The 57671-nt window shown below is 61.8% G+C and carries 55 protein-coding genes (2 of these 55 running past the window's edge); 29 read left to right on the top strand and 26 right to left on the bottom strand.

Annotation, left to right across the window (positions count from 1 at the left end; genetic code table 11):
• Positions 1-312, bottom strand: partial view of a TonB-dependent receptor gene (locus PWM43_RS01010; protein ID WP_289840709.1) — the start only. 2019 nt of this gene lie to the left of the window's left edge; 312 of the gene's 2331 nt are visible here — the first part of the coding sequence; it begins with the start codon at positions 310-312; the stop codon falls past the left edge of the window.
• A 232-nt stretch (positions 313-544) separates the two neighbouring features.
• Between PWM43_RS01010 and PWM43_RS01005 the strand changes: the two genes are divergently transcribed.
• Positions 545-2623, top strand: coding sequence for a histidine kinase dimerization/phosphoacceptor domain -containing protein (locus PWM43_RS01005; protein WP_289840708.1), 2079 nt, complete (start codon positions 545-547; stop codon positions 2621-2623).
• A gap of 70 nt (positions 2624-2693) precedes the next feature.
• Here the strand turns inward: PWM43_RS01005 and PWM43_RS01000 are convergent, their stop codons facing one another.
• Positions 2694-3515: an NUDIX hydrolase gene (locus PWM43_RS01000; protein ID WP_289841140.1), complete on the bottom strand. Its 822-nt coding sequence runs from the start codon at positions 3513-3515 to the stop codon at positions 2694-2696.
• A 56-nt stretch (positions 3516-3571) separates the two neighbouring features.
• Positions 3572-4093, bottom strand: a complete 522-nt coding sequence (locus tag PWM43_RS00995) for an NADH-quinone oxidoreductase subunit B family protein (protein WP_289840707.1) — start codon at positions 4091-4093, stop codon at positions 3572-3574.
• Positions 4094-4230: 137 nt separating this feature from the next.
• Between PWM43_RS00995 and PWM43_RS00990 the strand changes: the two genes are divergently transcribed.
• Positions 4231-4917 carry an NUDIX domain-containing protein gene (locus tag PWM43_RS00990; RefSeq protein ID WP_289840706.1) on the top strand — a complete coding sequence of 229 codons (687 nt, stop codon included), beginning with the start codon at positions 4231-4233 and terminating at the stop codon, positions 4915-4917.
• 97 nt (positions 4918-5014) lie between these two features.
• Here the strand turns inward: PWM43_RS00990 and PWM43_RS00985 are convergent, their stop codons facing one another.
• The 9 genes from PWM43_RS00985 to PWM43_RS00945 all read right to left on the bottom strand — a co-directional run bounded on the left by PWM43_RS00985 (position 5015) and on the right by PWM43_RS00945 (position 14415).
• Positions 5015-6424, bottom strand: coding sequence for an NADH-quinone oxidoreductase subunit D-related protein (locus PWM43_RS00985; RefSeq protein ID WP_289840705.1), 1410 nt, complete (start codon positions 6422-6424; stop codon positions 5015-5017).
• The gene (locus PWM43_RS00980) at positions 6421-7578 is read right to left on the bottom strand and encodes a hypothetical protein (RefSeq protein ID WP_289840704.1); all 1158 of its coding nucleotides are present in this window, start codon (positions 7576-7578) and stop codon (positions 6421-6423) included. Before PWM43_RS00980 ends, PWM43_RS00985 begins: the two co-directional genes overlap by 4 nt.
• Positions 7571-8113, bottom strand: a complete 543-nt coding sequence (locus PWM43_RS00975) for a hypothetical protein (protein WP_289840703.1) — start codon at positions 8111-8113, stop codon at positions 7571-7573. Before PWM43_RS00975 ends, PWM43_RS00980 begins: the two co-directional genes overlap by 8 nt.
• Entirely contained in the window at positions 8110-9015 is a 906-nt protein-coding gene (locus PWM43_RS00970) for a hypothetical protein (protein ID WP_289840702.1), read from the bottom strand. Before PWM43_RS00970 ends, PWM43_RS00975 begins: the two co-directional genes overlap by 4 nt.
• Positions 9015-10439, bottom strand: coding sequence for a hypothetical protein (locus tag PWM43_RS00965; RefSeq protein ID WP_289840701.1), 1425 nt, complete (start codon positions 10437-10439; stop codon positions 9015-9017). The genes PWM43_RS00970 and PWM43_RS00965 overlap by 1 nt, the downstream gene beginning before the upstream one ends.
• A 113-nt stretch (positions 10440-10552) precedes the next feature.
• On the bottom strand, positions 10553-11398 hold the full coding sequence (locus tag PWM43_RS00960; RefSeq protein ID WP_289840700.1) for an aldo/keto reductase: 846 nt from the start codon (positions 11396-11398) through the stop codon (positions 10553-10555).
• Positions 11399-11531: 133 nt separating this feature from the next.
• Positions 11532-12374 (bottom strand): hypothetical protein, encoded by an 843-nt coding sequence (locus PWM43_RS00955; protein ID WP_289840699.1) that lies wholly within the window; start codon positions 12372-12374, stop codon positions 11532-11534.
• Positions 12375-12469: 95 nt separating this feature from the next.
• Entirely contained in the window at positions 12470-12922 is a 453-nt protein-coding gene (locus tag PWM43_RS00950; protein ID WP_289840698.1) for a DNA polymerase III subunit chi, read from the bottom strand.
• On the bottom strand, positions 12919-14415 hold the full coding sequence (locus tag PWM43_RS00945) for a leucyl aminopeptidase (protein ID WP_289840697.1): 1497 nt from the start codon (positions 14413-14415) through the stop codon (positions 12919-12921). Before PWM43_RS00945 ends, PWM43_RS00950 begins: the two co-directional genes overlap by 4 nt.
• A gap of 201 nt (positions 14416-14616) precedes the next feature.
• Between PWM43_RS00945 and PWM43_RS00940 the strand changes: the two genes are divergently transcribed.
• Positions 14617-15396, top strand: a complete 780-nt coding sequence (locus PWM43_RS00940; RefSeq protein ID WP_289840696.1) for a sulfite exporter TauE/SafE family protein — start codon at positions 14617-14619, stop codon at positions 15394-15396.
• Positions 15397-15444: 48 nt separating this feature from the next.
• Here PWM43_RS00940 and PWM43_RS00935 read toward each other — a convergent pair whose 3' ends face one another.
• Positions 15445-16374, bottom strand: coding sequence for a DMT family transporter (locus PWM43_RS00935; RefSeq protein ID WP_289840695.1), 930 nt, complete (start codon positions 16372-16374; stop codon positions 15445-15447).
• Between the two features lie 101 nt (positions 16375-16475).
• Here PWM43_RS00935 and PWM43_RS00930 point away from each other — a divergent pair, with 101 nt between their 5' ends.
• From PWM43_RS00930 to rsmA, 9 genes are all read left to right on the top strand, one after another.
• A complete protein-coding gene (locus PWM43_RS00930) occupies positions 16476-17315 on the top strand; it encodes a 3'(2'),5'-bisphosphate nucleotidase CysQ family protein (RefSeq protein WP_289840694.1) in 840 nt (279 codons plus the stop codon).
• On the top strand, positions 17312-18331 hold the full coding sequence (locus PWM43_RS00925) for an L-threonylcarbamoyladenylate synthase (protein WP_289840693.1): 1020 nt from the start codon (positions 17312-17314) through the stop codon (positions 18329-18331). Before PWM43_RS00930 ends, PWM43_RS00925 begins: the two co-directional genes overlap by 4 nt.
• Positions 18331-18885, top strand: coding sequence for a hypothetical protein (locus tag PWM43_RS00920; RefSeq protein WP_289840692.1), 555 nt, complete (start codon positions 18331-18333; stop codon positions 18883-18885). Before PWM43_RS00925 ends, PWM43_RS00920 begins: the two co-directional genes overlap by 1 nt.
• Positions 18886-18944: 59 nt before the next feature.
• Entirely contained in the window at positions 18945-20372 is a 1428-nt protein-coding gene (locus PWM43_RS00915) for an FAD-binding oxidoreductase (protein ID WP_289840691.1), read from the top strand.
• An 84-nt stretch (positions 20373-20456) separates the two neighbouring features.
• Positions 20457-21629 (top strand): LPS export ABC transporter permease LptF, encoded by a 1173-nt coding sequence (gene lptF / locus PWM43_RS00910; RefSeq protein ID WP_289840690.1) that lies wholly within the window; start codon positions 20457-20459, stop codon positions 21627-21629.
• 16 nt (positions 21630-21645) lie between these two features.
• A complete protein-coding gene (lptG, locus tag PWM43_RS00905) occupies positions 21646-22797 on the top strand; it encodes an LPS export ABC transporter permease LptG (RefSeq protein ID WP_289840689.1) in 1152 nt (383 codons plus the stop codon).
• Positions 22797-25157 carry an LPS-assembly protein LptD gene (locus PWM43_RS00900; protein ID WP_394356002.1) on the top strand — a complete coding sequence of 787 codons (2361 nt, stop codon included), beginning with the start codon at positions 22797-22799 and terminating at the stop codon, positions 25155-25157. Before lptG ends, PWM43_RS00900 begins: the two co-directional genes overlap by 1 nt.
• A gap of 106 nt (positions 25158-25263) precedes the next feature.
• Positions 25264-26736, top strand: a complete 1473-nt coding sequence (locus PWM43_RS00895) for a peptidylprolyl isomerase (protein WP_289841138.1) — start codon at positions 25264-25266, stop codon at positions 26734-26736.
• 10 nt (positions 26737-26746) lie between these two features.
• Positions 26747-27592, top strand: a complete 846-nt coding sequence (gene rsmA / locus PWM43_RS00890) for a 16S rRNA (adenine(1518)-N(6)/adenine(1519)-N(6))-dimethyltransferase RsmA (RefSeq protein WP_394356001.1) — start codon at positions 26747-26749, stop codon at positions 27590-27592.
• A gap of 24 nt (positions 27593-27616) precedes the next feature.
• On the opposite strand, the gene ahpF is transcribed toward rsmA, so the two are convergent.
• Complete coding sequence (ahpF, locus tag PWM43_RS00885) at positions 27617-29191, bottom strand: alkyl hydroperoxide reductase subunit F (protein ID WP_289840688.1); 1575 nt, start codon at positions 29189-29191, stop codon at positions 27617-27619.
• A gap of 195 nt (positions 29192-29386) precedes the next feature.
• On the bottom strand, positions 29387-29950 hold the full coding sequence (gene ahpC, locus PWM43_RS00880) for an alkyl hydroperoxide reductase subunit C (RefSeq protein WP_289840687.1): 564 nt from the start codon (positions 29948-29950) through the stop codon (positions 29387-29389).
• 149 nt (positions 29951-30099) lie between these two features.
• Between ahpC and PWM43_RS00875 the strand changes: the two genes are divergently transcribed.
• The 3 genes from PWM43_RS00875 (at position 30100) to PWM43_RS00865 (ending at position 32713) form a co-directional block, all read left to right on the top strand.
• On the top strand, positions 30100-31026 hold the full coding sequence (locus PWM43_RS00875) for a hydrogen peroxide-inducible genes activator (RefSeq protein WP_289840686.1): 927 nt from the start codon (positions 30100-30102) through the stop codon (positions 31024-31026).
• A gap of 58 nt (positions 31027-31084) precedes the next feature.
• Positions 31085-32107, top strand: a complete 1023-nt coding sequence (locus PWM43_RS00870; RefSeq protein WP_289840685.1) for a lysophospholipid acyltransferase family protein — start codon at positions 31085-31087, stop codon at positions 32105-32107.
• Between the two features lie 132 nt (positions 32108-32239).
• Entirely contained in the window at positions 32240-32713 is a 474-nt protein-coding gene (locus PWM43_RS00865) for a nuclear transport factor 2 family protein (protein ID WP_289840684.1), read from the top strand.
• A gap of 85 nt (positions 32714-32798) precedes the next feature.
• On the opposite strand, the gene PWM43_RS00860 is transcribed toward PWM43_RS00865, so the two are convergent.
• Both PWM43_RS00860 and PWM43_RS00855 read right to left on the bottom strand, forming a co-directional pair.
• Positions 32799-35168: a phosphoketolase family protein gene (locus PWM43_RS00860; protein WP_289840683.1), complete on the bottom strand. Its 2370-nt coding sequence runs from the start codon at positions 35166-35168 to the stop codon at positions 32799-32801.
• A gap of 40 nt (positions 35169-35208) precedes the next feature.
• Positions 35209-36408 (bottom strand): acetate/propionate family kinase, encoded by a 1200-nt coding sequence (locus PWM43_RS00855; protein WP_289840682.1) that lies wholly within the window; start codon positions 36406-36408, stop codon positions 35209-35211.
• Positions 36409-36630: 222 nt separating this feature from the next.
• On the opposite strand from PWM43_RS00855, the gene nagA reads away from it, so the two are divergent.
• Together nagA and PWM43_RS00845 are read left to right on the top strand one after the other, a co-directional pair.
• Complete coding sequence (gene nagA / locus PWM43_RS00850; protein WP_394356016.1) at positions 36631-37767, top strand: N-acetylglucosamine-6-phosphate deacetylase; 1137 nt, start codon at positions 36631-36633, stop codon at positions 37765-37767.
• An 18-nt stretch (positions 37768-37785) separates the two neighbouring features.
• Entirely contained in the window at positions 37786-39651 is a 1866-nt protein-coding gene (locus PWM43_RS00845; protein ID WP_289840680.1) for a glycosyltransferase family 2 protein, read from the top strand.
• Positions 39652-39662: 11 nt separating this feature from the next.
• Here PWM43_RS00845 and PWM43_RS00840 read toward each other — a convergent pair whose 3' ends face one another.
• Complete coding sequence (locus PWM43_RS00840) at positions 39663-40736, bottom strand: CorA family divalent cation transporter (protein WP_289840679.1); 1074 nt, start codon at positions 40734-40736, stop codon at positions 39663-39665.
• Positions 40737-41003: 267 nt separating this feature from the next.
• Here PWM43_RS00840 and PWM43_RS00835 point away from each other — a divergent pair, with 267 nt between their 5' ends.
• The 3 genes from PWM43_RS00835 (at position 41004) to PWM43_RS00825 (ending at position 43280) form a co-directional block, all read left to right on the top strand.
• Positions 41004-41342, top strand: coding sequence for a hypothetical protein (locus tag PWM43_RS00835; protein WP_289840678.1), 339 nt, complete (start codon positions 41004-41006; stop codon positions 41340-41342).
• Positions 41343-41485: 143 nt separating this feature from the next.
• Complete coding sequence (gene ahcY, locus PWM43_RS00830; protein WP_289840677.1) at positions 41486-42790, top strand: adenosylhomocysteinase; 1305 nt, start codon at positions 41486-41488, stop codon at positions 42788-42790.
• 112 nt (positions 42791-42902) lie between these two features.
• The gene (locus PWM43_RS00825; protein WP_289840676.1) at positions 42903-43280 is read left to right on the top strand and encodes a DUF3597 domain-containing protein; all 378 of its coding nucleotides are present in this window, start codon (positions 42903-42905) and stop codon (positions 43278-43280) included.
• Between the two features lie 58 nt (positions 43281-43338).
• Here the strand turns inward: PWM43_RS00825 and PWM43_RS00820 are convergent, their stop codons facing one another.
• Both PWM43_RS00820 and PWM43_RS00815 read right to left on the bottom strand, forming a co-directional pair.
• Positions 43339-44895 carry an alginate export family protein gene (locus tag PWM43_RS00820; RefSeq protein ID WP_289840675.1) on the bottom strand — a complete coding sequence of 519 codons (1557 nt, stop codon included), beginning with the start codon at positions 44893-44895 and terminating at the stop codon, positions 43339-43341.
• Positions 44896-44968: 73 nt separating this feature from the next.
• Positions 44969-45901, bottom strand: coding sequence for a L,D-transpeptidase (locus PWM43_RS00815; RefSeq protein WP_317134975.1), 933 nt, complete (start codon positions 45899-45901; stop codon positions 44969-44971).
• Between the two features lie 305 nt (positions 45902-46206).
• On the opposite strand from PWM43_RS00815, the gene PWM43_RS00810 reads away from it, so the two are divergent.
• The 6 genes from PWM43_RS00810 to PWM43_RS00785 all read left to right on the top strand — a co-directional run bounded on the left by PWM43_RS00810 (position 46207) and on the right by PWM43_RS00785 (position 52467).
• Positions 46207-47007 carry a tetratricopeptide repeat protein gene (locus PWM43_RS00810; RefSeq protein ID WP_289840673.1) on the top strand — a complete coding sequence of 267 codons (801 nt, stop codon included), beginning with the start codon at positions 46207-46209 and terminating at the stop codon, positions 47005-47007.
• A 32-nt stretch (positions 47008-47039) separates the two neighbouring features.
• Positions 47040-47414, top strand: coding sequence for a hypothetical protein (locus PWM43_RS00805; RefSeq protein WP_289840672.1), 375 nt, complete (start codon positions 47040-47042; stop codon positions 47412-47414).
• Positions 47415-47433: 19 nt separating this feature from the next.
• Positions 47434-47856, top strand: a complete 423-nt coding sequence (arfB, locus tag PWM43_RS00800) for an alternative ribosome rescue aminoacyl-tRNA hydrolase ArfB (RefSeq protein WP_289840671.1) — start codon at positions 47434-47436, stop codon at positions 47854-47856.
• Between the two features lie 85 nt (positions 47857-47941).
• The gene (locus PWM43_RS00795; RefSeq protein WP_289840670.1) at positions 47942-48895 is read left to right on the top strand and encodes a bile acid:sodium symporter family protein; all 954 of its coding nucleotides are present in this window, start codon (positions 47942-47944) and stop codon (positions 48893-48895) included.
• Between the two features lie 114 nt (positions 48896-49009).
• A complete protein-coding gene (locus PWM43_RS00790; RefSeq protein WP_289840669.1) occupies positions 49010-49777 on the top strand; it encodes a sulfotransferase family 2 domain-containing protein in 768 nt (255 codons plus the stop codon).
• A 203-nt stretch (positions 49778-49980) separates the two neighbouring features.
• Complete coding sequence (locus tag PWM43_RS00785; protein ID WP_289840668.1) at positions 49981-52467, top strand: TonB-dependent receptor; 2487 nt, start codon at positions 49981-49983, stop codon at positions 52465-52467.
• Positions 52468-52560: 93 nt separating this feature from the next.
• Here PWM43_RS00785 and PWM43_RS00780 read toward each other — a convergent pair whose 3' ends face one another.
• The 5 genes from PWM43_RS00780 to PWM43_RS00760 form a co-directional block, all read right to left on the bottom strand.
• Complete coding sequence (locus PWM43_RS00780) at positions 52561-52938, bottom strand: glyoxalase superfamily protein (RefSeq protein ID WP_289840667.1); 378 nt, start codon at positions 52936-52938, stop codon at positions 52561-52563.
• A 50-nt stretch (positions 52939-52988) separates the two neighbouring features.
• Positions 52989-53195: a helix-turn-helix domain-containing protein gene (locus PWM43_RS00775; RefSeq protein ID WP_289840666.1), complete on the bottom strand. Its 207-nt coding sequence runs from the start codon at positions 53193-53195 to the stop codon at positions 52989-52991.
• A 3-nt stretch (positions 53196-53198) separates the two neighbouring features.
• On the bottom strand, positions 53199-53720 hold the full coding sequence (locus tag PWM43_RS00770; RefSeq protein ID WP_289840665.1) for a DUF2975 domain-containing protein: 522 nt from the start codon (positions 53718-53720) through the stop codon (positions 53199-53201).
• Positions 53717-53875 (bottom strand): hypothetical protein, encoded by a 159-nt coding sequence (locus tag PWM43_RS00765; protein ID WP_289840664.1) that lies wholly within the window; start codon positions 53873-53875, stop codon positions 53717-53719. Before PWM43_RS00765 ends, PWM43_RS00770 begins: the two co-directional genes overlap by 4 nt.
• Positions 53876-53936: 61 nt before the next feature.
• Positions 53937-54488 carry a DUF2975 domain-containing protein gene (locus PWM43_RS00760; RefSeq protein WP_289840663.1) on the bottom strand — a complete coding sequence of 184 codons (552 nt, stop codon included), beginning with the start codon at positions 54486-54488 and terminating at the stop codon, positions 53937-53939.
• A gap of 290 nt (positions 54489-54778) precedes the next feature.
• Here PWM43_RS00760 and greA point away from each other — a divergent pair, with 290 nt between their 5' ends.
• Positions 54779-55252 (top strand): transcription elongation factor GreA, encoded by a 474-nt coding sequence (greA, locus tag PWM43_RS00755; RefSeq protein ID WP_289840662.1) that lies wholly within the window; start codon positions 54779-54781, stop codon positions 55250-55252.
• 8 nt (positions 55253-55260) lie between these two features.
• Positions 55261-56475 carry a threonine ammonia-lyase gene (locus tag PWM43_RS00750; protein ID WP_289840661.1) on the top strand — a complete coding sequence of 405 codons (1215 nt, stop codon included), beginning with the start codon at positions 55261-55263 and terminating at the stop codon, positions 56473-56475.
• A gap of 84 nt (positions 56476-56559) precedes the next feature.
• On the opposite strand, the gene PWM43_RS00745 is transcribed toward PWM43_RS00750, so the two are convergent.
• Complete coding sequence (locus tag PWM43_RS00745) at positions 56560-57333, bottom strand: SDR family oxidoreductase (protein WP_289840660.1); 774 nt, start codon at positions 57331-57333, stop codon at positions 56560-56562.
• 141 nt (positions 57334-57474) lie between these two features.
• Here PWM43_RS00745 and PWM43_RS00740 point away from each other — a divergent pair, with 141 nt between their 5' ends.
• A protein-coding gene (locus PWM43_RS00740) for a LysR family transcriptional regulator (RefSeq protein ID WP_289840659.1) crosses the window boundary here: on the top strand, positions 57475-57671 show its 5' end (the start). 700 nt of this gene lie beyond the right edge of the window; 197 of the gene's 897 nt are visible here — the first part of the coding sequence; its start codon is at positions 57475-57477; the stop codon falls past the right edge of the window.

The following is a 57671-nucleotide window of genomic DNA, read 5'->3' as shown; positions in this document are numbered from 1 at the left end:
GACCACGCCGCGCTCGATCAACCGCTCGCCCGTCAGTCGGGTATCGGCATCGGCGAGATGTTGGGCCGCGAGATGCGTGAACGCTCGCCGGACGCCACTGACTTCTATGGATTCAGAATGGGCGACGATTTTGGAGGGGTTGTCCGACGTTTTCGCCTGTTTCGCAGCGGACTGATGAGATCGCGTTTTCGTTGATGGCACGGCGCGATGTTGCGTGGGAACCGGAGCCGCGGTGCCGGTCACGGCGTCGAGACCCGAAGCTGCAAGGAGACCCGCCGCGCCGACAAGCCGGAAAGCTCGGACAGAAATCATTGCTTAAACGTTCTTTATCCCAGATATGTGCGATGGCGCGCTATGACCCATACCGCCGCCGATGGCAACGTGATTTGACATGTCTGTTCCATGCTACATACATAATGATGTGCCATTGGGGTGCGATTTATGTGCGCGCCTTGAAAGAGAAAAACGCATGTTGCCTTCTCGCTCTGGACAGTAAGGCGTGAGCACGCCTCATAAAAGATCGTCCGAAAACCGCGTCTCAGACATGCAGCCTCTCCTACAGGCCATCCAGGCGCACGGATTGCTGCTTGTGGCCGACGAGGATCTGATCGTGCGCGGCGGAGCGGGAGAGATCGAGGCCACGCTGTCAGTCCAATGGCTCGGCCAGCCGCTCGCGGCTCTTCTGTCGCTGCCGGACTTGGCGACATCGACCGATGCCCCGGCCGCCATCAACGACCACATCATAAAAACGTCCGGCGGAGAACGTCTCGCCGCGCGCGCCGTCCGGTCCGGCGCGTGGCTCCTCGTCGAACTGGAACCTTTTCCCCCGGAAGAACGGCCCGCACGTCAGGTTCTGCGCGAGATCGACGACCACGCCACGGCGCTGGAGAGCGCATCCGACATCCATACGCTCGCCATCATGGCCGCCGACCGGTTTCGCCGACTGACCGGCTACGACCGCGTGGAGGTCTGCCACTTCGAATCCGATGGCTCCAGCGAGATCATCGGGGAAGTCCGCAACGCAAAACTGCCGCCTCTCATCGGCCTTCATCTTCCCGCCAGTACCATCACGGCACAAGGCCGTTTGCTCTGCATCCGCAACCCTGTACGTACGATCGGCGACGTCGCGGCGGCCCCCGCGTTCCTTCGTCCCCCAGGGAAGGAGATGGCGACGGTCGATCTCGACCAGATCGGAATCCGGGCCACCACACCGGGTTGGGCAAAGCATCTCGGCGCGATGGGCGTTCGTGGTTGCGCGACCATTTCCATCGTGGTCGATGGGCGATTGTGGGGCCTTGTTTTATGCCATCATGCGACGCCACGACTGATGGATCTCGATACCCGCATGGCCTGTCAGGTGCTGACAGGCGTGATGTCGCGCCAGATCCGGATCAAGGAAGAAACCGCGACCTATCGCGAGCGTCTTCGCATCCGCCGCGCCATCGAGAAAATTGAAACCCGGTTCAATTCCGATCTTCCCGGCGCTGATGTCGGCGGGGCCATCGCCAGCGAACTGCGCACCCTGTTTCGCTCGAACGGTCTTGCCGTCATTGAAAACGATCGTGTCCATACGTTCGGACAATGTCCCGATCAGACGCAGCTGCGCAAACTTTCCGAACGCGTTCGGAAAGAGGCTTCCGCCGGCATGTTCGTGACGTCCATGCTGCCGTCACTCTATCCACCCGCGCAAAACTACGCTCAGGTGGCCAGCGGCGTTCTCGCGATTACCTTGCCCCACCCCGAAACCGTCATCATATGGATGCGCGGCGAGCGTCTGCGTCATCTGAAATGGGTGACGCTTCCCTCGGAGGACATTACTCCCGAAGCGGATGACGTCGATCGATCCAGAGACGGAATCGCCGTCCGCAGGCATACCGTGCGCGACCATGCCTCGCCCTGGACGAGCGATGAGATCCAGGGGGCCGTTCTTCTGCGCCAGTATTTTCGTGAACATGGACACGCCATCCAGCAGCGGGAATTAAACCAGCGTCTGGAAATCGCCCTTGAAGAAAGAGAACGGCTTCTGAAACAGAAGGATTTTCTCATTCACGAGGTCAATCATCGCGTCCAGAACAGTCTCCAGCTCGTGGCTTCGTTTCTTACCCTGCAAGCCAAAAGCGCGAACTCGGCCGACACGGCGGACTCCCTGGCCGAGGCGCAACGCCGCATTTCCGCGATCGGGCTCGTCCACCGTCGGCTCCATCAGGACGGCAACGATGGCCAGATCGAACTGTCGCACTATATCCGCGAACTGTGCGAAGAACTGTGCGGCGCCATCGGGCCGCAATGGCGCAACGAGTTGACGCTGATCCTCGAGCCCACCCTGATGTCCGCCGATCGCGCGATCCATATCGGACTTGTGACGACCGAGCTTGTCATCAACGTCACCAAATACGCCTATGACGGGAAGGCAGGCCCGATCGGGATCGCGCTCGCGACCGACGCGGATGTGTTGACCCTCAAGGTTTCGGACCGCGGCGTACTCTCCATGAAAACCCATGAGGGGTTTGGCACCCGCATGATGCGCGCGATCGTTCAAAGCCTCAAAGGTTCGCTCGAGTTCGTCCATGAAACGCCGGGCCTCTGCGCGATCCTGAAAGTGCCCGGCGAGACGCGGCGCTGAAGTCTCTCGATCATCATCCGGCCGGACGGGTTCATATGGTCGGATTAGGGTGGGTGATAAAACGGGGTTTCTAGACAGATCGCATCAGTGGCAGTTTCGAACCGGCGGCCTGGCGGTCGCCAATGATTTCACGGCGGAACCGGAACAGGCGCGCGGGACGGCCGGGTCCTTCGCGCGACAGTTCCGTGGTTTCTTCCACGAGTTGCTGCTGCTGTATCAGTCGCCGAAAATTCTGCTTGTGCATTTCCTGACCGGCCACGGCTTCCACGGTGCGCTGCAATTCGAGAAACGTAAACGCTTCGGGCATGAGTTCGAAAATCACCGGCCGATAGCGGATTTTCGCGCGCAGGCGCGTCATCGCCGTCGCCAGAATGCGCCGGTGGTCCCGCACCATCGCTTCACCCGCGACAACGCTTCCCGTGGCTGCGCGCGATTCCGCGACCAGCCCCGCCTCCCATAACAATTCGTAGCGTTGCAGGACCCGCTCATCATCCCATGCGCCGCCCTCCGTGCCGAATGTCTGGTCAATGCGCGCCTTGATCTTTTCAAGGTCGCGAGCGGATTTCGCCCAGGCGTCGAGACGGGCGCGCGCGCCCGCAAGAGCCATGCGTCCTTCGATCGTGCTGCGATCTTCCCACGGAAAATAGGCGTACCAGCTTTTCCAGCCCTCGGGCGCAATGCCGATGCGCGTCAGAGCCATGTAGGAGATGCGGATGGTCCGCGATTCATGGCGGTCCGGCGTGTCGGCAAATGTGTAAAGCTGTTCCACATGCCCCAGCCGGTGCCCGGTCTGACGCTCGACCCACAGGCGCATGCCGGTCTGAAGAGAGCGATGCGCGGTTTCCAGCGGTCCGGAGGGCAGCGCGCGTCCGCCCTCCAGCGTCAGCACCATCGGCACGCCGTCATCGACCGCGATCAGCACCGCCACGAGTTCCGAGCGGACCGCATTCACGCGCTGACGACCTTGCCCGCGGCCAGCATCAGGAGACCGCGCAGGATCTCATCGGGCGGCGGCGGACAACCGCGCAAGGTCATGTCGCATTGCGCAACGCCCGGGAGACGCGCCGCCATGACACCGGACAACGTCGCATAGTTTTCGCCCGCGATCCCACCACTTACGGCGCAATCCCCGATCGCCACCAGGCCCTTGGGCATCGGCATCTCATCCCACCAGCGCATGAGCCAGGGCACCGAAGCCCGCGTGATGCTGCCTGTCACGACAAGCAGTTCCGCATCGTGGGGCGTGGCCACGAAACGCAGGCCGAGAGGCGCGAGATCATAAGCCCCCCCCTCACGCAGGGCCGCGACCTCCGCCGCGCACCCATCGCATCCTCCGGCCTGCACGGCGTAGAGCGACAGCGGACGCGGCGCGCGCGGCCAGTTCTGGGGCCGCCGCCAGGCTCTCGCATCAAACCATGCCCGCAACCATGACACCCGAGATGCACCTCCATGCGCGACGTTATAAATCATGCCTCGCAAGCGTCGATGACGATTCCAAGACAGTATGCCAGAACGGAACCTCACGCAGCGCCCCGCGACACCGGCTTCGTTGTACGTTTCCGTCGAGAACCGGACAACCGGAAGAAAGCCACCAAAGAAAGCCAGGCATGATGAATATCATTTTCGCCTCGACCATTCCGAAGGATCAGCATGACGCCGTCCGCAACGCCAGCCATTTCAGACGCTGGCTGGAACGCACCCGGACAGCCTTCCAGCTCCGCTCGGTTCATGTGCGCGACGTCGGCATGTTCGGACGCCGTGTGGGCTTCATTTTCGTGGAGGCGGAGGCTTTGCATGACGGACAGGTTCTTCCGGAATATGCCTTCCTGCGCGGAGATTCGGCCTCGATCCTCGTCGTGCTGAAGTGTCCGGGCTTACCGGACCGGACGGTGCTGACATGCGAAGCCCGTCTGCCCATCGGCAAGGCCGACCTGCTCTCCCTGCCAGCGGGGATGGTGGACGATGGCAGTTTCGACAGCACCGCACTGCGGGAGCTCGGCGAGGAAATCGGGACCGACCTGCACGTGCGCGAAGAACAACTCATCCACCTCGCGACGACCTGGACGTCGCCAGGCGGCTGTGACGAGGCCATTTCTCTTTTCGCCGCTGAAATGGAAGCTTCGCCGGAACTCATCCGCTCCCTCGAAGGACGCCGGACCGGCAACAAGGCCGAGCATGAATTTATTGAAGTGCGGGTCATGGCGCTCGACGACATCCCCAAAATCGGAATGACGGACGCGAAAACGCTGCTGTCCTACGCCCTCTACCGGCATGAGCACCCGGCGCGTTCATAGCCTTCCGCGAGCAGGATATTATGCGACTGGCACATTACGATATCAGATCGGAATTCTGAAAGATGGAACCGTCGTCAGATCAGGGTCCCGACGGCCATCAACCCGCCGCCGAGGCCGCCGAAAAACCAAAGGACGCCAGGACGAGTTCCGCGTCCGCCCCGCCGACGAGCCGCCCCAGGGCCGGAGCCAGGCTGAACGCGCCGTCCCGCAGATGGAAACCGTCGATCCTGTCATCCACCAGACGCACCCAGCACCACACGTCTCCCCTGGCCCCTTCCACCGCGCCAATGCCCTCGCCGACATTCACCCGCTGACGGCCATCCTCCCACGAGACACCGAAATCCGACGTTACGCGTTCGAGACGCCGGACCGAATCCCGTATTTCGCGCAACCGCAAACGCCCGCGCGCCAGCGCATCGCCTTCCGTGAGCGACCCGGCGCGACCCGCGCCGTAACGTGGATCGTCCTCGCGCTGGCGCAGATCGAACGAACGACCGGTCGCGCGCGCCGGGAGCCCGCCGATGGCCAGGGACGTGACTCTCGTAGCCTCCAGGACGCCCACGTGACGCAAACGGAACGCGGCACCTTCATGCAGAAGGTGCCAGTCCGGCAGTCGCGTCCGGACGAGTTCCATCACGGCGTCGGCCAGTTCGCGAACCTCGATACCCGGCGCGATACCTTCCGGTGCGATGACGTCCGTCAGTCTGCGGGTAGCCCCGTGACGGACGCAGAGATCGGCGATCGTCTCCCGGGCGAGCGTCGCATGGGTCGCCAGCAATCCCGCATCGGCCAGTGTCGCGACCCTGGCGAGATCGTCCAGATGGACGGAAATGCGTTCGATCTCGGACAGGACGATCCGGCCATCACGCCCCTCCGGCGGCACGGAGCCGCCAATGGCGGCTTCCACGGCCCGGCAATAGGCCAGAGCGTGAGCCACGAACCCGCCGGAGGAAATCCGCCCGACATGCCGCAACCCCTCGCCGGGCGACAATCCCAGCATGCGCTGGACCAGCCCGCGATGCGACAGCCCGAACGTCATGTCGCGATCCGTCAGGACGACCGGTCCCGTCGCGTCGCCGAAGGGTTCGTCTTCCGGGCAACAGGCTCTCGGGGGGCTCCCGGGCGCGCGACGCGATGAAAGCGGCGCCGAGTGCACCCATCCCCCCATGTCCAGCAAGGATCGTACGTCCCGCGCGAACATGGGCCGCGCATCCCAGAGATCCTGCGCCATACGCTCGGACCACGCCGCGGCTGGTACTGTTTTCGACAGAGCCAGATATCGCCCCTCGACCATCGGCGTACTGGCCATGACCGGCTGGTCGCCATCGAGAAACAGGGCATAGGCCCGACCCGCGTCGCACCAGTGCGCCAGAAACCACAGCGGCGCCCGGGCGTGAACCATGCGCTCCCACTGCGCCTCGTCGAGAGCGAAATGGCGGGGCGCGATCCGCTCGCCGGCAAGGATGGCCTCCCTCATCACGAGCACCTCGGAACGGTCCGCGCTCATGAAGGATGCCAGGCCAGAGCGAGCGGCCACAGGAGAAGCAGGGGAGAGAGCAGCCCGACCAGAACCAGCCCCCAGAACATCAGATCCGCCCTGTCCATCCGCCGGGGCCAGTCGCCCGGACCGGCACGGGCGACCTGCAGGCCGAGGCCGCCAAGGATCAGGGCCGCCATCAGGGGATGTCCGGGCAGCAGTTCCGCCAGCAACAGCAGACTGCCCATGAACAGCGGGCTCGGTGGCTGGGCGGTTTCCATCCAGGCGCGTTGACGATCGTCGATGCGTTCCGTCGCAAGCGCGGTGGCGGCGATGCAGAAAAGCAGCCCCGCCACGAGCACGGGACTTTCCGCCGCCATGCCACGATCAGATCCCCCTCCTCCGGACGCGCCCGCGCAGAGCGCCATCATCGCGGCGAACAGGGCGCCCCCGGCGCGCTGCCGAAAGGCGCAAAGCCACAGCGTCACCAGCCCCAGGGCCAGAAAGACGGCATCCGTCACGTCATGCGCCGGCAGTCGCAGCATGAGCGCGCTGGCGCCCAGACGCGGCAGGATATCCAGGAGTGCTGGCCGTCCCGCAGGCGGCGGCGCCGGGACATGCCCGAGCCCGGCGATGAGACACAGCCCCACCGAGAGCAGGAGATCGCCCGTACGCAGGGTCCCGCTTCCCACCGCCGTCGCGGACAGCGTCGTGAACGTCGCGCCGAGCAGGGCCATCATCACACCGGCGACGCGGAGCTGGGCCGTCTCCCAGGCGCTGCGCGCCCGCACGGCTCCGGCGGCGTCATACAAGGCGAGAAACGCCGAAGCGAGGCCGAGAAGTGCCACCACCGCGAGAACCTGATGCACGGTCAGGGCCAGCATGACGCAGGATGTCGCGAAAAACGGCACGACGGCCGCCGCGCGACCGAGACCGTCGCGCCAGGCGAGAAAGGGGATGGAAGCGGCCAGCAGACGCACGACGTCCGACAGAACGTCCTGTTCGGGCATGAACGGCGTGAAAAGTGCCGCCACGACGAGGCCGGAAGCCGCCAGGAACCGACCCGCGACATTCGTCTGATCGCGAGGCAGGAGCAACAGGAGGAAGCCCGCCAGAAGCGGCCAGCAGGGGACGAGCAGCAAGGAGAAGCCAGATGTTCCGGCCCGGAGCACGGCACTAAACATCGTCAGGTGTCTCCGTTCGCAGCCATGCCAGACGCGGCAGAAGCCACACCCCGAGGACGGCCAGGGATCCCCAGACGATCACCGCCGCCGCCAGAAGCAATCCGCTCTGCACGCAGCCTGCGAGCAGAAAAAGACCATCCACACCGCAGAACATCGCGGCGAACTGGAGAAGCGGCACCGACAGGACGGCGCCACACAATCCGACCAGCACCACCGCCGCCGCGAACAGAACCGGCAGCCCCGGAACGGCGGAAAGCGCCAGCAGGAACACCAGAACCATTCCACCCGCCGCGGCCATGACGACGGGAGAGAGCACCCCGGTCCCGTCCATGCGTTCCGGCGCAAAACGACGCAGTCCCATCCACGCCGAGAGACTGCCGCCGAGCGCCGCCACGAGGGCCGCGACGGCGACAGGCCCCTGTCCGCAGAAGGCGATGCACAGGGCCGTGCAGAATCCATGCAGAGGGAGCACACGACCGTCACGTCCGATGGCCAGACAGGACACGAGAAGCAGAAACCCGAACAGCACCGTCATGAGGCGAACCGCCCCGACAGAACGAGAATGATGGCGGCCCCCGCCAACGCCACGGCGGGGCGACGCACGTCGCCCCTGAGGAACACCATGCCGACACCCAAAACTCCCGCGACCAGCACGAGCCGAACAGGCGCGGCCACCCACGCCATCAGCATGCCAGGGATCGACAGCGTCGCTCCATCCGGAAGGCCCGGCAGCATGAGATCGCCGATGAGAAGAAGCCAGCCGCAGGATGCCAGATCCTGGCTGTATCGGAACATCGCGCGCAGACGGCCTTCCGCCTCCGGAAGCAGGACTTCGAAACTGGCGGCATCCAGGAATTGCGGCCCGAGAAGAACGCCCAGCGCGAGGGCCGCGAAAACCAGAGCGCCGACGAGCGCGGGCGCGGCCTGAACATGCAGGTCGCGCGCCAGCCCCGCCAGACCGGCTGCTCCGGGCAGGCCGATGGCCATCAAGGCGCTGACGAGCCCCAGGACAGGCACGATCCATCCGCACATCCGCCACTGAATGGCGACCTGACGCTGCGCCTCACGATCGCGTCGCCAGACGCATCCGGCCCCGAACGCCCTCTGCCAGCAGACGGCACGCGCGCCAAGCAGGAGCAGGCCGATCGCCAGAGGGTCCGCCAGGGAAGCTCCGGCCATATCCACGCTGATCAGGGGTGTGATGGCCAGTGCGCCGCCCGACAGCGCGCAGGCCGCCCATGCCGGACCGGCTCCCTGCGGTTCGCAAGGCCCTCTCCACCCCGTCGCGATCTGGCGCCAGCGCTCCCCGGGGACGGACATCCGCGCGCCGGACAGAACGGCGGCCGCCATGGACATCACATCCACCAGAAAGGGCGCCAGCAGGGCGAGCAGCGCAAGCTGCACAACTTCGGTGAGCCATGCGACAACGAGCGCCATCAGCCTTCCCATCCGATGGCCGCAAGACCAAGCGCGACAAGCAGCAGCCAGAGCGCGAGACGATGGGCGGAGGACGTGGCACGACCGCCGACGGCGGTGAGGGGATATCGGGCGGCGCCGCCCAGCCATTGCCGCCCGTGCGCGGCCCAGCGGCGCGCCCTCGCCATGAAACGGCGCTGGCCGAAACTGAACGCGCCGCCCCGATGTCCGACAGAGAGAATGACGGAATCGACCACCATCGACGGACGGGCCGACGCAATGCCGCGACCGCTCGTCAGGAGGCCGCAGATGACGAAAAGAAACAGGGTCGCCACGCCGGGATACCAGCGCGCGCCGTCGCCACCCGGAATCATCCACAACGCGGTCATCATCCGGCCCGGAGCCTGAAACGCGCCTCCATGCGCCGACAGCCCCGCCGGGCTCGCGCCACTCAGCCTTTCGAGAGGAGCCCGCAACAGCATGAAGAACGCACCGGGGAAAGCCGCGATCCCCGCCAGAAGGGACAGCCGGATGCCGTCATGCCCCAATCCATGTGGCGCGAACATCTTCAGCCAGATGGACCGGCTGCGTTGAACCGCGGCGATGCCGAGCGCAAGTCCGACGACCAGTGCTCCCGCGATCCAGTTGGTCAGGGCCGCCGCGAGGCCGCATACGGCGTGCAATGCGAGCCAGAAAGGCAGGAACCCGGCGGCGCCTGGAAGAACCGAATCCATGAGCAGAACGGGCCGTCCCGACGCCTCCGCGCGCACCGCATGGTTCCCGAGGAAAAGGAAGAACGCCTCAAACGCCGCCAGAGATGTCTCGGCGAGATCGGCCCGACGCGCCGCCAGCGCCACTCCAAGCGCCATGAGAACCGGCGCTTCGCTGGCCGAAAGCAGGATCTGCCGGGGGGCCAGCGCCAGAACGCCGAAACCGCAGATAAGCGACGGCACCCAGAACGCTGGCGCGGATATCGTGAACAGGAGCAGGAAGGCACTGCCGAGAAGCGGCTCGCACGGTGCGAATGTCAGGAAAGCCACCAGCCCGACGATCGGCGCGAGCATCGTCCCGGGAGCCACCACCCCCAGCAGGATCAGCGCGACCAGCCGGACCGCGCCCCGCCATCCCGTGAAGGCTGCGGCAACCTCGCTCCGTCCCATCGCCAGGCCCAGCCCCGCCAGCAGGGCCTGAAGCGGCCCTGGCTGGACCAGAAGGGACAGCGCGCCGAGCATAGGAGCCGGGAGACCCGCCGGTCGCGCATTCAGGCTTCGCAGCGCCAGAAGGCATTCGAATGCCGCGACGAAGGGATCGAGAACGAGGATACCAGCGTGTATGTCCGCCCCGCACCCCACGCTCCACAGACACACAGCGAGATGCGCCCCTCCCAGAACCCTCGTCGCGATCTCGCCCTTTGCGGAGGGCCAGCGGACATACGCGACGGCCATCCGCCCCAATGGTAATGCGACAAGCGCGACGAGAAGTGGCGAGAGAGACAGGACAGGGTTCCGGACATCTGGGAGAATAAAGGCGGGAAAACGCCGCGATTATCCCATGCCGTTCAGATCATGGCGAGAGGGGTCTTGCGTCGGGGCGGCGGAAACGCACGGTCGAGCAATGCCAGATCTTCGTCCGACAGGGTGATCTGGGTGGCCAGGATATTCTCTTCCATATGCCGGACGGACCCGGCCTTGGGAATGGCGAGAACGTTCGGACGGCGCAGAACCCAGGCGAGAGCGACCTGCGCCGTGGTCGCGGGACCGGCGGTCGTTTCATGACGAGACGCCACATCGATCAGAGCCTCATCCGTCAGGAGATCTCCGCCCTGCCCGAGCGGCGAATACGCCATCGTCACCACGCCGCTGCGTTGATCGGCGTCGAGAAGATCGAATTCCGTGCCGCGATATTCGAGACTGTAGAGGATTTGATTCACAGAGCACGTATCCGTAACGCGGCCGAGCTCTTCCATGTCATCGACATCGAAATTCGACACGCCCCAGTCCACGATGAGGCCGTCCGCCTGCAACTGCTCCATGCCGCGCACCGTCTCTTCCAGCGCGTAACGGCCCCGCCAGTGCAGGAGATAGAGATCGATCCGATCCGTATCCAGTCGACGCAGCGCGGCGCGGCAACGGTCCTGCACGCCATCGAAGGACGCATTGGAGGGGAGCACCTTGTCGACCAGGAACACATCGTCGCGCCGGCCCGCGATGGCCTCGCCCACGAGGGATTCCGACCGCCCGTCCCCATACATTTCAGCGGTATCGATCACCCTCAGACCGGCATCGAGACCGCGCTGGAGACTGAGAATTTCTTCTTCGCGACGTGCAGCCGAATCCCCGAGATTCCATGTCCCCATGCCCAGGGCCGGGAGCGTCACGCCGGAGCGTAGCTCTACATCCTTCATTGCATTCTCTCCTGTCACAACCATCGGAATTTATTGGCTACAGGAGAAAGCGTCCGACGCCGCGAATCGTTCACAGCGGGGTTCGTCATAACGATCATCACCGGGCCGGATGCACCAGCGTCTCCCTTGGACATCAGGCGATCCGGCGGAACAACCGGACACGCAGAGCGGAAGAAAAAAGAACCATCCAGGCAGCCACGAAAGCTTCCCCCACCACGAGGGCGGGCAGCAGCGGGGCGAGCACCTTCTGCAAATGGGCCGTCGCCGCGACAGGATCGTTGGTCGATGCGCCGCCATTCAACGCCATCAGGACACCCATGACGACGATCGTTATCGGCAGGAAAACAGCGAGAATGCAGCCGATGAGCGGAAGGACGAAACCGCGCGAGGGCACCCACACACGATCGATGCCGGGCCAGTCCTGCCACTGCATCAGGGCCGGATAGAGGGGCATGAGACGAAGCTGGAAATAGGCTGCCCCCAGAACGAGCACCGACGTCACGAGAGCGGGGAGAGGCACAGGCAGGAGCGAAACCATGCCGACCTCGCCGAGAAGAACGCAGAATATCCCCCAGCCGAGCAGACGCATCCACACGACCCGCGGCAGGCTCTGCGGGTGGTCGATGCCCATGAGCGCGGCACAGAAGCGGAAGGTGAACACCAGCGAAATCAGCTGGGCGACCATCGCCGAGAGGAACGGAAGATCGGACCCCTTGCTGTTTCCCGTCAAAGCGTATTGCGCGAGACCGAGCACCAGTTCGACGACCAGCAGCGCCAGGACGGCGCGCGGATGGCTTCGCATCAGACCGACGGTGTCACGCAGGCTCTCACCAATGACGCGCCACATGGACTGCGGCTCTCCTCCGGGCATGCGACCGGGCGCGCGGCGGGGTCTCGCCGCGTCGCGCTGAAACGCATCGGGCGGCGGCTCGTCCGCCTGCATTGTCATGTCCTGTGCCCACCGCGTTTCATCCATGCCCGGTTCATTCCGTCCCATTTACGTCGCCCCGCCGATCGGGCATCGCTCGTCTCGTCATCCCTGAAGATCACGGTAGTGTCGAATGTATTGTGTCAGGCCTGGTGCGCCCTGCGCCAGCCCTGAGACTGCTGTTGCCAATATGTCAGCGCATGACCCTCCTTCTTTGCCCGACTCCACCGCGCGCGCGCGCGGCCGACCGCCGCCTCGTCGCCACCGTCGAAGAGGTCGAAGACGCGCGTGAAGCGATCGAGATCCTCCGCAGCCCCCCCATCGAGCAGAAACAGAAACGACGCGTCATTGGGCACATCGTCTCCGGCGGTCAGCCATATCGGCTGGCGCGGTCCGTGTCCAAGCGCCGCGCTTCCATGCGGCAGCCAGACCGGATCCCTGACCTGCCACAGCGCCGCATCCAGCGCCTTGACCGCCGCGACATCGACGCAGCGGATGACGGCCCGCTGGCCGGAGGAAAGCGTGCGCCCCAGCAGTTGCGGCATCGCCTCGATGACGGTGCTTCGGGTCAGGTGATAGAACCCGATTTCCGTCATGCGGCGCCGGTCGCGCCTTCCTTCTGACGCACATAGGCGTCGAGCAGGCGAACGCCGAAGCCGGAAGCGCCTTTCGGTCCGATCGGTCCGGCGTCGCCGCGCCACGCGACGCCCGCGATATCAAGATGCGCCCATGGCGTCGTGCCGACGAAGCGCGCAAGGAACTGTGCCGCCGTGATGGAGCCGCCGGGACGGCCACCGATATTCTTCATATCGGCGATGTCGGAGCGCAGGAGCCTGTCATAAGCCTTGCCCATCGGCATGCGCCACAAAGCTTCGCCGACCTCCTCGCCGCGTGCGAACAGATCGCCCGCCAGCGCGTCATCATTGCTGAACAGCCCGGCCCGCTCCGTGCCGAGACTGACCACGATCGCACCGGTCAACGTCGCGAGATCGACCATCGAGACGGGTTTGAAACGCTCTTTCGCATAAGCCAGCACATCGGCCAGCACGAGGCGGCCTTCGGCATCCGTATTCAGCACTTCGATCGTCTGGCCGGAATAGCTGGTCACGACATCGCCAGGGCGCTGGGCGATGCCGGAAAGCATGTTCTCCACGAGCCCGACAAGGCCCACGACATGGGCTTTCGCCTTGCGACGCGCGAGCGCTTCGAGGAGACCCACGACGGTTGCGGCACCCGCCATATCGGTCTTCATTTCTTCCATGCCCGCGGCGGGCTTGATGGATATTCCACCGGAATCGAACGTGACGCCCTTGCCGATGAACGCCATCGGCGCGGCATCGGGCTGCTCGCCTTTCCAGCGCATGACGACCATGCGCGCCTCGGCCTCGCTGCCCTGGGCCACGCCCAGAAGCGCACCAAATCCAAGCTCCCGCAAAGCGGCCGCGTCCAGAATTTCCACATCCACGCCCAGATCGCGCAGGGCTTCGATCCGCTGCGCGAAAACCGGAGGGGTCAGAACGTTTGGCGGCTCGCTCACGAAATCGCGGGCCCGGATCACGCCCTCGGCCACCGCGTTCAGATCCGCCCACGCCGTCTGTACGGAAGCCACGTCATGCACGTGAACAGCCAGCGCCTCGAGGCGGGCCGCCTTGTCGTCCTTCTGCGTCCGGTAGAGGTCGAAACGATATTGCGACAGGAACGCGCCATAGGCGGCATGCGCGGCCAGCGGCGCGCCCTCGCCCACCACCACGAGATGCGCGCGCTCCGCCTTCGCCAGGGCGCGCGCCGCCGTCGCCCCGGCGGCTTCGATCGCGGTTGCGGAAGGCGCGTCTCCGTATCCCACCAGCACCAGCCGCGCGATGGCGGCACCTGGCGCAAGCAGCGTGCAGCTCTGCTCGGCCTTGCCCGTAAACTCGCCCAGCGAGGCCGCGCGCCGCAACGCGCCGGACGTCAGCATGTCGAGCGAGTCGATCAGCGTTCCCGCCAGCCCGTCTTTCGAACCGACGAGTACGGCGAGCGACAGCGGCGCGAGGTCGGTCGTGTCGTCCGACGGCAGGGAAAGAGGAGACTGAATCGAAATATCGAGCATGAAACGAGATCGCCTTTTGAAGAGAGCGGGCCTGGACGGGCATTCAGATTATCCGCCCCGCTCACGGGACTGACAAGGCTTACAAAAAATAACAATTATACAGAGTTGTTTGTTTCATACTGTTCGTCAATTTTGTAAATTGACAGAAAGAGAGAAACAACACCATTTTCTGTCGTTCTGAATCCGAAAGCGCCCGTCTCGATGCCAGATTTTTTCCAGCCTCTTTATGTCCTGTCCGGTCTCTGCGTCGGTTTTCTGGTCGGCATGACGGGCGTTGGCGGTGGCTCGCTGATGACGCCCCTGCTGATTCTCGTCTTCAAGGTTCATCCGCTGAGCGCTGTCGGCACAGATCTGCTCTACGCCGCCGTGACAAAAAGCGTGGGCACCATCGTACATGGGCGTCGGGGCTCCGTGAACTGGCGCGTCGTGCTGCGGCTGGCATCGGGCAGCATTCCCGGCACGCTCCTGACGCTGGCGCTGCTGCATCATTTCGGATCGCCCTCACGCGACGCCTCCCGCCTCATCACCCTGTCTCTCGGCGTGGCCCTTCTTGTCACCGCGCCCAGCATCCTGTTTCGCAGACAACTCCAGGACTGGTCGCGCCACAAGGCCGGAAGGATGAGCGAAAACACGACGCATATCGTCACCGTCCTCTTCGGCCTCGCATTGGGCATCATGGTCTCGATCTCTTCCGTCGGCGCGGGAGCGATCGGCATGGTCGTGCTTCTCCTGCTATACCCCAAGCTGCCCACGGCCACGATCGTCGGATCGGACATCGCCCATGCGGTGCCGCTGACGCTGATCGCCGGAATGGGTCACTGGGCCATGGGAGACGTCAACACGTTGCTGCTGACCTCCCTCCTGACCGGCTCCATCCCCGGCATCGTTCTGGGCAGCCTGTGCGTGGGACGGGTCAGCGAGCGTATCCAGCGCGGCGTTCTCGCGACCGTGCTGACCGTCGTCGGCGCCCGCCTGCTCTGATCACGCCTGGAGCCCCGGATTCTTCTCCTGCTCGCGTCTTTCGACCCGTCAGGTTTTTCTCGGTCTCTCCGAATTTTCGACCTCTCGGCGCTTTCCGCGCGGTAGCTTTCCGACGAGATGGAAAACGACGGCGCCCACAACCAGCCCACCGCCCGTCAGGACCTGCCTGTCCGGTCGTTCATCGTAAACCAGCCAGACCCAGAGCGGCCCCAGCGCCACATCGAGAAGCGACAGCAGCGCCGCCTCGGCCGAGGGAATGAGGCGGCCGCCCACCAGAAACAGCGTATAGGCGACCCCGCTCGAAAACACGCCGAACAGGGCGCAGGCCATCAACGCATGCGGAGACGGCAGGCCGTGCCGGGCAAACGGAAAAGCCACGAGAACGCAGAAAAGATTGGTGAAAACATTGGCCACCGTCATGTCCACGCCCGGATAACGACGGGCATGAACCAGAAGCAGCGCGAAGGTCAGCGTCATCAGAAGGCTCATGGCCAGCCCCTGGATGTCGCGCACGGACGACGCCCCGCCCACCATGATGGAAATTCCGGCCATGGCGATGAGTCCAGCACCAATGAACCGCTTCGAAACGCGTTCTCCGAGCCAGAAATACGCGACGATCGTCACGAGAAACGGCATCGCGGCATAGACCGTCATCACATTGGCGACGGTGGTCAGTCTCAGGGCGAAAATATAGGCAATCGTCGACGTCGTGGTCAGAGCGGCCGATACACATCCCTGCGCGCCGATCCGCGCCAGCTTCAGCGGTGTCGCACGGCCATGCTGCATGAAGGCGACGACCAGCAGGGAGAGCAGCGCGAACAGGGAGCGCCAGAAGGTCGTCGTCCAGGCGTCCAGCCCCGCCATCCGCACGAAGAGACCGCCGCAGCTCCACAGGAATGCCGCGCCCGCGACGAAAAGCGCGCCGGAGCGCGCGCTTCCGGAGGCAATCGCGAACCGCCCCTCACGCATGGCGGACATGACGCGGGCGGGATAGGCACAGACAAGGCGAACAGGTTCTCATCATCCTGCATGCGATATTACGCCATGACGCGCTGGGGAAGTTGCGGTAAGCCGAAAACATGACTCTCTCGCCTTCCTCCCGACCTGACCACGACGACCGTGCACTGCTCGCCCTTGCCGCGCGTCTGGCCAATGAAGCCGCCGAAATCATTCGTGAAATCCGCGCGCGCGGTTTCGATACGCACATCAAATCCGACACGTCGCCCGTCACCGAAGCCGACCATGCGGCCGAGCGGCATATTCTGGCCGGACTGCGCGCGGAAACGCCCGGAATTCCGGCCATCGGCGAGGAAGAAGTCGCGGCCGGAATCAGAACGGCTCCTTCGGCCGTCTACTGGCTCGTGGACCCTCTCGACGGGACGCGCGAATTCGCGGCGGGACGCGACGATTTCACCGTCAATATCGGGCTGGTCCGCGGAGGTCGCGCGGTTCTCGGGGCCATGGCCATTCCCGCCTACCACCAGCTTTATACGGGCATCGTCGGTGGTGGCGCGCAGCGCACGGACCCGTCGGGGACGTCGGCCATTCACGCCGTTGTCCCCGGACCGGACGGGTTGCGCATCCTGGCGTCCCGTCATTATGCCGACGACCCGCGCCTCAAGGCATGGCTCGCGGGACGGAAAGTCGCATCGCTCGGGAATATCGGCTCCGCTGCGAAATTCGCGCGCGTGGCCGAGGGCGCCGCGGATTTCTATCCGCGCCTCGGGCCGACCATGGAATGGGATACGGCCGCGCCGCAGGCCATCGTCGAAGCCGCCGGTGGGGTGGTGCTGGACGAAACGGGCGCGCCTCTGCAATACGGCAAGCCTGACTGGCGCAACCCGCCCTTCTTCTGCCACGGCCGGACGTGTGCGGATCGGAGAAAGGGCGGATCCGCGGAGAACGATCGTACATCATGACCGAGATCCTGAAATCCGACGATGCGGGCATCGCCCATGCGGCCGCGCTGCTGCGGGCGGGGCGGCTGGTCGCCTTCGGCACCGAAACCGTCTACGGGCTCGGCGCGGACGCCACGTCCGATGCGGCGGTCGCGCGGATTTTCGCCGCCAAGAACCGTCCTCGCTTCAATCCCCTCATCAATCATTTTCCGGATGCCGAACATGCCTTCGCGCAGGTCGAGGCCCATGATCTGGCGCGCAGACTTGCCGATCTCTTCTGGCCTGGCCCGCTGACGCTGGTGCTCCCGCGCGGCCCGCATGCGACCATCTGCGACCTCGCCGCCGCCGGACTGAACACGCTGGCCCTGCGCGTGCCGAGCAGCGAGGTCGCCCGCAGGCTTCTGGCCGAGACGGCCCTTCCGATCGCGGCCCCGTCCGCGAACCCGTCCGGAGGCGTGAGCCCTTCGGATGCTTTTCACGTTCTGCGTGGACTGGAAGGCCGGATCGACGCGATCCTGGATTCCGGCCCCTGCACGGTCGGCGTGGAAAGCACCGTCCTGGATCTGAGTCGGGCCACGCCCACCCTGCTGCGGCCGGGCGGGATCACGCTCGAACAGCTCGAAGCCATCTGCGGCAAAATCCGTCATGCCGATGACTACGCCAGCAAGCGACCGGTTTCACCGGGGTTGATGTCGTCGCATTACGCGCCGTCGCTGCCCGTGCGCCTGAATGCCGAACACGTCGAGGCTGACGAGGCGCTGCTCGCCTTTGGCCCCGCGCTTTCCGGCGCGGGACTGACGTGGAATCTCAGCGAAAAAGGCGATCTCGAAGAAGCCGCCGCGCGTCTCTTCGCGGGTCTGCGCTTCCTCGACAGCGAAGGCGTTCGTCGTGGGCTGCGCGATATCGCCGCCATGTCCGTGCCGCGCCACGGGCTGGGTCTGGCGATTCTCGATCGCCTGCGCCGCGCGTCGGCACCACGTCCGACGATGCCGGACGCCGAAGGGGACGACGACGACCTCGCCGATTCCATCGGCTGATGTCCTCCCAGATCGACCCCAAGGAACTCAAGGTCCTGTCCGACATCCTGGCGCTCGTCCTCGACGAGCAGGAAGGACAGGCGGCCACGGCCCTGCAGGCGCTGCGTCACCGCGCCAGACGCAATACGATCACGGCCGGAGCGCTGAAAAATCTCTTCGTGGCGATCGCTCCGGAGCCGCCCAAACCACGCGCCAAAGCCACAGGCACGCGCTCGGGCACCAGCCGACAGGGCACGTCGTCGCGGGACACCGTCGAAAACCGCCAGAGGCTGATGGCTCTGACGGAAGATCTGCGGCAAATGGACCTTGAACTGCGTTCGAGCCGCGCCCGCATCGAGGGGCTGCGCGCGGAACTCAACCAGACCCGTGCCTCGCGCGCCGAAGTTCAGGCGGCTCTTCATGCGCAACAGGGCGCAAAAGCGTCCGGGCCACGCATGGCGGTGATCTGGATGGCCTGCGGGGTGGGCATTCTGCTCGGCGTGGCGGCGACGCAGGTTGTCCACTCCCTCAATGCGCCGCGCTCACAGATCGATCGCTCTCTCTATCTGCGCTAGACATTGACGCCAGACCACGCCCGCCGCTTTTTCTTTCCCGCCCGCCAAGAGGACACGTCGTGTCGGACAGCCAAGCCCATCTCCTGACCCAGTTGGCCGCATGTCTCGGCCCTCACGGTCTGCTGACCAACCCCGATCAGATCGGTCCGTACTGTCAGGACTGGCGCAGGCTGTTCTCTGGCCGCGCCATCGCGGTGCTGCGCCCTGCTGACACGCAGGCGCTGAGTGATGCGCTGAAGCTCTGCGCCGCCCATGTGCCCCCCGTGAACGTCGTGCCGCAGGGCGGCAATACTGGTCTGTGCGGCGGTGCCACACCGGACGATCGGGGACTGAATGTCGTCGTCTCCCTGTCACGCATGAAAGCGCTCGGCCCGGTGGATCGCACGGATGGCACGCTGCTGGCGGAGGCGGGCGCGACGCTGGCCAGCGCGCAGGACGCGGCCGCCCATGCGGGCATGGTTCTGCCGCTGTCCATCGCCTCGGAAGGCTCGGCGCAGCTGGGCGGCATCGTCGCCACCAATGCGGGCGGCAGCAAGGCGCTCCGCTACGGCTCGGCGCGCGACCTGGTGGCCGGTCTCGAAGCCGTGCTCGTGGATGGCACGCGGCTCGACCTGCTGCGCTCGTTGCGCAAGGACAATACCGGGTATGCGCTACGCCAGCTGCTCGTGGGATCGGAAGGGACGCTTGCGATCATCACACGGGTGCGCCTGAAGCTGCGTCCCGCGCTGGCGGTCAGGGAGGTCGCCCTATGCGCGTTGCCGGACGATGCGAGCGTTCTGCGCCTGTTCGATATTTTCCGGAAGCGCGCGGGCGATGTGCTGGAAGCTTTTGAATATATATCCGGCACGGCCATGGAGATCGCCCTGCAATATGTGGAAGGACTGACCTTCCCGCTTTCGGAACGCGCGCCGTGCTATGTTCTGGTGGAACTCGCGGGACAGGATTCCAGCCTGCGCGCAACGCTCGAAAGCGCGCTTGAGGAAGCCCTTGAGGGCGAGGTCGCCGTCGATGCGGTGGTCGCGGAATCCTCGTCCCAGGTGGCGATGCTCTGGCGTCTGCGCGAGGAACAGTCGGAATCCCAGCGCCTCGCCGGGGCGTCGATCAAACACGATATTTCTGTCTCCGTCCCAGCCGTGCCGACCTTGCTGGACAAAGCGACGGCCGCGTGCCGCGCCCTCATGCCCGACGTGCGGATCGCGCCGTTCGGTCATGTCGGGGATGGCAATATTCATTTCAATCTCGTGCAGCCGGAAGGCATGGGGGCCGATGTCTTTCTTCGCGAGGGCAAGACACTCACCCATGCCATCCATGAGATCGTCCATGACCTGGACGGCTCCTTTTCCGCCGAACATGGCGTCGGCCAGCTGAAGACGGATATGATGGAAACGTGGCGCGGCGGCGCGGAGCTCGCCCTCATGCGCCGCATCAAGGCCGCGTTCGATCCGGAGGGGCGCCTTAATCCTGGCAAAGTCCTGCCGGTTAACTGATCGACCGCCTGTCAAACCCCGCGTTGCGGAGAAGACCCTCATTTGCGCCTTTTGTGGCGCGCGCCGCGACGCTAGAGAACATGCATGCCTTCTTCGGCCCCTTCCGTATCCCGCTCGCTCACCGGTCTCCTGCGGCGTCCTCTTCTCGATCACTATGTGATCCGCCAGATGCTCATCGCTCTGGCGGCGATGACCGGTGGCGCGGTGGCGCTGATCTGGCTGATGCAGTCGCTCAAATTCGTGTCCCTGGTCGTACAGCGGGGGCTATCGCTTCGCACGTTCCTGGGCCTGACATCGCTCCTGGCTCCCGGATTCGTGGCGATCATCCTGCCGATCACGACGTTTCTGGTCATATTGTTCACCTGTCAGAGACTGGTCACTGATCGCGAAATGACCGTCATGCGCGCCGCTGGCCTGTCGCCCCTGCAGATTTCCCGCCCGGCTCTCATCGTGGCCCTGTTTTCGACCCTGCTGTGCTACATTCTCAACATTTGGATCGTGCCGACCACGTACCATGCGTTTCACCGCTATGAATTCCAGATCCGCAACAGAATGGCCGCGTTCATGCTGCAGGATGGCGTTTTCACGACCATTCCGCCCAATATGACGGTTTATATCCGCAAGCGGGACAGTGACGGTGAACTGCATGGCGTGCTGGTGGAAGATGACCGGGATCCCGACGCTCACACCACGATCCTTGCCGAACACGGCTCGATCGTCGTCGTGAACGGCCAGCCCCGGGTCGTGCTCAACAACGGGTCCCGCCAGGTGATCGATCACAAGACCGGTCGCCTGAACGTCCTGAGCTTCAAGCGCAATACGGTCGACCTCGTATCGGGGAAGAACGGTGATCGTCAGGAACGCGATCCGGCCGAAATGTCGATCCGTGAGCTTCTGCATCCCGACCTCGACGAAGTGCCCGTGCGGGATCGAGGCAAATTCGCCGTGGAGGCATGGCGTCGCCTGACGTCGCCACTGACGGCGTTCTCGTTCTCGATGATCGGTCTTTTCGCGGCCGTGGGGGGCGTGTTTTCCCGACATGGGAATTTCACGCGGCCCTTCGGAGCCGTGATGTCCGTCGTCGGACTGCTGGCTTTTTCCCTGATGCTTCAGAACCTCGCCGGACGGAACCTTCGTCTCGTCCCCCTGATGTGGCTGATATCCATCGTCCCCGCCTTGATCTGCGCTTTCCTGCTGTTCCGCGACGAGATCCGGGAGCGCTGGTCGGACCGCGGTCGATCGATGGAACGAAGCTGAAGTCATGACGCATTCCATGACCACACGCCTTCGCCGCGCCGCCGCCGCGCATCGACGCGGCGTACCCGTCACGCTATCGCTCTATATCGCACGCCAGTTCATGCTTTCGGTCATCGCGATGATCATGGCGCTCTCGGGCCTCGTGTCCCTGTTCGACTTCATCGACCTGCTGCGTCGCGTCGCCACGAGACCGAACGTCCCCACGAGTCTCGTGTCGAAAATCGCGCTGTTTCACATTCCGTATTTCATCATCATGATCCTGCCCTTCGGCGTCCTGCTCGGAGGGATCATCTGCTTCTGGCGACTGACGCGTTCATCCGAACTGATCGTCGCGCGGGCGAGCGGCATTTCCGCCTGGCAGTTTCTCGCGGCCCCCCTGGCCTGCGCGCTGATGATCGGCGCCTTCGCAACCGCGGGCCTGTCGCCGCTTTCGTCAGCGATGTATCGCAGGGCGGAACTGCTGGATGAAACCTATCTGCGCACGGGGGGCGGTCCCCTCATGCTGAACGGGGGCGCCTTGTGGGTCCGGCAGATGGACAGCGTCTCCGGCGAGCACGGCGTCGCCATTCTCCATGCGCGCGATGTCCATCAGATTGACGGCGTGCTTCATATCGACAATGTGAGCGTCTTTCGGATCGACGATCATGATCATCTCGTTCTTCGAATCGAGTCTCCCCACGGTCTGCTTGCGAACCATGCCTGGCAACTTGCAGAAGCCAGTTCCATCATGCCGAACCATCTCCCAGTCCGGATCGGAGACTATACCCTGCCGACGAACCTGACGCTTCGCCGTGTCGAACAGAGCTTTGCTTCCCCCGAGACCATGTCCGTCTGGACATTGCCCGGTTTCATCCGCCTTCTGGAGCGGTCGGGATTCTCGTCGATCCGCCAGCGCCTGCACTTCCAGACCCTGCTGGCGCTACCGATCCTGGCGGGGACCATGGCGCTCGTCTCGGCGGGCTTCTCCATGCGGCCGACCCGTCGCGGCGGCGTCGCGCGCATGATCGGATCGGGCGTTGCGGCGGGGTTTGCGCTATTCACCGTCTCGAAGGTCGCCGCCCAGTTTGGCGAGTCGGGGGCGCTGCCGCCCGTTCTGGCGGCGTGGGCGCCGACGGGAGCGGGACTGTGTCTCGCCGTCGCGCTTCTGTTGCATCTGGAGGACGGTTGATGTCGAACCCGCGCCGCGTGAAAAGCACAGCCGCACCTCCGCGTCGATCCTTATGGCTGGCGGCGTCGGTCCTCGCTGGCGCGACCGGGCTGGGAACGACCGGAATGGGGCTGGCCGGGCTGGGGACAAGCGGGCTGGGGCTGAGCGGCTCGGCCCATGCGGCACAGACACGCACCACGGGTCCGAAGATGAATATCGGAGCCCCAGGCAAGCCGTCCGACCCGGTCACCTATCTGGCCGACCACGAACAGTACGAAAAGACGGGACTGGTCACATGGTCCGGCAACGTACAGGTCTGGCAGGGCGACCACGCCCTGCGGGCGGACAAGATCACCTATGACCGCAATACCGGAGTCATGGCGGCATCGGGGCACGTGGCCGTCGTCGATCCGGACGGCACCGCGACCTATGCCGACTATCTCGAACTTTCGAACGGCATGCATGACGGGATCGGCACCGCGATCTACATGCGGATGGAAGACAATGCGAAGATCGCCGCCAATGGCATGCGCCGCACGGAAGGCAAGGTCAACGACCTGAGTCACGTGATCTATACGGCCTGCCAGATCTGCGAAACGAACCGCCTTCTGCCGCCGTTCTGGCAGATCCGGGCCTATAACGGCACGCATGACGTCGAGCATCACCGTATCGAGTTCGAGCATGGCTGGCTGGACATGCTCGGCATTCCCGTCATCTATTTCCCGGTTTTCTCGATGACGGACCCCACGGTCAAACGTCAGAGCGGTTTCCTGATTCCCGGCATCAGCCCGCATGACCGCTATCTCGGCACCTATATCACGATCCCGTATTTCTGGGCCATCGACCAGCAGCAGGATCTGACCGCGCAGCTTCTGGTCGCCAGTCGAACCGGACCGCAGCTCAGCGGCCAGTATCGGAACGCGCTGAATTTCGGCAATATCAATTTCACGGGCGCCATCGCCTACGATACCCATGGCGAGAGCCGCTACACGAATACGTTCGGCAACGACGTCGGCTCCGCTGGCAACCACGGTATTCAGGGCTATGTGCGGGGTTCCGCGCAATTCGCCATTGATGATCACTGGCGCGCCGGTCTGAACCTTAATCTCGCCTCGTCAGCCAATTACATGCGCGATTACCGCATCACCGGTTACGGCAACGAGTTTCTGAATTCGACCGCGTATCTCGAAGGTTTCGGTGTAGGTTCATATACCAAGCTCGATACGAGCTTCTTCCAGGGCCTCAACCAGGGCACAATCCGCGATTCGGATCTGCCTTTCGTCCTGCCGCGACTGACCTATGACTTCCAGGGACGCCCCGATGCGCTAGGAGGCACGTTCTCGGCCCATACGACGGATTTCAACGTCTACCGCCCGACCGGCGCCCGCGACCAGCGTGGCGAACTACAGATGAACTGGGACAGGCCGTTCCACAACAAGCTGGGCCAGCAATGGCTCCTGACGCTGCGCCTCGACTCAACGCTTTATCACGGCAGTCACCTCTACCAGCAGCCGCTTTTCTATGAGAGCAGCCGTTCCCATACGACCGGGCAGGTTCTGCCGACCATTGCCCTGAAGCTCAACTGGCCGTTCCTGCGCACGTTCGCCAAGGGTCATGGCTCGCAGATCCTCGAACCCATCGTGCAGGCGATCTACGCGCCCAACACGGGCTATAGCGAACGCGACAACATGCCCAACGAAGACAGTCTGGGCTACGAATTCACCGACTCAACGCTGTTTTCGCTCAATCGCTATCTCGGAACGGATCGTCTCGACGGCGGTCTACGCGGCAATGTCGGCATTCACAGCAACTGGATCTGGAACGGACATGTGGTCGATCTGCTCGTCGGCGAGAGCCTTCAGGAGCACATCACGCGCAACATGCCCGCCTATTCCGGCCTCGACCATCACGTGTCGGACCCGGTGGGACGCATACGGATCTCACCATCACGTTTCGTCGACCTCACGGCACGCGGTCGCTATAATCCGTGGAAAAACCGGATGGATTACGGCGAGGGCCTGATCAGCACCGGCACGGAGCTTTTCCACGTCAATGGCGGCTATGTCTACGAGCCTGTCACGCCTTATTATTATTACGCCCGAAGCACGCCGCCGGACGTCTATTACAAGCCCATCAGCGAGCTTTCGGCTGGAATTTCCTCGCGCTGGCATGAATATCATGTGTCGGTCTTCGGCCGACGAGCCCTGAAGCGCAAGGAGTTCGTCAGCCTGGGCGGCGATCTCGGCTATAACAACGACTGCTTCGGTTTGGACATCTTCGTGATCAAGCAATATACGTCGATCGGTGGCCAGCAGCGGAATACGACCGTGCTGTTCAATTTCACGTTCAAGACGATTGGCACATTCGGAATCAACGGCTGACGGACCCTTCATGACCCCTATCGACCACGCCGCCGTTCGCGGTCGGCCGCCAGCTCCAGGGCGCCAGGCCGCCCTTAGCCGCCTGCTGACAGCTTCGACCGGCCTCATGGCCGGATTGTTTCTGGCCCAGTCCGCCATCGCGGCGCCGTCCCATTCCCATGGAGCACGGCACGCGGCCACACATGCCGCGGGAAAGAGCAAGGCCACGGCCCCTGAGGCTCCGCCGGAAGATCAGATCATCGCCGTCGTCAACGGTCAGGTTCTGACCGAACGCGAGGTCGATAATCGCGGCAAGCTGTTCGCCCTGTCGACCGGCCTTTCCATCAGCCCCGAGCTGATGAAGCGCATGCGCCCGCAGATCGTTCACCAGCTGATCGATGAACGGATCAAGACGCAGGAAATTCTCAAGCGGCATATCAACATCCCGCCCGAGCAGATCGCCAACGCGATCGCCGGGATCGAACAGCGCAACGGCATGCCCAAGAACGCCCTGCGCGACCGCCTGAGCATGGACGGTGTGGCGCTGACGACCCTGATCGACCAGATCCGCGTGCAGATCGGCTGGATGCAGGTCCTGCGCGAACAGATCTCGGAATCGGGTCGCATCACGGCCCAGCAGATCACCCAGCGTGAAGCCGCCCTGCGCGCCGAGGAAGGCCGTGCGCAATACAACGTCAGCGAGATCTTCATTCCCGTGGCCGATCCGCGCCATGACGAGAACGAACTCGAATTCACCAAGACCATCATCGGCCAGCTGCGCGAGGGCGCGCCCTTCCCGATCGTCGCCGCCCAGTTCTCGCAGTCCCAGACGGCTCTGAACGGCGGCACCATGGGCTGGGTGCAGGAAGACAGCCTCGATCCGCCGGTGGCGCAGATCGTCAAGGCAATGCCGATCGGCGCGATTTCCAATCCCATCCGCGTGCCGGGTGGTTTCGTGATCGCGACCGTCGCCGCCAAACGTACCGTGGGTCATCAGAACGCCACCGTCGTCAGCGTGCGTCAGGCTTTCTTTCCGTTTGACGCTCCCCTCAATCCGCAGGCTCCGACCGACCAGCAGAAGCAGCAGCTCGAACGCGCCACGAGCGCCGCCAAGACGCTGCATAGCTGCGACCAGGTGGCGGCTCTCAACACGTCGCTCGGCATGGATACGAAACATCCGAGCGATCCCGGGCCGCTCATTCTCGACCGCGTGCCCGCACAGATGCGCGACATCATAGAGCATCTCCAGCCCAATCAGCTCAGTCGGCCCATCGTATCGGGCGAAGGCATCGCCATCCTGATGGTATGCTCGCGCGATCAGAAGAACCTCGCGCAGGAGACGCCGAGTGAAATCGCGGATGGTCTGCTGAACGAGCGTGTCGAGCAGGCTTCGCGACAGCTCACACGTGATCTCGAACGACGCTCCATCATCCAGATGCGTCCGGCGGCGACGGCGTTCATGCCGGACAACAAAGCCAAAAGCGAGACCAACGCGGCGAGCGATACGGACGACGCCAAGGCAAAGGGCACCGACGAAAAACCGGCGAATGGCGACAAATCCGCCATTCTGAACGGGAACGCCGGCAAAAAGCCGTCTTGAACGTCGTATCGTGAGCTTTAACGGAGAACAGGTACCCGTCGGTCTGCCGAGTCTGGGCGAGACCATTCGGGCACACGGCCTCGATGCCAGAAAGGCGTTGGGCCAGCACTTTCTGCTGGATCCGGGGATCACGGCCCGGATTGCCGGACTGGCCGGAGATCTGCGCGGTCGTCATGTCGTGGAAATCGGCCCCGGGCCCGGCGGTCTGACCCGCGCGCTTCTCAACACGCCCGCCGAGCAGGTCCACGCGGTCGAGATCGACGCCCGGGCGTGGCCCCTGCTGGACGAACTCGCCGCCTGGTATCCCGGACGCCTGACGATCGTGCAGGCCGACGCGATGGCCCTCGACGCGGCGACGCTGTGTCCCGCTCCGCGCCAGATCGTCGCCAATCTTCCTTACAATGTCGGCACGCCCCTGCTGATCGGCTGGCTTCGACAGGCCGCCCGGTGGGAGCGCCTGACGCTCATGTTCCAGATGGAAGTGGGCGAGCGGATATGCGCGGCCCCCGGCACAGGCGCTTATGGGCGGCTGGCCGTGCTCGCTCAGTGGTGTACGTCATGTCATTTGGTCATGCGCATTCCGCCCGAAGCTTTTTCGCCGCCGCCCAAGGTCCACTCGGCGGTGGTCAGCCTCATTCCGCATGCCACGCAACCGGAGCCCCGTCTGTTCAGGGCGATGGAGCGCCTTACGGCCCTTGCTTTCGGTCAGCGGCGGAAAATGCTGCGATCCTCCATCAAGAGCGCGGGCGGCGAGGCGCTCCTCGAACGCGCCGGAATCGATCCGACGCGTCGGGGCGAAACACTCGATGTCGCGGAATTCGCACGGCTGGCGGAACTGACCCTGGAAGGCGGCTGACAGCCGCCTCCTCTTTCCCCTGGATCAGGCCGCTTCCTGTACGACCGGTAGACGAATCAGATAATCGAACGCCGAGAGTGCTGCCTTGGCCCCTTCTCCCGTCGCGATGATGATCTGCTTATATGGTGTCGTGGTGGCGTCCCCCGCGGCGAACACGCCCGACACGGAGGTCGCCCCATGGGCGTTGACGATGATCTCGCCACGATCTGTCAGTTCGACGACGCCACGCAGCCATTCGGTGTTCGGCACCAGACCGATCTGCACGAAGATGCCCGCCAGCGTGACGGTGTGCGTCTCGCCCGACGCACGATCACGATAAACCAGCCCCGTCACCTTCTGCCCGTCTCCGGTGACTTCCGTCGTCTGTGCATGCGTAATGACCGTGACGTTGGGCAGATTACGCAGCTTGGCCTGCAGGATTTCGTCAGCGCGGAGATTTTCCATGAACTCGATGAGCGTCACATGTTCGACGAGACCGGCGAGATCGATCGCCGCCTCGACGCCGCTATTGCCACCACCGACCACGGCCACGCGCTTGCCTTTGAAGAGCGGGCCGTCACAATGCGGGCAATAAGCCACGCCCCGGTTACGATATTCGTCCTCGCCCGGAACGTTCATGTGCCGCCAGCGCGCGCCCGGCGCGAGAATAAGCGTCTTCGCGTGAAGCGACGCACCGCTCTCGAGCCTGAGTTCATGAAGCCCCCCGACCTGCGAGGCCGGCACGAGCGCCTTGCCCAACTGTCCGGTGATCACATCCACGTCGTAGGAACGGACATGACGCTCCAGCGCTGCGGCCAGCTGCGGCCCTTCGGTTTCGGGAACCGAGATGAAATTCTCGATCGCCGCCGTATCGAGGATCTGGCCGCCGAACCGTTCGCCAAGAATACCCGTACGCAATCCCTTGCGCGCATCGTAGATCGCAGCGGCGGCACCGGCCGGACCGGCGCCGACGATCAGCACGTCGAAGGGCTTTTTCTCGGCAAGCTTCTCAGCCGCTTTCGCCGCGGCACCGCTATCGAGCTTGCCGATGATCTGCTCGGCATCCATCCGGCCCGATCCGAACAGGGTTCCGTTCAGGAACACCTGCGGAACCGACATGATCTGGCGAGCGGCCACCTCGTCCTGGAAGAGCGCGCCATCGATGGTGGTGACGTGAATGTTCGGGTTGAGCACGCTCATGGCATTGAGCGCCTGCACCACATCGGGGCAGTTCTGACAGGACAGCGAGACGAAAAGCTCGAACTCATACGTGCCCGTCAGATTTCTGACCTGGGCTGCCGCTTCGTCCGACAGCTTGGGCGGATAGCCGCCCACCTGAAGGAGCGCCAGAACCAGGGATGTGAATTCGTGACCCAGCGGAATGGCGGCAAACGTGACGCCGACGGCGCCGTCCGCGCGCTCGATGCGAAAGGAGGGGCGACGCGAAGCCTGCCCGTCCTCCCGCACACTGACCTTGTCCGACAGGGTGGCGATTTCGTTGAGAAGAGCCACCATCTCCTGCGCCTTGGCCGAACCATCCGAAGAGGCGACGAGACTGACGGGCTGCACGAGCCTTGTTAGGTAACCGCGCAGTTGTTCCTTGATATCCGTATCGAGCATGGCATTGATTTCCTGCGATCGGGGTTTTCCGCGATCGGTTTATGTCTCCGGGTCGTGATCCGGTTTCCGATGCGTGTTCGACAGTACGGCCTCGACAGTACGGGGCGAGGTCGCGCTATCGAACAGGCACCCCTAACCCTTTGAACGGGCGGGAAACGCGGAACCCGAAGGTTCCGCGCGTGGTCGGAAGATCGATCAGATCTTGCCAACCAGGTCGAGCGAAGGCTTGAGAGTTTCGCTGCCTTCTTTCCACTTCGCGGGGCAGACTTCGCCGGGATGCGAGGCGACGTACTGAGCCGACTGGATCTTCTCGAGAAGTTCGGTGGCGCTGCGTCCGACGCCGCCTGCGGTGATCTCGATGTACTGGATCTTGCCTTCCGGATCGATCAGGAACGTCCCGCGATTGGCGAGACCGGCTTCCTCAATCAGAACGCCGAAGTTGCGCGCGATTTCGGCTGTCGGATCACCGACCATGACGTACTGGATCTTGCCGATCGCAGGCGACGTGTCATGCCACGCCTTGTGCGTGAAATGCTTGTCGGTGGAGACGGAATAGATCTCGACGCCCAGCTTCTGGAACGTCGCGTAGTTCTCCGCGAGATCTTCGAGTTCGGTGGGGCAGACGAACGTGAAATCGGCGGGGTAAAAGAAGACGACCGACCACTTGCCCTTCAGGTCCGCATCCGAAACCTTCACGAACTTGCCGTTATGATAGGCGTCGGCGGAAAAAGGCTTGATCGACGAGTTGATGGTAACCATCGGTAACTCTCCTTGAGGGTTCTTGCCGCTGTTGCGACCGGGGAGATCTTTCCCACGAGAATGGACGTATCGCAAAACAGTTCCTGTCAATATGGGTTATAGGCATAACCTTTCTTTCATTTTTCGTGCGCTGATATTATCTATCAGACATGCCCTATATCCCATTGGCAGGACTGTCCCTGCGCGACATCGAATATGTGGTGGCCGTTGATGACCTGCGCAACTTCTCCCGCGCGGCCGAACGTTGCGGCGTAAGTCAGGCCGGTCTGTCGGAACAGGTCCGCAAGCTCGAGGCTCTGCTCGATGTCACCCTGTTCGAGCGTTCGCGTCGGCATGTCGCGCCGACGCCTGACGGCGTTCGGCTGATCGCCCTGTGTCGTGAAGTTCTCGCCGCCGCGCGCGCCCTGATCGAACACGCGCGCGCGCAGACGGGCGCGCTCGACGGGCGGCTCCGCATCGGAATCATCGCCACACTCGCACCCTATTATATTCCCGGTCTGCTGCCGCTTCTGCGTCGGGATTATCCTCAACTCACCCTGCAACTCACCGAGGGCCTGACGGAGGGGCTGCTCCGTCGCCTGCGCGATAACGAACTGGATCTGGTAATTGCAGCATTGCCCGTTCGAGACGATGTCTTTCAGGCGGCGCCGCTTTTCGACGAGCCTTTCGTGGCGGTTTTTCCGCGCACCCATCCCCGTGCCGAAATGCGCGATATCCGACTCGAGGATCTCGACGGTCCGGATCTGTTGTTGCTCGAAGAGGGACACTGCCTGCGCGATCAGGCCCTCGCGCTGTGCGGCATGACGACCAGTCGGCAGCAACGCCTCGCGACGAGTCTGGAAATGCTGTGGCATATGATCGGCGCGGGCGAAGGCTATTCGCTCATCCCCGAACTGGCCCTCCGTCACCGGGAAACCCTGCAGGATCTCGTGACCATCCGTCCTCTCGCGGAGGCCGAACGTTCGATCGGCCTCGTATGGCGCGCAACGGATCCGCGCGGCACCGCCTTCGCGGAATTTGCTTCGTTCCTGCGCGACCACACGCCCACGGGATGCGTGGCGTCGCATCCGACGTAATATCACTTTGAAGAACTGTAGCATTGTGAAGGCCGCGTCGGGGGGGTATGGATCACTTATGATTGCAGATTCTATCCGTCTCCGAGACGCGGCACGCCCTGCAAGGCGAGACAGAGCCCCCGGTGCCAGAGAGAAGTCCCTAAAGAAATCCCTGCCAGTCGAACAAGCGGCTCCCGCCGGTCTCGAAACGGCCCCGAGGGGCCTGTCGAGACTGAGCGCGAGCCTTCAGGCCGCGGGCCGTCTCGCGGGCGTGGTCATCTGGGTGCCGCTCTCCGTCGGTTTCGAAGCCTGCCTTCTCCCGGTTCCCGGTGTGTCCAAGATCCGCTGGACGCGCCATATCTGGCGCGGCATGTGTCTACTGCTCGACTTGCGCGTACAGATGATCGGCAAACCCGCCGGAACGGTGGGAGGCGCCAGTCGGCGCGCCCAGGGGGAACGCCCGGTCATTTATGTGTCGAACCACTCCTCCTGGCTCGATATTCCAGTCCTGGGCGCGAAACTTTATTCCGTCTTCGTCGCCAAGGGCGACATCGAAAAATGGCCCATCATGGGGCTGATTTCGAAAATCGGCCGGACGATTTTCGTTTCGCGCAACCGTTCCACGACGGGCCGTGAGCGCGATGAAATGATTACGCGACTGGCCACCGGCGACAACCTTGTCCTGTTCCCGGAAGGCACGTCTTCGGACGGGTCACGCGTCCTGCCGTTCATGTCCACCTTCTTCGCGATCGCAAAACTGCCCCGCCTTCCCAAGGGCTCGGAAGAACTGATGCCCTCCTATCCGCCAGGTCTGACACCTCTGATCCAGCCCGTTTCACTCGTCTATGACCGGCTCGAAGGGCTGCCCGTCCATCGTGCGCAGCGCCCCGTCTTTGCGTGGTACGGCGACATGGATCTCGGTCCCCATGTCTGGCAGTTCCTCAAGCGCGGCTCCAAGCGCGCCACCATCCTGCTCCATCCGCCGCTGGACCCGCATGACTTTCCCAGTCGCAAGGCGCTCTCCAACGCCGCGTGGAAAGCGGTCGCGGAAGGAGCCGCACTGCTGCGCCAGAACGCGGAAAACCAGTCCCGGACGCCATAAAGAGAGCGGTCCGTCACCTTCTGGAGGTGACAGAGGTCACTGGTCACTCCGGGTTCCCGCCCTATAGTTCGTCCGAGAGATGATCGGGTGAGTGCGTATGCCGCGATCGTTGGAACCGGGGTCTCTCATCCTATGAAACATCTTCTCGCGACGGTGACCGTCATCGGCATCGCGGTTCTTCCATCGCCGGTTCAGGCCGCGCCACGTTTTGAAGATACGGTCGAGCGCTTCCTTTCTGCGGAGACGCGCTTCGATCCCGCCGCCATGGCGGCGTTCATGGCCCCCGACTATACGGAGATCTCTCCCGTCGGAGATCTGGATACGCGACAGGCGGTCCTGTCTTTCTACGCGCCGGAGCACTGGGTTCCGGTCACGCTTTCCCCACTGGAACGCCTCGCCAGCCACGACGACGTCACGTCTTCCGTGGTCTGCTTTCGCCTTACCTTCCGGTTTCGTCCTCCCGGACAGAAAGAGGACACGCCGCTCGTCGAGCGCGTGATGATCGGCAGCTTCGCCGGCCGACTTCGCAGGAACGGGACGGGCGAGACATGGGAAATCGTCCACGCCCAGTACACGCCCGTTCGCCCCGCCGCGCACGCGCGGTGAGGAACGTGGGGGCATGACCGCCCTGAAATCCGGCACCGTTTCGCGTTATCCGGGCCGATGACATGGCCCGGACGCCGGTAATCCGTTATTTCTCAAGCCATTTCCAATCCCGGATCTCGGGCATGTCCTCGCCATGCGCATCCACATACAGTCGATGCTCGACGAGTTTGTCGCGGACGGCCTGCGCCGCGTAGGCCGCCCGGTCGGCCAGTTTCGGCACCCGGCGTACGGCGTTGAGGACGAGATGGTAACGATCCAGATGGTTCAGCACCGTCATGTCGAACGGCGTGGTGGTCGTGCCTTCCTCGCGGAAGCCATGCACATGGAAGTTGCGCGCGTTGATCCGTTTGTAGATCAGCTTGTGAATAAGCTGAGGATAGCCATGGAACGCGAAGATGACGGGCTTGTCGAGCGTGAACAGGCTATCGAACTCGGCATCCTCGAGGCCATGCGGATGCTGGTCATGCGACATCATCGTCAGGAGATCGACGACGTTCACGACGCGGATTTTCAGATCGGGCACGTGATGACGCAGGATCGAGACGGCGGCCAGCGTCTCCAGGGTCGGAACGTCCCCCGCGCAGGCCATGACGAGATCCGGCTCGCTGCCCTCATCGTTGCTCGCCCACTCCCACATGCCTATGCCCTGCTTGCAGTGCTTGATCGCGGCGTCCATGCTCAGCCATTGGGGCTCCGGCTGCTTGCCCGCCACGATGACGTTCACGCGGTCCCAGCTTTTCAGGCAATGCTGCGTCACCCAGAGCAGCGTATTGGCATCCGGCGGCAGATAGACGCGCGCGATGTCGGCCTTCTTGTTGATCACATGGTCGATGAAGCCGGGGTCCTGATGGCTGAACCCGTTATGGTCCTGCCGCCAGACATGGGACGTCAGCAGATAGTTCAGCGACGCGATGGGACGCCGCCACGGCACTTCCTTGGCGGTCTTGAGCCATTTCGCATGCTGGTTGACCATGGAATCCACGATATGGATGAAGGCTTCGTAGCACGAGAAAAAGCCGTGTCTTCCGGTCAGCAGATAGCCTTCGAGCCAACCCTGGCAGGTGTGCTCGCTGAGGATTTCCATGACGTGGCCATCGGGCGCGAGATGGTCGTCATAATCGAAAGTTTCGGCGTCCCAGGCGCGCGGCGTGGCGTCCAGCACCGCGCCCAGACGGTTGGAGTTGTTCTCGTCGGGCGACCAGACGCGGAAGTTCCGGCTGGCGAGATTGTCGCGCATCACATCGCGCAGCCAGGTGCCGAGAACGCGCGTACTCTCGCCGTTCACACCGCCGGGCGACGTCACACTGACAGCATAATCCTTGATATCGGGCAGGCGCAGCGGCCTCTTGAGGGCACCGCCATTGGCGTGCGGATTGGCGCTCATCCGCAACTCGCCATGCGGCGCCAGCGCCCGGATTTCCGGCAGGAGCGTGCCTTTCTCGTCAAAGAGCGTTTCGGGTTTGTAGCTCCGCAGCCACTCGCCGAGCAGCTCCAGATGACCGGGCTTCGTGAGATCCGAGAAGGGCACCTGATGCGAACGCCAGTATCCTTCGGTGCGCAGGCCATCCACGGTTTTTGGGCCGGTCCAGCCCTTCGGGCTGCGCATGATGATCATGGGCCAGAGCGGACGCGTCAGATCGCCGGTTTCGCGCGCCTTTTTCTGGATGGCCGTGATCGACGCGAAGGCCTGATCCATGGCCACGGCCATTTTCTGGTGCATGAGATCCGGCTCGTGTCCCTCGACGAGAATCGGCGTGTAACCATAGCCCCTGAACAGCGCCAAGAGTTCGTCGGACGAGATTCGCGCCAGCACGGTGGGATTGGCGATCTTGTATCCGTTGAGGTGCAGGATCGGCAGAACGGCGCCATCTGTGGCCGGATTGAGAAATTTGTTGCTGTGCCAGGACGTGGCCAAAGGCCCCGTTTCCGCCTCGCCATCCCCCACTACACATGCGGCGATCAGGTCCGGATTGTCGAAGACCGCCCCGAAGGCGTGCGACAGCGAATAACCGAGTTCTCCACCCTCATGAATGGAACCTGGCGTCGTGGGCGCGGCATGGCTCGGAATACCGCCGGGGAAGGAAAACTGCTTGACGAGCCGCTCAAGCCCTTCAAAATCCTGCGTCACCTCGGGAAAATATTCCGTATAGGTGCCTTCAAGATAGGTACTGGCGACGACGCCGGGCGCGCCATGGCCAGGCCCCGCGACGAACAGGATGCTTTTCTTCTGTTCGCGTATGATGCGGTTGAGATGGAGATAGAGAAAGTTCAGGCCGGGCGTCGTGCCCCAATGCCCCAGCAGTCGGGGCTTCGTCTGCTCCAGCGTCAGATTTTCGCGTAGCAGCGGGTTGGCGAGGAGATAGATCTGCGCCACCGAAAGGTAGTTCGCAGCCCCCCACCATTTGTTGAAGAGCGCAAGTTCCTGAGCGGAAAGCGGGGTCTGTTGCGTGGTCATCGCTGTCGATCCTCAGTTGCGAGCCTGTCCGGGCGCGGCATCATGTCTCGATACACGCAAGAACATGGCGATGAATGGAGGCTTCTTCGTCCGCCGGAATCACGAGCACCTTCACGGCGCTTTCCGGCGCGGAAATCAGTGAACGATGCGCGGCGTTCGCCGCCACGTCGAGCGTAACGCCGAGCCAGGCGAGATGGGCGCAGACATCCCGGCGGAACTGTGCGTCATGCTCGCCGATGCCGCCGGTGAAAACGATACCATCGAGCCCCTGTAACGCCGAGATCATCATTCCGGCCTGCTGGACAAAACGATAGACGGCCAGATCGAGAGCCATACGCACGGCCGGATCATGGGGATGCTCCCGCAGGGTACGCATGTCTCCCGACAGACCGGATACGCCCAGAAGCCCTCCCTGATGATAGAGAACGTCCTCAACCGCCGCTGGCGTCATGTTCTCCTGGCGGAGCATGTAGAGAAGAACGCCAGGATCGATCGCGCCCGTCCGGGTGCCCATGACGAGACCGTCCAGCACCGAGAAACCCATGGTGGTCTCGATGCTGACGCCGTGTCGCAGGGCACAAAGGCTCGCCCCGTTGCCCACATGCGCGGCAAGAACGCGCGCACCGGCGAGCTCGCGGTGGTTTCGGCTGAGGCATCGGGCGATATGTTCGTAAGACAGGCCGTGAAAACCATATCGCCGCACGCCTTTGCGCGCATAGGCCGCAGCCAAAGGGAGAGCCTGGGCCACGGCGGGCATGGTGCGATGAAACGCCGTATCGAAACAGGCAACCTGCACGAGAGCGGGATAGGCGCGCCGCAGCGCACGCACAGGCCCCAGGCAGGCCGGTTGATGCAGCGGCGAAAGAGACGTCAGTTTTTCCAACTGACTAAACACTTCATCATCAATTAGGACCGGACTGACGAAATCGGGACCGCCATGCACGACCCGGTGCCCCACCGCGAGCACGGCCTCCAGCCCGATCCTGGTTTCAAGCCACTCCATGAGCGCCTTCATCGCAACGTCATGCGCATCGTCGTCAGCGCCCGGAGCCAGATCCCTGTCGACCAGAACTTGCCCCTGCGCGTCATGGGCCTTCAGTCTGGCGCGCTCGCCAATCCCTTCCAGTTCGCCGGAGACAAGACGGGAAGCCTGCGCCCCTCCGTCAGCGAAAAGGGCGAACTTCACGCTCGAAGAACCGGCGTTCAGCACCAGAATCGCGCCTGAAACCTGCTGGGGCATGAGATCAATCCCTTATGTCGCGCCGTCGCATCATGGGCAAAGACCCGAGACCTGACCTTGACCCAAGTCAAGTCGCAGGACGTTCCCGTCTTCGAGAGGTCTATTTGAGAAAGACGATCCCTCGACGCGCCCGGTTGCGATTGTCACATACGCCAGAGCCGCTTAACGTGTTCGCACGTCCTGCAATAAAGGCGGGTCAGCCGCATTCCAAAGGAAGATATGATGACTCCGACCGGACAACTCGACGGGCAGATCGTTCTGCCGGACCGTGTGCTTCCCGGCCGTATCACCTTTGGCTCCCATATCGAAACCATCACGCCCCTGCCGGACGCCCCGCGGCGTTACATTCTCCCCGGCTTTATCGACACACATGTTCATGGCGGGGACGGCGCGGACACCATGGACGGGATCGAGGCGATCGAAACCCTCGCCCGTTTTCATCTCCGGCATGGAACCACGACCATCCTGCCCACCACCATCACCCGGCCGTGGGACGACGTAATGGTCGCACTCCGCAACATCGCGACCGTTATGGAGCGTGGCGTTCCGGGAGGTCCGCGCATACACGGCGCTCACCTCGAAGGACCGTTCGTCAGCCCCCACAAGCTCGGCGCGCAGCCTCCGTTCCCGGTCGCGCCCCGGCCCGACCTGGTGGCCGCAGCGATCGAGGCCGGATGTGTGCGCGTCGTCACGCTCGCACCTGAGCTTGAGCATGCCGACACAGCGATCACGGCGTTTTCAAAAGCCGGCGTCCGGGTCAGCCTCGGCCATACCACAACCGATTATGAAGGCGCGACGAAGGCGATCTGCGCGATCTGCACGGCTGGCGGCATCCCCGGCGGGACGCATCTTTTCAACGCCATGTCGCCGATCGAGGGACGCAATCCCGGCCCTGTGACGGCGCTCATGTGCAGCGACGAAGCCTATGCGGAGATGATCTTCGACACGCATCACGTTCATCCCGCGACGTTCCGCCTCGCCTCACGCATGATGGGCAACCGTCTGCTTTTCGTGACCGATGCCATGCGCGGCACCGGCCTTCCGGACGGTCCCAGCCAGCTCGGCGGTCAGGACGTGATGATCCGCGATGGTGTCGTGCGCCTCCCCGGCGGGTCACTGGCGGGAAGCGTTCTCACGCTGGACGTGGCGTTGCGCAATGCCGTCCGGAACGGCGCTTCGCTCCCACAAGCCGCCCGCCTCGTAAGCACGAATGCCGCGCGTTATCTTGGCCTGCATGATCGGGGGGCGATTGCGGTTGGGAAATTGGCGGATTTTGTCGTTATGGATGAAGAGTTGATACCAGAATCGATTCACCTCCGTGGACAAGTCGAGATTTTCAAAAGCATTCATACAATATAAATAAATTCAGAGAGTAAAATGTCTTTTTTAAACTTTTTCCGAAAAAATTATGATAATTTTCATGAAAAAATTAGTGCGAATTACATAATAGATTTTAGAGGTAGATTTATATCTTATGATATAAATACCAAAAAAGTTATATCGACTTTTGAATCAAACGAAAATCTTCACCGTTGTATTTTAATACAATGCAAGAAACGTCCAGACGTGGCATTTATTTTAACAAAAAAAAAATCATTCGAAATTTCCTTTGCTGGCGACAATGCACTCCCGAGGCCAGTTATGTCTTATCATCTCCTGCGAGCTGGCACAGAAGATGAAATTGCCTTGCGGCATCCATTGTGGGATCATTATGTGTGTTCCCCCCACGACAATTCCGATGCCCCTATTTCATGTAATCGTCCGCACATTTCTCGGTGGGAGAAATTCAGATTTCATCCCATAGAAAATATGGATGAGATACAGTCTTCTTACGTGAAATCTATTTCTGAATTTGTTAGCAATGACATAAGTGCGAAATCCCTATCCAGGTGGCTTGAAAGCGCGACTAATTATGAGAAGCATGCACTGCTTCCTGCCTTCTTACGCCTTCTATCTCGCGATGAAATGCAAAACTTTGGCGAAATTTTATTAAAAAATAGCGTAACGTTAGCTGCTCTTAAAACATCAATACAGGACGATTATTGGATAAGAGAATCGATACCCCAACTCGTTGAATGGAATAAAAAAAGATACCATATTAATTCGCTAAAATTAGACGGCTCGACAGATTTTTTTGGCGAACTCGATTACGGTCATAGCCGTCCACCTCCGTTGGGATACGCTCTGTGGTCACAAATGCGTCGCCTCATCAAATCACGAAAGCAATCCTGCATTCTGGCGACCGCCCGAGATGAAGGTATATATTTACTTGAGTGGATCGCGTGGCATAGAGCAATCGGTTTTGATCATATATTTATCTGTTCAAACAGCAACATGGATCGATCCGATGAACTTCTCCAAGCCCTATCAGCGAACGGAATAATAACGTGGGTTGATACAAATCCAGAATCTCCCATACAAATCCAGCGCAAAGCCTATGGCGCAGCAATGGCAAATCTACCACAAATGCTTGACTATCAATGGACCCTAGTCATAGATTTGGATGAGTTTTTAGCCCTCGATTTTAATTTCTACACAGAAATAAGAACTTTTTTTGACCTGCAAGATGCTCGCGGCGCAGACGGGATCGCATTTTCATGGGTGATGATGACCCCAGATGGTAAAACCTCGCACGACGCGCAACCCATGATCAGTCGGTTTCAGCGCAGAGAACCTCCGCAAAACCTTCTCGTCAAAACAGCATTTCAGACTCGACTTGCATCTTTCTGTCACGCCCATAATCCGCACTGGGCTTTCCAGCGATCTCATCGTACTTTCGATACAGATGGAAAAATACTACACACCGAACTGTCCAAAGCGCCTCATCTAAGCGAATTAGGTGAGAAAAATGCATGGATAGCGCACTATTTCCATAAGTCCCTTGAGGAATATGTATGGAAGCATAGTCGTCCCCGCGGTGACACCAAAAATTTCAGCATGAAAAAATCATATGAAATAAGATTTATTCAACCCTTCATAGATTTTTTTGATAAAAACAATACTCTTCCAGACAAGAGATTGGAGCCTTTTATCCCCGCTCTCAAGAAGGAAATCTCATTTTTACGCAGCATCCCCGATATTAAGAAAGCCGAAGATCGTGTAAAAGATTACTTCGCTCAAAATATCGAAGCATTAGTTAAAGAAACTGCGTCTATCGTTCAGAACTCGAAAGAACCGCTACGGATAAAGCAGGCTTGGGCCGCTCTTTTGGAGACATACCAAAAAGAAAGGCAACCGCAATAATAGTGACCTCTTTAAAGCAGGCGGGAAATCTTGAAAAACACCCAGGTCGCGAGCATGGCGAGACCGCAGATCACACCTGCGGCCACGGTGCCCAGTCCGCCCTGCGCCAGAAACATGCCGCCTGTGTTCATGCCGAAGAAGCCTGTGACGAATGTGGCGGGTAGCATGAGGGTCGTCGCAACAGAGACGATATAGAGCCGTCTATTCGTTTCTTCCGCCTGTGACGAGGCAAGTTCGTCCTGGAGCGAGCGGCCGCGGTCCTGGAGCGCGAGAAGATCGTCGAGAGCCGCATGGACCTGTCGTTCAGTTCGATCGCGCAACTCGTCCTCGGCCCAGGACGGCAGATCCAGTTCATCATCACGCAGTGCATGGTCCACGGGGACGACCACGCGACGCAGTTCGGTCACGCGACGCCGCACTTTTCCGACGATCCCGCTCAGATGTCCGAGGTCGGTCCTGCGCTCGACGATCAGGAGCGCATCTTCTGCACGGTCCAGCTCATCGTCGAGCTGACCGATCTGACGTCGCACCGTGCTGGTGAATTCCCGCATGGCCCGATCGATGATACCGGCCGGGCTGCGAGGCACGGCGTCGCCGCGCAGGCTGCGATAGGCCGCACCCAGAACGGGAACCGGATTTCGTCGCGTGGTGATGAGGAGATCCGGACGCATGGCGAAACGCCATGCGCAGATTTCACGATCGTCTTCCGACAGCACATCGTCGAACGCCGGCATCACACCCCAGACCAGCCCCGGCACGGCGTCGATCATGACGCCGTATTCGGTCTCGGCGAGCATGGTGCGCACTTCTTCCGGGAGGCAGGGCATGGCCGCGACCTGCGCGCGGGCGGCACTATGGACCGTATCGAAATGAAGCCAGACCCAGCTTTCGGCGACACGCGGCCAGTTGGACAGCGGCGTCGCATCATCGAGAATCGTTTCGATTTCCGTCTGGGACAGTGCTGTCGGATCTTCACCGGGACGCGCGCGTATAGCCCATACAAGCCCGTTACGCAGACCGGAACGCGCCTCGTCTCCCGGTTCGGGAAGCAGGCTGAGCGGCACGGACACATGCGAACCCTGCATGGCGACCTCCATCCTTTCCATCAACCGGAAAACGAAACCAAGGGCTGAAAACCTCGCCCAGCGCCATGATGACCAGGATCGTCAGGGCGCGCGGAGAAGCTGGCTAGGAGTGGCATGGGTGTTCGGCTCAGGCAACCTCTGATGCAACAAAATATGAGCTTTTAGGCAACCTTCCACTGCCACGCCTGTTGAATCCCAGCAATTCCGCGAGGTTCGGTGATGAAAGACGGTGCCGCGCGGCGAACCCATTCGGGGAAGGAATCATCCATGAAAAACGTTGGCAAAATCGCACTGACCATCGCAACAATTGCGCTCGCGACGCCCGCAATTGCCCAGACCAATACACCACCTGCGCCCCAGCCTGACGCCACCAGCCCGGCGATGAAGGCCGAAATCCAGGCACAGAAAGACCATCCGGGGAATCCCACCAACCAGAACACGACTTATCCCAACCAGGCGAAGGAACAGCCCGACCCGGCGCCCGCCGCCAAGCCGAGGCATGTCGTGCATACCGGCAAGCGCTCCAAGCGCCTTCCCATCACGCAGCAGGACGAACCCAACAGGGTAACCGTGCCTCCTGCCACGACCGATAACGGACCCAGATAAACCTTATGTTCCCCGACAACCCGAGCGGCCGGACGGTCGACTGAAAACCGTTCCGGCACGCTGCCGGACCAACGTGATACTGGCGCATGACGGTCGTTGCCTTTATACCCTGCCGCCATCGAGTGGCAGCCAAGGCTTCAGACATGACCGTTACAGACCAGTCCGACTACAAGGTTCGCGATTTCTCTCTGGCCGAATGGGGGCGGAAGGAAATCTCCATCGCCGAGGGCGAAATGCCGGGTCTGATGGCGCTGCGCGAGGAATTCGGCGCCAGCCAGCCTTTGAAAGGCGCGCGCATCGCCGGCTGTCTGCATATGACCATCCAGACGGCCGTGCTGATCGAAACGCTGATCGCGCTCGGCGCGACGGTTCGCTGGTCGTCCTGCAACATCTTCTCCACGCAGGATCAGGCCGCCGCCGCCATCGCGGCCGCCGGGATTTCCGTTTTCGCCTGGAAAGGCCTGTCGGAAGAAGAGTTCTGGTGGTGCATCGAGCAGACCATCAAGGGACCGGACGGCTGGACGCCGAACATGATCCTCGATGATGGTGGCGACCTCACCCAGATCATGCACGACAAATACCCAGCGATGCTCGCCGATGTGCGCGGCATTTCCGAAGAGACGACCACGGGCGTACATCGTCTCTGGGATATGGCGCGCAAGGGTGAACTCCTGGTTCCGGCCATCAACGTCAATGACAGCGTTACGAAGTCCAAGTTCGACAACCTCTATGGCTGCCGCGAGAGCCTCGTGGACGCCATCCGCCGCGGCACGGACGTCATGATGGCCGGCAAAGTCGCGGTCGTGGCCGGTTACGGCGACGTGGGCAAGGGTTCGGCCGCCTCGCTGCGCAATGCGGGCTGTCGCGTCCTGGTGACGGAGGTCGATCCGATCTGCGCGCTCCAGGCCGCGATGGAAGGCTACGAGGTCGTCACGATGGAAGACGCCGCGCCGCGTGGCGATATCTTCGTGACCGCAACCGGCAATATCGACGTCATCACGGTGGACGACATGCGCGCGATGAAGCACCGCGCAATCGTGTGCAACATCGGCCATTTTGACAGCGAGATTCAGGTCAGCGGCCTGCGTAATTTCAAGTGGGACAATGTGAAGCCGCAGGTCGACGAGGTCGAATTCCCCGATGGCAAGCGCATCATTCTGCTCTCCGAAGGACGCCTCGTGAATCTCGGCAACGCGACGGGTCACCCGTCCTTCGTCATGTCCGCCTCCTTCACCAACCAGACGCTCGCCCAGATCGAACTCTGGACGGCGAAGCCGGGTCAGTATGACAAGAAGGTCTATGTCCTGCCCAAGAAGCTTGACGAGAAGGTCGCGGCCCTGCATCTCGCCAAGGTCGGCGCAACCCTGACGAAACTGTCTCCCGAACAGGCGTCCTATATCAACGTGCCGGAAAACGGCCCGTTCAAGCACGAAGAATACCGCTACTGAGCCTGATGGGGCGCGGCGATACGGAACGCAGCGCCACTTCACGCTTTAGGAACGGGCATGGATGCCCCGCCGTCAGGGTCGGGGCGTCCTCAAGCAACAGGGGAAACCGTCCATGAGCATCTTCAGCACGATCATGTCCAAGATTTTTGGCCATGCCGAAGCCGCGACACCGGCTACGGCTGGAACCGCTCCAGTCGCAACGAGCGCTGCGCCGACGGCGGCTCCAGCCGCGCCGGTCGATGTCAATGCCATCCTGACGGATCTGGCGGCCAAGAACGGACAGAACCTCAACTGGCGTCAGTCGATCGTCGATCTGCTCAAGCTGCTTGGCCTGGACAGCTCGCTCGAATCCCGCAAGCAGCTTGCGGGCGAACTGCATTACACGGGCAGCACGGACGATACTGCGACGATGAATGTCTGGCTCATCAAGCAGGTCTGGCAGAAGCTGGCCGAGAATGGCGGCAAGGTGCCTGACGAACTCAAACACTGAGATTCCGGCTTTTCCAGCCCATATCAGCGGGCCTGAAACAAGAGACAAACGCTCGATTTCAGAACCTGAAATCGAGCGTCTGCATATAGAACTGACCATCCTTCGCCCCGGCCTGGTGCAGTCCGTTCGATCCGATGACGGCGGCGACATCATGCGTCCAGGTCAGATGCCGCGTCAGCGAAACGCCCAATTCAAGCTGCGGCACGGTTCCCGTGAAGCGGCCCAGGATGTTCCGGAAATCATAGACCTTCGTGACCCCGTACAGATCGTCGCGCTTCGCCGCACGCCAGAAAACCGGCACATGAAGACGAAAGATCAGTCTTTTATGGGGCTTCCAGCGCGCCACCGGACCCAGGCCGATCTTGTTCTGCGGGCCGAGATAGGTCGTGATATCGTTATAAAAAGGCGCGTTGTAGTAAGGCGCCGCGTAGGTCCCGATGGTTCGCCGACTGCGGTCCCCACCGGAAAACAGATCGGCCTGCACGCCGATCGCCGGCTTTCCGAACAGGTGATCGAGTGAATAGGACAACGTCCCATTCAGAGCGTAGGCGCGGATGGGACGTTGTCCGCCTCCTTCGGGCCGAAACACACCTCTTTGATAAAGACCGCCCATACTGACGTCGCATGCACCCAACGTTCCCCAGAGGCGCGTGCCGAGGGTATCACGATGCGTCGCACCATATTGAATGCCATAGGCGGAGGACGTCGCGCTGATGCTGCCACGGTACAGATAACCGTAATAAAAGCCGTCGAGATAAAGGCGGGATTTTCTGCCTTTCACGACGAAATTTGGCAGAGCGTAGCTCGCATAAGCGCCCCATAGCCGGGTATGCCAGTCCGCCTCGTTGGCAAAAACGCCCGTGGGCGCGGGATCGGTGCGTAAAAGCCCGAATGCATCCAGTCGAAGACGATCCCAGACCGCATAGCCGCGCATGCCGTTCCAGCTCTGGGCAATATTCGGCAGGTCCCGGACCGAAAGAACATAGGGCGGAGAGTCGATGAAGAACTGGCGTCCGATCATGAGGCCGGTCCGCGCGCCTTTGACCTGCGTCCTGATTTCGATGAAGGCCTGCTGAAGGTCGAGCCGGGAGCGCTGATATCCATCATAGCCATAGTAATTGGACCCACCAGCGGCACCGTTGGCGATTTCCGCATACAGCCGCACATGCGTACCGAGATGGACATCCGCGCCATAGACACTGCGCAGCAGCAGCCGAAAGGCCCGGCCGGGTCTCTGGACGCCGAGTTGGGGATGACTGTCGTAAAAGCCCCGCAGACGCTCCTCGCCGCTGAACGTGACATAGTGGGTTCCATCCGGCGTCAGACGCACGAATTTCAGCCGGTCGAAGACATCTTCCTGCCGCTTGCGGTCTTTCAGCCAACTCCAATCTTCGGCCCACCGTGCCTGCCCGTATTGTTCGACCGGCCCCCAACCAGCCGCCGAACCATCCGTGTTGTTAAAGGCACCCCAGCGGCCTTGGCTGTTATCCGGTCGCGAGAACAAGCTGGACTCGACGCGCTTGTCTTCCGACTCATCGCTCGCGCTGGAGCGCGTGTCAGCGGCGGACGCGGGATCGAGAAAAGAAACGCTGCAGGCAAAGAGGCTTGCAGGCATTAAAAAGCGACTAACCATGCCGTATCAGTAAAAAGCCAGTCGCACGTCGAACAGTGACATCACGTTGCTGGCGTCAGCTTCCCCTGTTTGTGATGTCCGGATGCTCAGGGACCTGTGTTCCGGATGCGACGGGAAGGGGCACGACGGGGGGCGGCAGGGCCGAGTCCACCACGACAAGAGAATCGCCCGCAATCAGAGAGGGTTTTCTGTCTTTTGGAAGCAACGCCCGGAAACGACCATCATAACTGGCGGCGCGTTCGTACTGGGCGTCCAGCAGACCATAATGATCCATGAACCGGTTCATGGCCGCCGGAATTCGCACACAGCCTTCGGATGCCGGACGACCGAGCCGACGCTCCAGAAAATCCGGATCGGTCGCATGAATTTCCAGCCGGATATCGCCGGTTTCATGATCGGGGCGCCATCCTTTCACGGCCTTCTGCCAGCCCATGTCCCACACGCGCATGCCTTTGGCCCCGATCCCCCGGATACCGTTTTCATTCTTCGTGCCTTCCGCGCGATAGCCAAGACGATCCGGTGTATTGGGAAACACGCCAGTGGGCGTGATGTAGTAGAATTTGCGCCCTGACTGTCCCGTCGAGACGGGCGTGCCACCCAGCGTCTCCCAGGGCACGTCTCCGGGGAAAGCCAGCACGAAACACAGCGCCTGAATACGGGGATTGCGATCGACGACCATCAGGATCTGGGGCCTGTCGATGACGACCTGCGCGGCTGCGACCTGCTGACGGGCCAGAGCCACGAACCGCTCACGAACCGCCAGGGTATAGGCTGTATAGCGCGGCACGCTTCGGGCCATTTCATGTGCCAGCCGCACGGCCTCCGCGCGGGCCTGCGGCTCGGTCGCGACCGGCAGCGGCGGAATGATGATGGGGGCGCTGTCGTCGGGCGCTGTGACCGGCGCTGTGACCGGCGCGGTAAACGCTGCGGGCGATGCCGGAGGATCTGCCAGCGCCGCGCCGCACACGGACCACCCGGCCAGAGTCATCAGACCGACGCAGGCAAAACCGCCAGATCTTGCAGAACAGCTCTGCGAAGATGGAAGACGAGGCGCCATCCGCCCCCGCCGGTAGAAGAACATTGGCAATTCTTTCAATGTCATGTTCGGAACGAGGACAGTGATTACCATGAAGACAATGGGAAACCGAACGCGCAAGTCCGTTGCCGGTTCGTTACTAAATAACATTTATGATATGCGACCAATTCTTAATTGCGTTTTTATCACCTTCGTGCTTCATACCCTCATTCTTCCCCTCATGTCCGTGACGTCACGGTCATGACAGCCATATTGTGATGATACACCGCTTCCGACAGCTCTTCCGGCGCCCCCCCGGCCGTGGACGCTCGCCGACCACGCATCCCCTGCCCCAGCCCATCGCGGAGATTCGGCAGCGCGCCCTCGAAGGTCACGTTCTGGATCAGGTCAAATGGGGCGACATCCTGCTCGATGGCAGCTACATCTCCCGCGATCCACATAGAGCCCGACAATGGTTCGAGATCGCCGCCAACGCCGGATATGGCCCAGCGTATAACATGCTCGGGCGCTGCCACCAGTTCGGGTGGGGCTGCACGCGCGAACTGGGCGAAGCCATCCGATATTACGAAATGGCGATGGCACTGGGCGATTTATGGGGAACATATAATCTTGGGATCATGACGATGCGCGGGCTCGGCGTCGCTGTCGATCGACCGCGCGCGCTCTCGTTGTTTCGAAAGGCCGCCGAACAGGGCCACGCCAAGTCGATGAACCTCGTCGCCCGGTTCACGGAAGAAGGTTGGCATACGCGGCGCGACCCCATGCTTGCGCGCGCGTGGTATCGTCGCTCCGCGGAAGGCGGCGATTATCGAGGACGGCACAACTACGCGACACTTCTCCTGGCGGAAAACCGTCGCGAGGAAGCGCTGGAATGGTGGCGACGCGCGGTGGGCGAAGCGACATCCGATATTCTGCTCGCGATGCACCGTAATCTGTCGGAGCTGGGCACGGATGGTGATGCCGGACTGCTGGCGGAAGTGGAAAAACGCCTGACCGCCATGAATATTTCCCGCGATATCTGGGCCACGACGTCCTCTGGCAAGATCCCTTCCCCATAGCGCCGGATCATCCGCGTCGTTAGAACGACGGCATGATCGTTCAGGGATACAATCATTTTCACGACATGCCGCAGGACATGCGGTATTTCGAAAGTCCGGCGCAGTCAGACGGCTTCCTGGAACATGGCATGATTTTCGTCGTGCCCGACCGGTTGCGGAAATACCGGCGCAATCTTTTCCATGTGCGCCTCAATGACGGTCCCGCCGCAGAATATGCGCCGATCTTCCGATGCCGTTGCCAGACATCTTCGGAACCCGCTCCGGCGGGCTATGACGGTCCGTGCGACGTTTATCCGTTCTATGCACGCACGTCGCGAACCCGTGGTCATCGCAAGGACTACTACGTGCTGTTTCTTTTCCGGGACAAGATGTCCTACGTCCGCTTTCGCGATCTTGCGGACCAATGAGCCGTCGGAAGGAATAACCATGCCGCTCGACATCATGCCCGGCCTGAGCATCGACGATGACCGGCTCGAAATCACGCATCTGCTGGCGTCCGGCCCCGGGGGACAGAATGTGCAGAAAACATTCAGCGCGGTGCAGTTACGCTTCGACGCGGCTGGCTGCGCAGCGCTCCCGCCGGCCCTTTTCCAGCGCCTCGAACGCATCGCGGGCCATCGCATGACAAGTGCTGGCGTCATTGTCCTGACCGGGCAGCGTTTCAGAAGCCAGATGCGCAATATCGAGGATGTTCGCGAACGGCTGGCCGAACTGATCCGCGAAGCTGCCGAAAAGCCGCGCTTTCGCGTTCCGACTCGCCCCTCCCGTTCGGCGCGTCGCCGCCGCGTGGATGACAAAACCCATCGCGGCGGCATCAAACGCAACCGTCAGACACGGATCGACGATTAAGGATACAAGGAATCGGCACCTGCGACACGGACCGCCGAACGCGCCGTCCCTTGCCAGAACCGGGTTGTCTCGCCGAGATAGACCGATGCTCCGACTGATCGATCCTTTCCTGCTCAGCCTTGTCGCCGCCCTGACGCTTGCGACTTTCCTTCCCTGTCACGGCAGCATCGCCGTCGATCTGGGTGTCCTGACCAACCTCTGCATCGCCTTCATGTTCTTCCTGCAAGGGGCGCGACTGGAACCACGCAGCGTTCTGGAAAGCATCAGGGACTGGAAATTACAGGCGGCCGTTCTGCTCTGCACGTTCGGCCTTTTCCCGGTTCTGGGGCTGTCACTCCAGGCGGCGGCTCCGCATCTGCTCGACCATGACATGTGGCTCGGCATCCTGTTCCTGTGCTGCCTGCCTTCGACGGTCCAGTCCTCCATCGCCTTGACATCCATCGCGCGCGGCAATGTTCCGGCCTCCATTTGCGCCGCGACCCTGTCGAACCTTGTCGGCGTGGTCATGACGCCCGTGCTGGTCGGTTTCGTGCTTCATCAGGGCGGCGTCTGGTCAGGAAATGCCCTTCTGGACATCGTCACGCAGCTCCTGCTGCCCTTCGCCCTAGGCCAACTGCTTCATTCCCGCCTCGGTGGCTGGGCGAAACGGAACAAGACGCTCCTTTCTCTCAGCGACCGCGGGTCGATCGTCCTGGTCGTCTATACGGCCTTCAGCCACGCCGTCGTCGCGGGGCTGTGGCATCGCGTGTCCGGTCACGACCTCGCGGTGATGGCGGCGATGGATATTGCCCTTCTGGGGCTCGTGCTGACCCTCACCCGCCTGCTTGGCAGAGCGCTCGGCCTGCCGGAAGCCAGCGCGATCTCCGTCATGTTTTGCGGGTCGAAAAAATCCCTCGCCACCGGCGTACCCATGGCAAACATTCTTTTTCCCACCGCTATCGTCGGGACGACTGTGCTGCCCCTGATGATCTATCATCAGGTCCAGATCCTGGTGTGTACGCTCATTGCGAGAAAATACGCAAAAAGACCGGAAAAATGACTTAGTACGACACAGTTACAATTGGCCGGTTTCTTCACATTCTTGGCGTTGCCCTGCCCTCCCCGCATCCGCAGTTTCTTTCCATTCGAACAACGGAAACGAGGGCCGGAGTGGATGGGTTATACGTTCGAGAACAGTGTCTCTTCCTGTATTCAGCCCCGGGTGGCGCCATCAAGGAAGCAGGGCCTGCGTCATCGCGTGATGGCCTTGACGCTGGGGAGTCCGCATGTGGGCGATCTCCATGACCGGGCCGCGCGGCTCGGTCTGCCGCTTCCGGCCGGCAGCAACCGACGCGAACGCATACATCGTATCCGCGAACTCAAAACGCTCTTTATCCACGTCCCTAAAAACGCCGGCACGTCCATCGCCACGCTCCTGTATGGCCGCAGCGAATGCCACAATTCGATACGCTATTACGAGCGCGCCGCTCCGGACCTGTTCACAGACGGCATCACACGTTTCGCCATCTGGCGAGACCCCGTGGAGCGCTTTCTTTCGGCTTATGACTTCGCAAGGCACGGCGGCGGCCGTAATGTCGCTCTGCACGCACATTTTCAGAAAATTTACAGTCAGTTCCGTTCCGTGAGCGACGCCATCGACCACCTGGCCTCAGTCTCCGATCCGTATCGCCTCGATCACGTCTTCCGGCCACAATCCTGGTATCTCCTGGATAAAAGCGGCAAATGTGGCGTCGATTATCTGTTTCCCCTGCGTAGCGTAGGTCGGGTCCCAGATCTCATTCCCGCTCTCAAGAACCGTTCCGTTCCCCGCTTGAATGTCAGCAACCGCGAGACGCACACGCTCTCCCCGACAGAGGCCACACGTATTCGTACCTTTTACAAGGACGACGAAGCGCTCAGACGATACCTGTTGCCGATTTAATACAGCTTCGGCCGAAATTCTCGTGACTTAAATCCGTCACACACAAAATGTTCATCCTGGCGTAAGAAAACTCATCGCGGCAGACGAACGAATCGCAAGGCTTTTTCATGCTCATAAACCTGACCAATCGGTCAGGTTTTGCCGGAATGCCAACCGACGAATTCGCCGAACCCGCCCCACGCCCATGACCGCCCAGGACAGACATGCCCTCTCTCATGCGACGCCTCCTAGCGACTTCCGCGCTCTTCACGCTGGCGATGCCAACCTCCCTCGCACTGGCCGCACAGGCACCGGATACGTCCGGCAAGACGCCGTCAAAAGCCGCCGCCAAGGCTGCAAGCGCCAGCAGCGATCAGCCTTCCATGATGGGCGCGACCGCTCCCACCGATATCAAAGCAGAACATCTTGAAGTGCGCGGCCAGCGTCACAAGCAGATCGGCGCCGGTCTGATGATCAAGGAAGACGCCCCGAAATCGCGTTCAACCATCACGCAGGAATATATCGACAAACAGGCGAACGGCCTCAATCCGATGCAGCTCATCGCGATGCTGCCGGGCGTCAACACGTCGGATAGCGATCCCATGGGCCTGACCGGCGGCAACATGACGATGCGCGGCCTTAACTCCAACCAGATCGGCTTCACGCTCGAAGGCTTTCCGATCAACGACATCGGCAGCTACGCAGTCTATCCACAGGAAATCGTGGACTCTGAAAACCTGCGCACGATCAACGTCGAACAGGGCTCGGCCGACCTCGACAGCCCGCACATCTCCGCCACCGGCGGCGCTGTGGACATGTATCTCCTCAGTCCCGATACTCATTTTGGTGGAAAGCTGGTCGGCTCGTACGGGTCGTACGCGGCAAAACGCATCTTCGGGCGCGTGGATACCGGTTACATCGGCCATTCCAACCTGCGGGGTTTCGTCTCCTTCTCGGCCGTGGACGAACACATGTGGCGCGGCCCCGGCCATCAGGGCAGGCTGCACGGCGAAACCAAATGGGTGAACGAGTGGGGCAATGGCAACGTCGTCTCCTTCAGCCTCATCGGAAGTCAGACGCAAGGCGTGACATTTCCCTCGACCCGCGTTTCCAGCCTGTCGGACATCAACACGCTCAACAGCGGCAAGGGTTACAACACCCTCGTCAACAACATGATCAAGAACAACGTCTGGGATTCGACATGGGATCCCAAAAAGCCGACGGACGGCAATTACTATCAACTCCATCGCAACCCGTTCACCAACATCTACGCTTCCGCGCCCTCCACGTTCAAGCTGACGGACAATCTGACACTGACGGAAACGCCGTATTTCTGGTACGGTAACGGCAATGGCGGGGGTGCCTACAGCACCAAGCTGAAAAACTATCAATACGGCGCTAGCAAGGTGAATGGTTCGATCGGGGACTATAACGCCTCCAATACCCCGTCGTTACTGCTCTATAACCCGTCAAATACGCAGACCTACCGTCCTGGCGCGACCACGAAGCTCACGCTTCATACTGGCATCAACCGCCTGGAAGTCGGCTACTGGTTCGAATATTCCAAGCAGCGCCAGACTGGCCCTTTCAGCATGATCGATTACAATACGGGCAAGCCGCTGGATCTGTACGGTGGCGGTGAAAACATGATCCTCGATAATGGCGCTACGGCCCAGTATCGCGACACGTTCACCCAGACGCGCGTCCACACGATGTTCATCGCCGACAGCCTGTCGCTTCTGAACAATCGGTTGAACATCGAAGCCGGTCTGAAATACACGGTCGTCAATCGCGACGGACAGAATAACCTGCCAGACACCTCGACAGGCCGCTATATCCGCGGTTCATGGCAGCAGCCGCTGCCGGCAGTCTCGTTCCGCTACAAGATCAACAACGAGAACCAGCTATTCGCGTCGTCGACGACGAATTTCCGTATTCCGATGAACGTGTCCCTCTATGACGCGGGTGCCTATTTTCCTGGATCGGGCTACGCCACGCACGCCAATCCGAACCAGAAGGCGGAATACTCGATTTCGGAAGAGGCGGGCTGGCGTTACCAGGGTCCCGACGTGATGAGTTCCATCACCTTCTTCCACTACAATTTCACGAACCGCCTTTATACGCAGGTCGTGAATAGCGGTAATAACGATTACTACTCACGAAGCGTCAACGGTGGTGGCATGCACGCAACCGGTGTGGACGCCGAAATCGGCACCCGCCCGTTCCACAATATCCGCCCCTATGCTTCCTTCGAATATATCGATGCCCGAAGCGACAATAATCTTGCTGCGGGCACAGGCTCCATCAGCGATTACGTCCATACGAAGGGCAAATTCGCGCCACAGACATCGCGCTATCAGGTGGGTTTCAACCTCGATTACGATGACGGCCATCTTTTTTCGGGCTTCAGCCTGAAGTATCAGGGCAAGCAGTACGCGACCTTCAACAATGACCTGTCGATCCCCGGTTATGTGCGCATGAACGTCAATGCGGGCTATCGCTTCAACAATGTCGGCTTTCTCAAATCTCCGACCCTGAAGCTGAATATCCAGAACATCGCCAACAATCACTATCTCGGCTTTGTCAGCGGTGTCGCGACAAACTCCAAGACCGTCACAGGCGTCTACGGCTCCAAAATTGCAGGTGCTTACACGAACTACACGATCGCCTCGCCTTTCTCCGTGATCGGCTCGGCCAGCGTGGATTTCTGATCGAACTTTCCCACGACAGACAGAAACGAAAACGCCGGGTTCCGTCCCGGCGTTTTTTATTTCATCACATGCGGATCGTTTCGAATTCTGGACTCATTGTGCTCCCGTCGGGGCGCAGCGTTCGCAAAACCGAATGCGATTGCCAAACGGATCGCAGACCTGGAGTTGCTGGCCCCATGGCAGTCGCTCGATACCGGGCCGCGCACAGACGTAGTGCCTGGCACTCAGTTCGATGTGGAAATCATGAATGCCCGTCATCCACACAAATACCGTCGATCCGGGACAGGCGTCGCCGTGATGCTCGGACAGGTGAAGCTCCATTCCGGCCCGTTCGACGGCCATATAAACCGGCAGTCCCGGTTCGAAGCGATGCTCCATACTCACGGTAAAGCCGAGAAAGTCGCAGTAGAATTCCCGCGCCCTGGTGAGATCGAAAATGCGCAGGATCGGTATGACGCGTGTGAAACGCATGGCTTCGTCCTCAAGACCCGTTGATGGTTTTTGCTCACGTTTCAGTTGATCTATTCATTCTCATACCGCAACAGGTCTCCCGGCTGACACCGTAATTCGCGGCAGATCGCCTCGAGCGTCGAAAAACGGATCGCCTTGGCTTTGCCGGTTTTGAGAATGGACAGATTGGCGAGAGTCAGCCCGACGCGCTCGGAAAGTTCCGTCAGCGACATGCCGCGTTCGCGCAGAAGCGCGTCCAGATCGACGGAGATGCCCATATATCAGACGACCTGATCCAGTTCTTCCCGCATGCGCGCGCCGATACGGAACACCCAGGCTAGAATGAACACCACCACGATGGCGCCTAGTCCCGTCACCGATATGGTTTTATCTGACGTCATATCTTCATGCGAAACACCCGACAGAGCGAGGATCGTTTTCGCCATGTCGACGCCCTGGATCACGACCATCCACCAGCCGATGGCCTGCACCCGATCAGCATTCCGACTTTGAAAAGGGTCACCCGCCCGGACCGTCGCAATCACTTCTCCCAGCAAACCAAGCAGACAATACAGCGCGACGACTTCGAGCAGACCCAGTGAAGCAAAAGTCAGCATCATGCCGTCAGTCAGCGGTCCTGACACTTTCATCCAGGAGGGCAGTGGCAGCCCCCGCAGAACAAGCGACGTCGCGGCGAAAATCAGCACCACGCTCGCGACGACAAGCAAGACGCGCACAATCCTTATTGCGAGGAGCATGGCCGTCGCCACGCGGCGGGGCGGGGCAGGAAGATCTCCGCTCATGCGCTCTGCTCCAGACGCAGGGCGACGGCATCGACCATGCGCGTCACGGCTTTCGTCAGGACACCGTTGCTGAACGTCATGTGAATATCCGAGGACACGTGACAGTTCACGAAAAATCCTGAAAGCAGGATCGCCAGAAATACGGCTCCGGCCAAGCGGATTGTCCGGTCGAACAGTCGGCATGATCTCCTGCCTGTCCGTGGAGAAGCGTCATCGTCAGACCACATCGTCGAGTTCCTCCTGAATTTTCACGCCACGCTGAAAGATCCAGGCGATGACGAAAGGTAGAACCGTGGTCGAGAGACTGCCGACATTGTGGCTGACTTCCGGATGAACCGGGACTGGCAGTCCGAAGGCCGCGTCCAGCAGGGACAGGCCGAGCGCCTCCACAACCTGCCGGGCGATGGACAGCCAGCCGATCGCCTGCAACGCCACGACATTGACACGAGTGAACACCGCACCTCTGCCGCAATGCGCGGCAATCCGGGCGACCCGGTCATAGATCGCCGCACTCAGCACAAGACCTGCGACCCGCACGACGGTCTCGGCGCCGGAGAGGCGCTGCGTCGTGCCGAGGAGCACGTGATGAACGAAGATGCTGGGCTGCAACCAGGAGGGACACCCGGCGCGGAAGAACCATGCGACTTCCACGGTCGCGCTGAGCCAGCACAACCCGGCCGCGATCTGCAGAAGCGACGCGATCATGCCCGCTGCCTCATCCTCCTGCTCTGGCGTGGTTTTCAGATATGCCTTCCAGCGCCTCATCATGCCTTAACACTCCACCATTGCCGTCTCTTATCGAAAATCAATAATATTGTTTTTCGATAAGGAACAGGTTTTTTTATCGATTCCCGATAATTTTTTTCGTCTCGAACCTGCGGGATGAAGAGAAATTCACACGAGTGCTTGAAGTCGCGGTCCGCAACGCCTAGCTTCTCTGGCCTTACACGCCGCGACGGGAATGTCCCGGCGCCTCATCTCAATATCGCCCGCGCGGGGCGTCGGAGGTTCGCCTTCGTTGCCCCGCGTGCGGCTTAACTCGTTTCTGGGGATACGTTGTGCAGAAGATTCCGATGACCCGCGGTGGACTGGCCCGGCTCGAGGACGAGCTGCGTCAACTGAAGAGCGTTGACCGTCCTGCCGTGATCCGTGCCATCGCCGAAGCGCGCGAGCACGGGGATCTCTCCGAAAACGCCGAATACCATGCCGCGCGTGACCGCCAGTCCTTCATTGAGGGGCGGATCATGGAACTCGAGGAACTGGTATCCACGGCGGACGTCATCGACCCTTCGACGCTGTCGGGCGACCAGGTGAAGTTCGGCGCGCATATCGAACTCGTCGACGAAGAGACCGACAAGGAAAGCGCCTATCAGATCGTCGGCGTCCACGAAGCCGACATCAAGCAGGGTCTCTTGTCGGTTTCCTCGCCGCTGGCCAAGTCGCTCATCGGCAAGAGCGTCGGCGACAGCGTGGCCGTGCCCGCGCCGGGCGGCGACAGGACATATGAAATTCTAAAGGTCACTTACAAATAGGTTTTCCCATGCTCCAGACGATCCCCACGTTCGATTTCGCTGCCATCGCCGCCGCGCATGAGCGAATTTCGCCGCGTATCGTCCGGACGCCGACCATTCCCTGCGCCGCCCTTTCCAAGCTCAGCGGCGCGGATATCTGGCTGAAGCTCGAGAACCTCCAGGCGGTCGCCTCCTTCAAGGAAAGGGGTGCGGCCAACAAGCTCGCCCTCCTCTCGCCGGAGGAACGCGAATGCGGCGTCATCGCCGTATCGGCGGGCAATCATGCCCAGGGCGTGGCGCGACACGCGAGTCTGCTGGGGATCAGGGCCACCATCGTCATGCCCCGCTTCACGCCGACCGCCAAGGTGGAGCGCACGCGGTCCTGGGGGGCGCGGGTCGTCACGGAGGGCGATGATTTCGCGGCAGCGAGCCTCGTCGCCGAGGAACTGCGCAAGCGCGAGAATCTCGTTCTCGTCCATCCGTTCAACGATCTCGCGGTCATGGCGGGTCAGGGCACGTTCGCCATCGAACTTTTCGAGGACGCCCCGGATCTCGATGCCGTCGTGGTGCCCATCGGCGGCGGCGGCCTCATCAGCGGCACCGCGATCGCGGCCGCGCATATGCGGCCCGGCGTCGAAGTCTATGGCGTTCAGGTCGAGAGCTACGCCTCGCTCTCGGCCTTTCCCGGCGACACCGTGGAGACGCTGGGAGGATCGACCATCGCCGAGGGCATTGCCGTCCGGCAGATGGGCGACAAATGCTTCGAAGTCGTGCAGCCGCACCTCGCGGGCGTGCTGGTGGTCAGTGAACTCGAGGTGGAATCCGCCATTGCCAGCCTCGTCGAGAATGCGAAACTGGTCAGCGAAGGCGCGGGCGCCGCGGCTCTGGCGGCGGTTCTGGCCAATCCCGACATTTTCAGCGGCAAGCGCGTCGCCCTGCCCATCAGCGGCGGCAATATCGGCACGCGTATTCTCGCCAATACGCTGCTGCGCGCCCTGCGCCGCGACGGGCGACTGCTCTCGCTGATCCTTCAGATTCCCGACCGGCCCGGCGTGCTCGCCGATATTTCCACGCGCATCGGCGATCTGGGCGGCAACATCATCGAGGTCTCGCATCAGCGCATGTTCGCCGCGCCATCGGTGCAGACGGCGGAACTCGAAATCATGATCGAAGCCCGCGACGGCACGCATGCCAGCGAGATCGAGAACGCTCTGCGCGCCCATTACATGGTGACGCGGGGATAAACGCTTCCCGTCTGACCCGATCCGGGAATGACCCCTCCCCGCTCTTCGGGCGAGCCGAGGAAGGGTCTGCTTCCGACGGGCGTCCTATTTGGTCGTGTAGCCACCATTGATCAGTACGGTCTGGCCGGTCATCCACCAGCCTTCCGAAACGAGAAAACGAATATGCGGCGCGATGTCCGCGATATCGGTCAGTCCCGTTGTGCTGAACGGTGACAGGGCCGCGGCGCTTTTGTGATAGGCCACGGCATCAGCGCTCTCCTGACCGTAGAAAAACGGCGTATCCATGGGACCCGGCCCGATCGCGTTGACGGAGATCCCGCGCCCGCCCAGTTCCTTCGATGCCGCGCGGGTGAAGTGCTCGACGGCAGCTTTGCTCCCCGCGTAAGTCGCGTAGAATGGCGTATAGGCCCCGAGCAGCGAGGTCACGACCGTCAGCAGCTTGCCGTTGTCGTTCAGGTGTTTCCCGGCCTCCTTGATGAAGAAGAACGCCGATTTCGTGTTGACGGCGAACATCGCGTCAAACTCGGCTTCCGAAGTCTCGGCGATGGGCTTTTTGAGCACCTTGCCAACCGTATTGATCGCGATATCGGGTCGGCCGAGCGCCGCGACAACCTCCTCGAACAGACGGGCATTGGCGTCGGCCGTCGTCAGATCCGCCTGAAAGGCCGCGGCTTCGACGCCGGCCTGACGGAGATCGGCGACAGTACGATCCGCGTCCGCCCGGGAGGCGGGGCTATTATAATGTATGGCGATGGCACGAGCGCCGTGCGCGGCCAGATCGCGCGCCACGAGCCCGCCGAGATTCTTGGCGCCGCCCGCGATCAGAACTGTTTTTCCCTTGATGCTGTGATCCATCATGGCTCTGCTTCCCTTTGAAATCGTCGGCCACGATCCATGCCGGGCCTAGTTTCAATGTGGGCGTTCGGAGAGTAGGGATAAACAGGACAAATCTGACAGCAGCCGTCAGAAAAGCCGAACAATCATCCGAATTGGGTGCCGATGGACAGAATAGACGTGTTGCGCATCTTCGTCCGCGTGGTCGAGACCCGGAGCTTCACCCGCGCGGCCGACAGCCTCCAGATGCCTCGTTCGACCGTGTCTTCGGCCATTCAGACCCTTGAGGCGCGCATGGGGACGCGCCTCCTCGCCCGCACGACGCGCTCGGTTTCCCCCACGCCCAACGGATCGATCTTCCA

It is taken from the genome of Brytella acorum, from assembly GCF_029309905.1.
GTDB lineage: Bacteria > Pseudomonadota > Alphaproteobacteria > Acetobacterales > Acetobacteraceae > Brytella > Brytella acorum.
This window is presented reverse-complemented; position numbering and strand designations above follow the sequence as displayed.

Coding starts and splice junctions, on each gene's coding strand:
- PWM43_RS01005 (WP_289840708.1), top strand. CDS start 545: ATGCAGCCTCTCCTACAGGCCATCCAGGCGCACGGATTGCTGCTTGTG.
- PWM43_RS01000 (WP_289841140.1), bottom strand. CDS start 3,515: ATGGTGCTGACGCTGGAGGGCGGACGCGCGCTGCCCTCCGGACCGCTG.
- PWM43_RS00995 (WP_289840707.1), bottom strand. CDS start 4,093: ATGATTTATAACGTCGCGCATGGAGGTGCATCTCGGGTGTCATGGTTG.
- PWM43_RS00990 (WP_289840706.1), top strand. CDS start 4,231: ATGATGAATATCATTTTCGCCTCGACCATTCCGAAGGATCAGCATGAC.
- PWM43_RS00985 (WP_289840705.1), bottom strand. CDS start 6,424: ATGAGCGCGGACCGTTCCGAGGTGCTCGTGATGAGGGAGGCCATCCTT.
- PWM43_RS00980 (WP_289840704.1), bottom strand. CDS start 7,578: ATGTTTAGTGCCGTGCTCCGGGCCGGAACATCTGGCTTCTCCTTGCTG.
- PWM43_RS00975 (WP_289840703.1), bottom strand. CDS start 8,113: ATGACGGTGCTGTTCGGGTTTCTGCTTCTCGTGTCCTGTCTGGCCATC.
- PWM43_RS00970 (WP_289840702.1), bottom strand. CDS start 9,015: ATGGCGCTCGTTGTCGCATGGCTCACCGAAGTTGTGCAGCTTGCGCTG.
- PWM43_RS00965 (WP_289840701.1), bottom strand. CDS start 10,439: ATGGCCGTCGCGTATGTCCGCTGGCCCTCCGCAAAGGGCGAGATCGCG.
- PWM43_RS00960 (WP_289840700.1), bottom strand. CDS start 11,398: ATGAAGGATGTAGAGCTACGCTCCGGCGTGACGCTCCCGGCCCTGGGC.
- PWM43_RS00955 (WP_289840699.1), bottom strand. CDS start 12,374: ATGGATGAAACGCGGTGGGCACAGGACATGACAATGCAGGCGGACGAG.
- PWM43_RS00950 (WP_289840698.1), bottom strand. CDS start 12,922: ATGACGGAAATCGGGTTCTATCACCTGACCCGAAGCACCGTCATCGAG.
- PWM43_RS00945 (WP_289840697.1), bottom strand. CDS start 14,415: ATGCTCGATATTTCGATTCAGTCTCCTCTTTCCCTGCCGTCGGACGAC.
- PWM43_RS00940 (WP_289840696.1), top strand. CDS start 14,617: ATGCCAGATTTTTTCCAGCCTCTTTATGTCCTGTCCGGTCTCTGCGTC.
- PWM43_RS00935 (WP_289840695.1), bottom strand. CDS start 16,374: ATGTCCGCCATGCGTGAGGGGCGGTTCGCGATTGCCTCCGGAAGCGCG.
- PWM43_RS00930 (WP_289840694.1), top strand. CDS start 16,476: ATGACTCTCTCGCCTTCCTCCCGACCTGACCACGACGACCGTGCACTG.
- PWM43_RS00925 (WP_289840693.1), top strand. CDS start 17,312: ATGACCGAGATCCTGAAATCCGACGATGCGGGCATCGCCCATGCGGCC.
- PWM43_RS00920 (WP_289840692.1), top strand. CDS start 18,331: ATGTCCTCCCAGATCGACCCCAAGGAACTCAAGGTCCTGTCCGACATC.
- lptF (WP_289840690.1), top strand. CDS start 20,457: ATGCCTTCTTCGGCCCCTTCCGTATCCCGCTCGCTCACCGGTCTCCTG.
- lptG (WP_289840689.1), top strand. CDS start 21,646: ATGACCACACGCCTTCGCCGCGCCGCCGCCGCGCATCGACGCGGCGTA.
- PWM43_RS00900 (WP_394356002.1), top strand. CDS start 22,797: ATGTCGAACCCGCGCCGCGTGAAAAGCACAGCCGCACCTCCGCGTCGA.
- PWM43_RS00895 (WP_289841138.1), top strand. CDS start 25,264: ATGGCCGGATTGTTTCTGGCCCAGTCCGCCATCGCGGCGCCGTCCCAT.
- ahpF (WP_289840688.1), bottom strand. CDS start 29,191: ATGCTCGATACGGATATCAAGGAACAACTGCGCGGTTACCTAACAAGG.
- ahpC (WP_289840687.1), bottom strand. CDS start 29,950: ATGGTTACCATCAACTCGTCGATCAAGCCTTTTTCCGCCGACGCCTAT.
- PWM43_RS00875 (WP_289840686.1), top strand. CDS start 30,100: ATGCCCTATATCCCATTGGCAGGACTGTCCCTGCGCGACATCGAATAT.
- PWM43_RS00870 (WP_289840685.1), top strand. CDS start 31,085: ATGATTGCAGATTCTATCCGTCTCCGAGACGCGGCACGCCCTGCAAGG.
- PWM43_RS00865 (WP_289840684.1), top strand. CDS start 32,240: ATGAAACATCTTCTCGCGACGGTGACCGTCATCGGCATCGCGGTTCTT.
- PWM43_RS00860 (WP_289840683.1), bottom strand. CDS start 35,168: ATGACCACGCAACAGACCCCGCTTTCCGCTCAGGAACTTGCGCTCTTC.
- PWM43_RS00855 (WP_289840682.1), bottom strand. CDS start 36,408: ATGCCCCAGCAGGTTTCAGGCGCGATTCTGGTGCTGAACGCCGGTTCT.
- nagA (WP_394356016.1), top strand. CDS start 36,631: ATGACTCCGACCGGACAACTCGACGGGCAGATCGTTCTGCCGGACCGT.
- PWM43_RS00845 (WP_289840680.1), top strand. CDS start 37,786: ATGTCTTTTTTAAACTTTTTCCGAAAAAATTATGATAATTTTCATGAA.
- PWM43_RS00840 (WP_289840679.1), bottom strand. CDS start 40,736: ATGCAGGGTTCGCATGTGTCCGTGCCGCTCAGCCTGCTTCCCGAACCG.
- PWM43_RS00835 (WP_289840678.1), top strand. CDS start 41,004: ATGAAAAACGTTGGCAAAATCGCACTGACCATCGCAACAATTGCGCTC.
- ahcY (WP_289840677.1), top strand. CDS start 41,486: ATGACCGTTACAGACCAGTCCGACTACAAGGTTCGCGATTTCTCTCTG.
- PWM43_RS00825 (WP_289840676.1), top strand. CDS start 42,903: ATGAGCATCTTCAGCACGATCATGTCCAAGATTTTTGGCCATGCCGAA.
- PWM43_RS00820 (WP_289840675.1), bottom strand. CDS start 44,895: ATGCCTGCAAGCCTCTTTGCCTGCAGCGTTTCTTTTCTCGATCCCGCG.
- PWM43_RS00815 (WP_317134975.1), bottom strand. CDS start 45,901: ATGACTCTGGCCGGGTGGTCCGTGTGCGGCGCGGCGCTGGCAGATCCT.
- PWM43_RS00810 (WP_289840673.1), top strand. CDS start 46,207: ATGATACACCGCTTCCGACAGCTCTTCCGGCGCCCCCCCGGCCGTGGA.
- PWM43_RS00805 (WP_289840672.1), top strand. CDS start 47,040: ATGATCGTTCAGGGATACAATCATTTTCACGACATGCCGCAGGACATG.
- arfB (WP_289840671.1), top strand. CDS start 47,434: ATGCCGCTCGACATCATGCCCGGCCTGAGCATCGACGATGACCGGCTC.
- PWM43_RS00795 (WP_289840670.1), top strand. CDS start 47,942: ATGCTCCGACTGATCGATCCTTTCCTGCTCAGCCTTGTCGCCGCCCTG.
- PWM43_RS00790 (WP_289840669.1), top strand. CDS start 49,010: ATGGGTTATACGTTCGAGAACAGTGTCTCTTCCTGTATTCAGCCCCGG.
- PWM43_RS00785 (WP_289840668.1), top strand. CDS start 49,981: ATGCCCTCTCTCATGCGACGCCTCCTAGCGACTTCCGCGCTCTTCACG.
- PWM43_RS00780 (WP_289840667.1), bottom strand. CDS start 52,938: ATGCGTTTCACACGCGTCATACCGATCCTGCGCATTTTCGATCTCACC.
- PWM43_RS00775 (WP_289840666.1), bottom strand. CDS start 53,195: ATGGGCATCTCCGTCGATCTGGACGCGCTTCTGCGCGAACGCGGCATG.
- PWM43_RS00770 (WP_289840665.1), bottom strand. CDS start 53,720: ATGAGCGGAGATCTTCCTGCCCCGCCCCGCCGCGTGGCGACGGCCATG.
- PWM43_RS00760 (WP_289840663.1), bottom strand. CDS start 54,488: ATGATGAGGCGCTGGAAGGCATATCTGAAAACCACGCCAGAGCAGGAG.
- PWM43_RS00750 (WP_289840661.1), top strand. CDS start 55,261: ATGCTCCAGACGATCCCCACGTTCGATTTCGCTGCCATCGCCGCCGCG.
- PWM43_RS00745 (WP_289840660.1), bottom strand. CDS start 57,333: ATGATGGATCACAGCATCAAGGGAAAAACAGTTCTGATCGCGGGCGGC.